Annotated in this window: 59 protein-coding genes (2 of these 59 only partly in view); 25 read left to right on the top strand and 34 right to left on the bottom strand. The window is 62.0% G+C overall.

Translation table 11 applies throughout. The annotated features are described in order from the left end of the window. Positions 1-116 carry the 3' portion of a KpsF/GutQ family sugar-phosphate isomerase gene (locus AC1ECN_RS00815; protein ID WP_018072822.1) on the top strand. Its footprint begins 880 nt before the window's first position, so 116 of the gene's 996 nt are visible here — the last part of the coding sequence; the start codon falls outside the window, past its left edge; the stop codon is at positions 114-116. A gap of 14 nt (positions 117-130) precedes the next feature. Here AC1ECN_RS00815 and AC1ECN_RS00810 read toward each other — a convergent pair whose 3' ends face one another. From AC1ECN_RS00810 to AC1ECN_RS00755, 12 genes are all read right to left on the bottom strand, one after another. Next, on the bottom strand, positions 131-586 hold the full coding sequence (locus tag AC1ECN_RS00810) for an NfeD family protein (protein ID WP_018072823.1): 456 nt from the start codon (positions 584-586) through the stop codon (positions 131-133). Positions 587-589: 3 nt separating this feature from the next. Continuing rightward, on the bottom strand, positions 590-1630 hold the full coding sequence (locus tag AC1ECN_RS00805; RefSeq protein WP_011653489.1) for an SPFH domain-containing protein: 1041 nt from the start codon (positions 1628-1630) through the stop codon (positions 590-592). 184 nt (positions 1631-1814) lie between these two features. Further along, entirely contained in the window at positions 1815-2849 is a 1035-nt protein-coding gene (gene hemH / locus AC1ECN_RS00800) for a ferrochelatase (RefSeq protein WP_130673090.1), read from the bottom strand. A 124-nt stretch (positions 2850-2973) separates the two neighbouring features. Beyond that, positions 2974-4935, bottom strand: coding sequence for a 5'-nucleotidase C-terminal domain-containing protein (locus tag AC1ECN_RS00795; protein ID WP_477951879.1), 1962 nt, complete (start codon positions 4933-4935; stop codon positions 2974-2976). Positions 4936-5110: 175 nt separating this feature from the next. Then, the gene (locus AC1ECN_RS00790; protein WP_477951878.1) at positions 5111-5431 is read right to left on the bottom strand and encodes a hypothetical protein; all 321 of its coding nucleotides are present in this window, start codon (positions 5429-5431) and stop codon (positions 5111-5113) included. Positions 5432-5458: 27 nt separating this feature from the next. After that, positions 5459-5827, bottom strand: coding sequence for an outer membrane lipoprotein Omp10 (omp10, locus tag AC1ECN_RS00785; RefSeq protein ID WP_017967851.1), 369 nt, complete (start codon positions 5825-5827; stop codon positions 5459-5461). 171 nt (positions 5828-5998) lie between these two features. Beyond that, on the bottom strand, positions 5999-7450 hold the full coding sequence (locus AC1ECN_RS00780) for a homospermidine synthase (protein ID WP_130673088.1): 1452 nt from the start codon (positions 7448-7450) through the stop codon (positions 5999-6001). A gap of 209 nt (positions 7451-7659) precedes the next feature. Then, a complete protein-coding gene (locus AC1ECN_RS00775) occupies positions 7660-8025 on the bottom strand; it encodes a nuclear transport factor 2 family protein (protein WP_024322349.1) in 366 nt (121 codons plus the stop codon). 17 nt (positions 8026-8042) lie between these two features. Next, positions 8043-8327 carry a YciI family protein gene (locus AC1ECN_RS00770; RefSeq protein WP_018481084.1) on the bottom strand — a complete coding sequence of 95 codons (285 nt, stop codon included), beginning with the start codon at positions 8325-8327 and terminating at the stop codon, positions 8043-8045. Between the two features lie 2 nt (positions 8328-8329). Next, positions 8330-8959, bottom strand: a complete 630-nt coding sequence (locus tag AC1ECN_RS00765) for an aminotransferase class IV family protein (RefSeq protein WP_024322350.1) — start codon at positions 8957-8959, stop codon at positions 8330-8332. Next, a complete protein-coding gene (locus tag AC1ECN_RS00760; protein ID WP_130673087.1) occupies positions 8956-10116 on the bottom strand; it encodes an aminodeoxychorismate synthase component I in 1161 nt (386 codons plus the stop codon). Before AC1ECN_RS00760 ends, AC1ECN_RS00765 begins: the two co-directional genes overlap by 4 nt. 93 nt (positions 10117-10209) lie before the next feature. Beyond that, a complete protein-coding gene (locus AC1ECN_RS00755) occupies positions 10210-12066 on the bottom strand; it encodes a M3 family oligoendopeptidase (RefSeq protein WP_130673086.1) in 1857 nt (618 codons plus the stop codon). 311 nt (positions 12067-12377) lie between these two features. Here AC1ECN_RS00755 and AC1ECN_RS00750 point away from each other — a divergent pair, with 311 nt between their 5' ends. Together AC1ECN_RS00750 and AC1ECN_RS00745 are read left to right on the top strand one after the other, a co-directional pair. Next, positions 12378-13922, top strand: coding sequence for a sigma-54-dependent transcriptional regulator (locus tag AC1ECN_RS00750; RefSeq protein ID WP_477951875.1), 1545 nt, complete (start codon positions 12378-12380; stop codon positions 13920-13922). Positions 13923-14100: 178 nt separating this feature from the next. Then, positions 14101-15945 carry a peptidoglycan L,D-endopeptidase MepK gene (locus tag AC1ECN_RS00745; protein WP_130673085.1) on the top strand — a complete coding sequence of 615 codons (1845 nt, stop codon included), beginning with the start codon at positions 14101-14103 and terminating at the stop codon, positions 15943-15945. A 160-nt stretch (positions 15946-16105) separates the two neighbouring features. Here the strand turns inward: AC1ECN_RS00745 and AC1ECN_RS00740 are convergent, their stop codons facing one another. The 3 genes from AC1ECN_RS00740 to AC1ECN_RS00730 form a co-directional block, all read right to left on the bottom strand. Beyond that, positions 16106-16369: a DUF2312 domain-containing protein gene (locus AC1ECN_RS00740; RefSeq protein ID WP_008533181.1), complete on the bottom strand. Its 264-nt coding sequence runs from the start codon at positions 16367-16369 to the stop codon at positions 16106-16108. A gap of 91 nt (positions 16370-16460) precedes the next feature. Next, positions 16461-16766, bottom strand: coding sequence for a DUF1244 domain-containing protein (locus tag AC1ECN_RS00735; RefSeq protein WP_477951874.1), 306 nt, complete (start codon positions 16764-16766; stop codon positions 16461-16463). Positions 16767-16798: 32 nt separating this feature from the next. Then, on the bottom strand, positions 16799-17587 hold the full coding sequence (locus AC1ECN_RS00730) for an N-formylglutamate amidohydrolase (protein ID WP_130662838.1): 789 nt from the start codon (positions 17585-17587) through the stop codon (positions 16799-16801). Positions 17588-17788: 201 nt separating this feature from the next. On the opposite strand from AC1ECN_RS00730, the gene AC1ECN_RS00725 reads away from it, so the two are divergent. The 3 genes from AC1ECN_RS00725 (at position 17789) to AC1ECN_RS00715 (ending at position 20487) form a co-directional block, all read left to right on the top strand. Continuing rightward, complete coding sequence (locus tag AC1ECN_RS00725) at positions 17789-18274, top strand: DUF1036 domain-containing protein (RefSeq protein ID WP_017967841.1); 486 nt, start codon at positions 17789-17791, stop codon at positions 18272-18274. Continuing rightward, complete coding sequence (gene pyk / locus AC1ECN_RS00720; RefSeq protein ID WP_018072837.1) at positions 18274-19713, top strand: pyruvate kinase; 1440 nt, start codon at positions 18274-18276, stop codon at positions 19711-19713. Before AC1ECN_RS00725 ends, pyk begins: the two co-directional genes overlap by 1 nt. Positions 19714-19851: 138 nt before the next feature. Then, entirely contained in the window at positions 19852-20487 is a 636-nt protein-coding gene (locus AC1ECN_RS00715; protein ID WP_130662210.1) for a LysE family translocator, read from the top strand. Between the two features lie 2 nt (positions 20488-20489). On the opposite strand, the gene AC1ECN_RS00710 is transcribed toward AC1ECN_RS00715, so the two are convergent. The 3 genes from AC1ECN_RS00710 to AC1ECN_RS00700 are packed head-to-tail and all read right to left on the bottom strand — an operon-like array spanning position 20490 to position 21864. Next, a complete protein-coding gene (locus tag AC1ECN_RS00710) occupies positions 20490-21047 on the bottom strand; it encodes a DUF4865 family protein (RefSeq protein WP_075224394.1) in 558 nt (185 codons plus the stop codon). Then, positions 21044-21448 (bottom strand): cupin domain-containing protein, encoded by a 405-nt coding sequence (locus tag AC1ECN_RS00705; RefSeq protein WP_130662209.1) that lies wholly within the window; start codon positions 21446-21448, stop codon positions 21044-21046. The genes AC1ECN_RS00710 and AC1ECN_RS00705 overlap by 4 nt, the downstream gene beginning before the upstream one ends. Then, entirely contained in the window at positions 21445-21864 is a 420-nt protein-coding gene (locus AC1ECN_RS00700) for a tautomerase family protein (protein WP_130662208.1), read from the bottom strand. Before AC1ECN_RS00700 ends, AC1ECN_RS00705 begins: the two co-directional genes overlap by 4 nt. A 117-nt stretch (positions 21865-21981) precedes the next feature. Between AC1ECN_RS00700 and AC1ECN_RS00695 the strand changes: the two genes are divergently transcribed. Continuing rightward, entirely contained in the window at positions 21982-22878 is an 897-nt protein-coding gene (locus tag AC1ECN_RS00695) for a LysR substrate-binding domain-containing protein (protein WP_130662207.1), read from the top strand. A gap of 231 nt (positions 22879-23109) precedes the next feature. Continuing rightward, on the top strand, positions 23110-23916 hold the full coding sequence (locus tag AC1ECN_RS00690) for a phytanoyl-CoA dioxygenase family protein (RefSeq protein WP_130662206.1): 807 nt from the start codon (positions 23110-23112) through the stop codon (positions 23914-23916). Positions 23917-24057: 141 nt separating this feature from the next. Here AC1ECN_RS00690 and AC1ECN_RS00685 read toward each other — a convergent pair whose 3' ends face one another. Further along, positions 24058-25002 carry a GlxA family transcriptional regulator gene (locus tag AC1ECN_RS00685; protein WP_130673084.1) on the bottom strand — a complete coding sequence of 315 codons (945 nt, stop codon included), beginning with the start codon at positions 25000-25002 and terminating at the stop codon, positions 24058-24060. Between the two features lie 127 nt (positions 25003-25129). Here AC1ECN_RS00685 and AC1ECN_RS00680 point away from each other — a divergent pair, with 127 nt between their 5' ends. Continuing rightward, the gene (locus tag AC1ECN_RS00680) at positions 25130-25927 is read left to right on the top strand and encodes an SDR family NAD(P)-dependent oxidoreductase (protein ID WP_130656209.1); all 798 of its coding nucleotides are present in this window, start codon (positions 25130-25132) and stop codon (positions 25925-25927) included. Between the two features lie 66 nt (positions 25928-25993). Here AC1ECN_RS00680 and AC1ECN_RS00675 read toward each other — a convergent pair whose 3' ends face one another. The 3 genes from AC1ECN_RS00675 to AC1ECN_RS00665 all read right to left on the bottom strand — a co-directional run bounded on the left by AC1ECN_RS00675 (position 25994) and on the right by AC1ECN_RS00665 (position 29790). Next, a complete protein-coding gene (locus AC1ECN_RS00675; protein ID WP_477951871.1) occupies positions 25994-26968 on the bottom strand; it encodes a threonine ammonia-lyase in 975 nt (324 codons plus the stop codon). A gap of 155 nt (positions 26969-27123) precedes the next feature. Next, the gene (gene ggt / locus AC1ECN_RS00670; RefSeq protein ID WP_018072847.1) at positions 27124-28860 is read right to left on the bottom strand and encodes a gamma-glutamyltransferase; all 1737 of its coding nucleotides are present in this window, start codon (positions 28858-28860) and stop codon (positions 27124-27126) included. Positions 28861-28935: 75 nt separating this feature from the next. Further along, complete coding sequence (locus AC1ECN_RS00665) at positions 28936-29790, bottom strand: helix-turn-helix transcriptional regulator (RefSeq protein WP_477951869.1); 855 nt, start codon at positions 29788-29790, stop codon at positions 28936-28938. 116 nt (positions 29791-29906) lie between these two features. Between AC1ECN_RS00665 and AC1ECN_RS00660 the strand changes: the two genes are divergently transcribed. Continuing rightward, the gene (locus AC1ECN_RS00660; RefSeq protein WP_130673082.1) at positions 29907-30623 is read left to right on the top strand and encodes an SDR family oxidoreductase; all 717 of its coding nucleotides are present in this window, start codon (positions 29907-29909) and stop codon (positions 30621-30623) included. A 69-nt stretch (positions 30624-30692) separates the two neighbouring features. On the opposite strand, the gene AC1ECN_RS00655 is transcribed toward AC1ECN_RS00660, so the two are convergent. After that, positions 30693-31058, bottom strand: coding sequence for a winged helix-turn-helix transcriptional regulator (locus AC1ECN_RS00655; RefSeq protein WP_018072850.1), 366 nt, complete (start codon positions 31056-31058; stop codon positions 30693-30695). Positions 31059-31162: 104 nt separating this feature from the next. Here AC1ECN_RS00655 and AC1ECN_RS00650 point away from each other — a divergent pair, with 104 nt between their 5' ends. Together AC1ECN_RS00650 and AC1ECN_RS00645 are read left to right on the top strand one after the other, a co-directional pair. Then, positions 31163-31492 (top strand): nuclear transport factor 2 family protein, encoded by a 330-nt coding sequence (locus tag AC1ECN_RS00650; protein WP_018072851.1) that lies wholly within the window; start codon positions 31163-31165, stop codon positions 31490-31492. Continuing rightward, entirely contained in the window at positions 31489-32292 is an 804-nt protein-coding gene (locus tag AC1ECN_RS00645; RefSeq protein ID WP_018072852.1) for an SDR family oxidoreductase, read from the top strand. The genes AC1ECN_RS00650 and AC1ECN_RS00645 overlap by 4 nt, the downstream gene beginning before the upstream one ends. Here the strand turns inward: AC1ECN_RS00645 and AC1ECN_RS00640 are convergent. The 6 genes from AC1ECN_RS00640 to AC1ECN_RS00615 form a co-directional block, all read right to left on the bottom strand. Beyond that, the gene (locus tag AC1ECN_RS00640; protein WP_477951866.1) at positions 32244-33293 is read right to left on the bottom strand and encodes an alpha/beta fold hydrolase; all 1050 of its coding nucleotides are present in this window, start codon (positions 33291-33293) and stop codon (positions 32244-32246) included. The genes AC1ECN_RS00645 and AC1ECN_RS00640 overlap by 49 nt on opposite strands. A 114-nt stretch (positions 33294-33407) precedes the next feature. After that, positions 33408-34043, bottom strand: coding sequence for a tetratricopeptide repeat protein (locus AC1ECN_RS00635; protein ID WP_026170960.1), 636 nt, complete (start codon positions 34041-34043; stop codon positions 33408-33410). 112 nt (positions 34044-34155) lie between these two features. Then, positions 34156-34281 (bottom strand): type B 50S ribosomal protein L36, encoded by a 126-nt coding sequence (gene ykgO, locus AC1ECN_RS00630; protein ID WP_003566454.1) that lies wholly within the window; start codon positions 34279-34281, stop codon positions 34156-34158. Positions 34282-34445: 164 nt separating this feature from the next. Continuing rightward, the gene (locus tag AC1ECN_RS00625; protein WP_018072855.1) at positions 34446-35522 is read right to left on the bottom strand and encodes a 5-(carboxyamino)imidazole ribonucleotide synthase; all 1077 of its coding nucleotides are present in this window, start codon (positions 35520-35522) and stop codon (positions 34446-34448) included. Beyond that, the gene (gene purE, locus AC1ECN_RS00620; RefSeq protein ID WP_477951863.1) at positions 35519-36013 is read right to left on the bottom strand and encodes a 5-(carboxyamino)imidazole ribonucleotide mutase; all 495 of its coding nucleotides are present in this window, start codon (positions 36011-36013) and stop codon (positions 35519-35521) included. Before purE ends, AC1ECN_RS00625 begins: the two co-directional genes overlap by 4 nt. An 18-nt stretch (positions 36014-36031) precedes the next feature. Then, entirely contained in the window at positions 36032-36235 is a 204-nt protein-coding gene (locus AC1ECN_RS00615; protein WP_017968168.1) for a YdcH family protein, read from the bottom strand. Between the two features lie 227 nt (positions 36236-36462). On the opposite strand from AC1ECN_RS00615, the gene AC1ECN_RS00610 reads away from it, so the two are divergent. Next, the gene (locus AC1ECN_RS00610) at positions 36463-36636 is read left to right on the top strand and encodes a YdcH family protein (protein ID WP_003542831.1); all 174 of its coding nucleotides are present in this window, start codon (positions 36463-36465) and stop codon (positions 36634-36636) included. A 205-nt stretch (positions 36637-36841) separates the two neighbouring features. On the opposite strand, the gene AC1ECN_RS00605 is transcribed toward AC1ECN_RS00610, so the two are convergent. Together AC1ECN_RS00605 and AC1ECN_RS00600 are read right to left on the bottom strand one after the other, a co-directional pair. After that, positions 36842-37102, bottom strand: coding sequence for an ArsR/SmtB family transcription factor (locus AC1ECN_RS00605; protein WP_003542830.1), 261 nt, complete (start codon positions 37100-37102; stop codon positions 36842-36844). A gap of 179 nt (positions 37103-37281) precedes the next feature. Continuing rightward, positions 37282-38046, bottom strand: a complete 765-nt coding sequence (locus AC1ECN_RS00600; RefSeq protein WP_130673081.1) for a sulfite exporter TauE/SafE family protein — start codon at positions 38044-38046, stop codon at positions 37282-37284. A 107-nt stretch (positions 38047-38153) separates the two neighbouring features. On the opposite strand from AC1ECN_RS00600, the gene AC1ECN_RS00595 reads away from it, so the two are divergent. After that, entirely contained in the window at positions 38154-38807 is a 654-nt protein-coding gene (locus AC1ECN_RS00595; protein ID WP_130662200.1) for a thiamine phosphate synthase, read from the top strand. 10 nt (positions 38808-38817) lie between these two features. Further along, a complete protein-coding gene (locus tag AC1ECN_RS00590) occupies positions 38818-39900 on the top strand; it encodes a tetratricopeptide repeat protein (protein ID WP_130673080.1) in 1083 nt (360 codons plus the stop codon). A 154-nt stretch (positions 39901-40054) separates the two neighbouring features. Here AC1ECN_RS00590 and AC1ECN_RS00585 read toward each other — a convergent pair whose 3' ends face one another. Next, positions 40055-41797, bottom strand: coding sequence for a chemotaxis protein (locus AC1ECN_RS00585; RefSeq protein WP_130673079.1), 1743 nt, complete (start codon positions 41795-41797; stop codon positions 40055-40057). A 339-nt stretch (positions 41798-42136) separates the two neighbouring features. Between AC1ECN_RS00585 and AC1ECN_RS00580 the strand changes: the two genes are divergently transcribed. The 10 genes from AC1ECN_RS00580 (at position 42137) to AC1ECN_RS00535 (ending at position 53821) form a co-directional block, all read left to right on the top strand. After that, a complete protein-coding gene (locus AC1ECN_RS00580; RefSeq protein WP_130673078.1) occupies positions 42137-42466 on the top strand; it encodes an STAS domain-containing protein in 330 nt (109 codons plus the stop codon). Next, positions 42463-42831, top strand: coding sequence for a response regulator (locus AC1ECN_RS00575; RefSeq protein ID WP_017968162.1), 369 nt, complete (start codon positions 42463-42465; stop codon positions 42829-42831). Before AC1ECN_RS00580 ends, AC1ECN_RS00575 begins: the two co-directional genes overlap by 4 nt. Further along, a complete protein-coding gene (locus tag AC1ECN_RS00570) occupies positions 42828-44888 on the top strand; it encodes a chemotaxis protein CheA (RefSeq protein WP_477951859.1) in 2061 nt (686 codons plus the stop codon). The genes AC1ECN_RS00575 and AC1ECN_RS00570 overlap by 4 nt, the downstream gene beginning before the upstream one ends. Further along, the gene (locus AC1ECN_RS00565; RefSeq protein WP_477951857.1) at positions 44885-45397 is read left to right on the top strand and encodes a chemotaxis protein CheW; all 513 of its coding nucleotides are present in this window, start codon (positions 44885-44887) and stop codon (positions 45395-45397) included. The genes AC1ECN_RS00570 and AC1ECN_RS00565 overlap by 4 nt, the downstream gene beginning before the upstream one ends. A 33-nt stretch (positions 45398-45430) precedes the next feature. After that, positions 45431-47137 (top strand): methyl-accepting chemotaxis protein, encoded by a 1707-nt coding sequence (locus AC1ECN_RS00560; RefSeq protein WP_024322379.1) that lies wholly within the window; start codon positions 45431-45433, stop codon positions 47135-47137. Positions 47138-47402: 265 nt separating this feature from the next. Continuing rightward, positions 47403-49325 (top strand): HAMP domain-containing methyl-accepting chemotaxis protein, encoded by a 1923-nt coding sequence (locus AC1ECN_RS00555; RefSeq protein ID WP_130673077.1) that lies wholly within the window; start codon positions 47403-47405, stop codon positions 49323-49325. A 162-nt stretch (positions 49326-49487) separates the two neighbouring features. After that, the gene (locus tag AC1ECN_RS00550) at positions 49488-51296 is read left to right on the top strand and encodes a methyl-accepting chemotaxis protein (protein ID WP_477951854.1); all 1809 of its coding nucleotides are present in this window, start codon (positions 49488-49490) and stop codon (positions 51294-51296) included. Continuing rightward, a complete protein-coding gene (locus tag AC1ECN_RS00545; protein WP_018072866.1) occupies positions 51293-51775 on the top strand; it encodes a chemotaxis protein CheW in 483 nt (160 codons plus the stop codon). The genes AC1ECN_RS00550 and AC1ECN_RS00545 overlap by 4 nt, the downstream gene beginning before the upstream one ends. Positions 51776-51805: 30 nt before the next feature. Continuing rightward, positions 51806-52663, top strand: coding sequence for a CheR family methyltransferase (locus tag AC1ECN_RS00540; protein ID WP_018072867.1), 858 nt, complete (start codon positions 51806-51808; stop codon positions 52661-52663). A gap of 60 nt (positions 52664-52723) precedes the next feature. Continuing rightward, the gene (locus tag AC1ECN_RS00535) at positions 52724-53821 is read left to right on the top strand and encodes a protein-glutamate methylesterase/protein-glutamine glutaminase (RefSeq protein ID WP_128402898.1); all 1098 of its coding nucleotides are present in this window, start codon (positions 52724-52726) and stop codon (positions 53819-53821) included. Positions 53822-53903: 82 nt separating this feature from the next. Here the strand turns inward: AC1ECN_RS00535 and AC1ECN_RS00530 are convergent, their stop codons facing one another. Both AC1ECN_RS00530 and AC1ECN_RS00525 read right to left on the bottom strand, forming a co-directional pair. Further along, positions 53904-54644 carry a 3-oxoacyl-ACP reductase family protein gene (locus AC1ECN_RS00530; protein ID WP_130662190.1) on the bottom strand — a complete coding sequence of 247 codons (741 nt, stop codon included), beginning with the start codon at positions 54642-54644 and terminating at the stop codon, positions 53904-53906. Between the two features lie 74 nt (positions 54645-54718). Then, positions 54719-55022, bottom strand: the 3' portion of a protein-coding gene (locus tag AC1ECN_RS00525; protein ID WP_018072870.1) for a TetR/AcrR family transcriptional regulator. 275 nt of this gene lie beyond the right edge of the window; the window shows 304 of its 579 coding nt (coding positions 276-579); its start codon lies off the right edge, out of view; its stop codon occupies positions 54719-54721.

Here is a 55022-nt window from a genome sequence, read left to right as displayed (position 1 = left end):
CAGCCCTGGCGCTGCTCAACCAGCATCACATCGGCGCGCTGATCGTCATCGACGAAGACCGCCGGCCGGTCGGGCTGGTGCATTTCCACGACCTGTTGCGGATCGGCGTCGCCTGATCACAGCCGTTTGATCAGACGGGTTCCACCGTCAGGTCGCGGCCGTTGCTCGAAACCACCTTCACTTGCGTTCCGACGGGCAAGTCGGGTCCCATCACCTGCCATAGCGTATCGTCGAGGCGGATGCGGCCGCGGCCTTCGCGGATCGGTTCGTGCAGCGTCGCCGTGCGGCCGACGAGGCTAGCGCCGCGCTGATTGAGGAAGGGCTCGTCGGTTGTGGCGTTGCGCAGCGTCAGCCGGCGGCCGGCGAAGGTCGTGGCAACGGCGAGAAGCGCAAAGAGGATCGCCTGCAACTCCCAGACCCAGAAGGCGCTGTCCCAGAAGAGCAGCGACAGCGCGCCGACGATCAAGGCGGCAAGGCCGATCCAGACCAGGAAGAAGCCGGGAACGATCAATTCCGCGGCGAGCAGCACGAGGCCCGCGACCCACCAGCTCCACGGACCGAGTTCGGCGACGATCTTCGCCAGCATGGCTTAACGCTCCTGCTCGGGGTTGAAAGGATTGGGGGTCGACGGATTGATCGGCGGCGTCGAGCGCGCCGGTGCGGGACGCGGACGCGGCGGTACCGGCAGCGGCGTTGACGGGCTGTTGCCGGCATCGCCGAAGACTTCGCGGGCAATGGCGCCGATGCCACCGAGCGAGCTCAGGATGGAAGAGGCTTCCATCGGCATCATCACGATCTTGGAATTGGGCGCCGAACCGATCGAGGTGAGCGCCTCGGTATATTTCTGGGCGACGAAATAGTTGATCGCCTGGATGTCGCCGGCGGCGATCGCTTCAGAGACCATCTTCGTCGCCTTGGCCTCGGCCTCGGCCAGGCGTTCGCGGGCTTCAGCGTTGCGGAAGGCAGCCTCGCGCTGGCCTTCGGCTTGGAGAATGGCGGATTGCTTGGCGCCTTCGGCCCTGAGGATCTGCGCGTTGCGCGAGCCTTCGGCCTCCAGCACCTGCGCCCGCTTCTCGCGCTCGGCCTTCATCTGGCGGGCCATCGCATCGACGAGGTCGCGCGGCGGCTGGATATCCTTGATCTCGACGCGGGTGACCTTGATGCCCCAGGGATGCACGGCCTCGTCGACGACGCGCAGCAGCCGGTCGTTGATCGCATCGCGGTTGGAGAGCAGTTCGTCGAGATCCATCGAACCCATGACCGAGCGGATGTTGGTCATGGTCAGATTGAGGATGGCGTTTTCGAGGTTGGAGACCTGATAGGCAGCCTGGGCGGCGTTCAGCACCTGATAGAAGGAGACGGCATCGGCCGAAACCGAGGCATTATCCTTGGTTATCACCTCCTGGGTCGGCACGTTCAGCACTTGCTCCATCACGTTCAACTTGGCGCCGACGCGCTCGATGAAGGGGGTGATGAGGTTGAGGCCTGGCTCCAGCGTGCGAGTATAACGCCCGAAGCGCTCGATCGTATAGCGGTAGCCCTGCGGGACTGTCTTGATCCCGGCAAAGAGCACCAGGATGACGAAGATGACCAGCACGATCACGACGATGTCGAAGCCGCCGAACAGCATGAAAAATTCCTCCTATCGGCGCATGCGCGCCTGCCCAACTCATGTGGTGAGTTAGCACGTTCTTTGCGAGGAAGAAATGATGGCACAACCGGCTAGCCTCCAAGCGAAAAGGAGGTTCCGTTTCGTCTAAGTCATTGGGCTGTTTCCAGTTCCTCGTCCGATGCTGCTTTCTGAAGACGGTTTCTCAGACCCAGCCCTGCAATTCGCGGCGGACGACCTTTTCCAGCACCTTCATGCCGTCCTCGCCGTCGTTGAGGCAGGGAATATGCGCGAAATTCTCGCCGCCATTCTCGTGGAAGGAATGGGCGGCCTGTTCGGCAATCTCCTCCAGCGTTTCCAGACAGTCGGAGACGAAGCCGGGATTGATGACGGCGATGCGCTTGACGCCGTCCCTGGCGAGCTTCTCCACCGTCTTGTCGGTGTAGGGCTGCAGCCATTCCTCCGGCCCGAAGCGGGACTGGAAGGTAGCCATGAAGTTTTCCGCGTTCAACCCGAGCCGCTCGCGCAGCAGCCGGCCGGTCTTCTGGCATTGACAGTAGTAGGGGTCGCCCTGCTTGAAATAGGACATCGGTATGCCGTGGAAGGAGGCAAGCAGCATCTCGGGCTTCCAGTCGAGGGTCGAAAGATGCCTTTCGACCGAGGCGGCGAGCGCCTCGATATAGGTCTCGTCGTCATGATAGGCGGGAACGGTGCGCAGCGCCGGCTGCCAGCGCATCGAGAGCAGCTTCTGGAAGGCCTTGTCGTTGACGGTGGCGGTCGTCGCCGCGGCATATTGCGGATAGAGTGGGAAGAGCACGATGCGGTCGCAGCCCTCTTCTTTCAGCGCGTCGATGCGCGAGGCGATCGACGGGGTGCCATAACGCATCGCCCAGTCGACCTTGACGTTATCAAGATCCTTCAGGCGCTCGGCCATCAGCTCCGACTGGTTGCGGGTATAGGTGCGCAGATAACTTTCGTTCCTCTCCTTGTTCCAGATCAGCTCGTAGGCCTTGCCGACCTTCTGCGGGCGGATGTTGAGCACGATGCCGAACAGGATCGGATACCACTTCCAGGGCGACCATTCGATGACGCGGCGATCGGTCAGGAATTCCCTGAGATAGCGGCGCATCGAGGTATAGTCGGTGCCGTCAGGCGTGCCGAGATTGACCAACAGGACACCGACCTTGCCTGACTTGACGGCCGGATGGTCCGCCGGGCGGAGTGAAATATCTGCTGTCATTCTGGCCCCAACACTCTTTTGTCCCGTCGGCTCATACGCAGCCCCGAGAACGTGGTTCACCCTATAGAAAGAAAAACCGGCCCGGGAAACCCCGGACCGGCCAGTGGCATCGGGACAAATCGTCTTACTTGGCGGGGACCTCGATCTCCTTGCCGACCGTCAGGTGACGCGGGTTCGGCTTGCCATTGGCATCCGAAAGCTTCCGCCACATCGTGCCGTCGCCATAGAAGGTCACGGCGAGATCCCAGAAGGTGTCGCCCGCAGCGATGACATGGGTGGAAGGCGTCGTTGCGGCAGGTGCGGAGGCTGCCGGTGCCGGCGCTGGTTCAGTAGCGGGCGCCGGTGTTGCTGGTGCGGGGGCAGCGGGTGCCGGCTCGGTGGATGGAGCAGGAGCAGCGGGCGCGGGGCTGGGTTCGGCAGAGGGGGCCGGAGCAGCCGGTGCGGCAGGCGCCGGCTCGGAAGCGGAGGGAGCAGGCGCTGCCTGCGCCAGTTCGGTGACGCGGCCATCCGTATATGGCTTGTAGGGCGAATGCGCAGCGACATATTCGGCGGTCACGTCGGCAAGGTCCGGACCGTAATCATAGGCGTTCTTGCCTTCCTTAAAGATCGAATAGCCATCGCCGCCGGCCCGCATGAAATTGTTGGTGGCGACTTTGTAGGTCTTGGCGGGATCGATCGGAGCGAAATTGTCGCCTTCCTTCACCTGGACATCGCCGACGCGGCTGCCGAMAGGCTTCGACTGGTCGAAGGCGAACTTCAGGCCGGCGACCTGCGGGAAGCGCCCAGCGCCCTGGTCGATCTGGCTGACGCCATTTTCGAGCGCTTTGACGACATCTGCGCCAGTCGTCTCAAACGTAGCGAGCGTGTTCTGGAAAGGCAGGACGGTGATGACCTCGCCCTGGGTGACCTCGCCGCCGTCGATCGAAGCGCGCAGGCCGCCGCCGTTCTGGACGGCGATGGTGACGCCCTGGTTCTTGGTGCGATCGAGCATGGCGTCGGCCACCAGATTGCCCATCGAGCATTCCTTGACGCGGCAGACCTTGCGGTCGCCTTCGATCGGGCTTTCGGAGGAGCCGATCACCTTCTTGCGCAGTTCTTCGATCGGCTTTGCGAGTTCGCCGATACGGGCAAGGACAGCCGGATCAGGCGTGAAGGTGGAATCGATCAGGATCGGATCGCCCTTGGCATCTTTGACGACGCCGCTATCGTCGAAATTGACGACGAGATCGCCGAGATACTTGCTGTAGGAGGCAGCCTGGACGACCGGCACTTTATAGCCGCCGGGATTGTCGACCATCGTCGGATAGGGGCCTTCGGCCTTGGGGTCGGTGTTCGAGAGCAGGCTATGGGAATGGCCGCCGACGACGACATCGACATCCGGGATCTTGGCGATCAGGGCGAGATCTCGGGGGTAACCGACATGGGTCAGCGCGATGATCTTGTTGACGCCCTGGCCCTTCAGATCCTGAACGGCCGCGGTAATGCTCTGGACGTCATCGGCGATCGTGACGTTCGGGCCGGGGGAGGAAAGCTCTGCCGTGTCATTGGTGACGGCGCCGACGATACCGATCTTCTGGCCGGCGACATCGAGCACCAGCGAGGGCTTGATGCGGTCGCCGAGCTTGGAGGCGGCTGTCGCCTTGACATTCGCCGTCACGACAGGGAACTGCACCTTGTCGAGGAAGGTCGCAAGCCCGTCCTCGCTGTCGTCAAATTCATGATTGCCGACGGTCATGGCGTCGAACTTCATCAGGTTCAGGAACTCGGCTTCGGCTGCTCCCTTGTAGGTCGTGTAGAAGAGGGAGCCCTGGAAATTGTCGCCGGCATTCAAGAGGAGGACGTTCTTGCCGGATAGCGCCTGGCGGCGCTGATCGATCGCGGTCTTCAGGCGGGCAGCACCCCCGAAGCATTCCTTCTTGCCTTCCTCTTCGGCCGAGCAGGTGGAGTCGAACTTGTTGACCGATTCGATGCGCGAGTGGAAATCGTTGATATGAAGAATATTGAGTTCGTAATCTGCAAAGGCGGCGCCTGTGCTCAGCGCCAGCATGGACGCGGTCAAAAGACCGAAGCTGAAAGACTTCGTCATCCCTGTTCTCCTGATTGAGGCGAAAGATCCCCCTGATCCCTCGCCGATCCCTTTCATCGTGCGCCGGGGCGGTTTCCCGGCCTGCGGATGTTCCATCAGACGATGCACGACCGCAAGAGAAAGCTGGGCCAGGCGGGACGCTTTCCAAGGGGGCAGGGCAAAAAAGCCGGGCTGCTTATCCCCGGCATTCGCCGTCGGCGGCGTTTCGGTAGAGTTCGTGCACGGCCTCTGCGATATTCGGGACCGTGGCGAGCGCGATGATCAAGCAGAGAAGGGAAACGAGGCGATGAAAGCGCCGGCCGGCCCGATAGGCAAGGAGGGCGCCTGCACCATAGATCAGGACTGCCGGCACGGCGAAGATCAGCACCTGCAGCGGCCCGTCGCAATCGGGAGCGGCGATGCCCTGGGCACGATATTCGTTGGCCGGCGAAACGACCGCAATTGCCGCAAGCGGCATGGCGAGCAGCAGGACGAGGTAAAAGGCGAGGGCCMGCATGCTGTGCTCAGCCTACCGCCTCATCGTTCAGCCGCGGCGGGAAAGTGTGAACTGTGCGCCGGAATCGGAGGTGCAATTGAGCTGGCTCGGGTTGACGAGGGCGCAATTGACCTTGGACTGGGTCTTGCGCACCAGCGAGGTCATGTTGATCTCCACGAGGGTCGGTGAGGTATTGATATAGGTGCCCGAGGCAAGAAGCTGGTTGCTGTCGGTCGTGCGGGTGGTGAAAGTACCGCCCTGGAAGGTGGAAACGATGCCGTTCGGATCGCTCCAGTTGCCTTCCACGCCGGTGGCGGCGGGCGCGGTTGCAATCGGCAGGCGACGCGGCTCTGATGAAACGCAGGCGGCAAGAGCGGCCGCTGCACCGACAAGAACGAGACCAGTTCTGATTTTCATAAGGCTTCTCCCGGCGAATCGGCGCGGCGGACGGCCGCCAAGTTCGGGCAAAACATGGCGCGCGCCCGGCATGAAGGCAAGCCTTGGTGGGGCGGCGGGCGGCATTTAGACAGCCGGCGTTACAAAAATGCCCGCCTTGCGGCGGGCATTGTCAAAGCCGTGCAGGCAATCTCAGCGAACCAGAATGTTCCTGAACTGCCACGGATCCTTGGTGTCGATATCCTCGGGGAAGAGGCCCGGACGGCCGTCGAGCGGGGTCCAGTCGGTGTAGTGACCCTCGACCGGGCCGAGATACGGCATCTGCACCTCGAGGCAGCGCTTGTAATCGATCTCGTCGGCTTCGACGATGCCGGCATTCGGGTTTTCCAGCGCCCAGACCATCCCGGCGAGGACGGCTGATGTGACCTGCAGGCCGGTGGCGTTCTGGTAGGGGGCGATGCGGCGGGTTTCTTCCAGCGACAGGCGCGAGCCATACCAGTAGGCATTCTTCTCGTGGCCGTAGAGCAGTACGCCGAGTTCGTCGATGCCGTCCTCCAGCTCGTCCTCGCCGAGAACGTGATGGACCGGCTGCGGCGTGCCGCCATTGCCGAACATTTCGTGTAGAGAGAGCACGGCGTCGTTGGCCGGATGGTAGGCATAGTGGCAGGTCGGGCGGAAAGTCACTTCGCCGTCCTTGTCGCGAACGGTGAAGAAATCGGCGATCGAGATCGACTCGTTGTGGGTGACGAGGAAGCCATATTGCGGGCCGGGCGTCGGGCACCAGGTGCGCACGCGGGTGTTGGCGCCCGGCTGCTCCAGGTAGATCGCCGCCTTGTTGCCCTTCTTGTGCTTCTTGGCGTTCTTCGGCATCCATTCTTCATGCGTGCCCCAGCCGAGTTCGGCAGGCTGCAAGCCTTCGGAGATGAAGCCTTCGACGGACCATGTGTTCCAGAAGACGTTGAGCGGCTTCGGATGCTTGGTGCGCTGGGTGTCGCGCTCGGCGATGTGGACGCCCTTGACGCCGAGCTTTTTCATGAGCTTTGCCCAGCCTTCGCGATCATGCTGGTCCGGTTCGTCGAATTTGAGGCCGGTGTCGTTGGCGAGGTTGACGAGCGCCTGCTTGACGAACCAGGAGACCATGCCGGGATTGGCGCCGCAGGTGGAGACGGCGGTGGCGCCACCCGGGTTCTTCGCCTTTTCCTTGCGCATGGTTTCGCGCAGCGCATAATTGGTGCGGTCGGCGTTGCTCATGCCCTTGTCGAAATAGAAGCCGAGCCAGGGTTCGACGACGGTGTCGATATAGGGAACGTCGAGTTTGCGGCAGAGCTTGATGATGTCGAGCGAGGAGGTGTCGACCGAGAGGTTGACGCAGAAGCCCTGGCCTTCGCCTTCCGTCAGCAGCGGCTTCAGCAGTTCCTTGTAGTTGTCCTTGGTGACATGTTCCTTGACGTGACGAACGCCGTGCTTGCGCAGGATCTCCATGTCGGAGGGCTCTTCCCGCGGATCGATGACGACCATCCGGCTCTTGTCGAATTTGAAATGGCGCTCGATCAGGGGCAGGGTGCCGCGACCGATGGAGCCAAAGCCGATCATCACGATCGGACCGGTAATTTCGGCATATACCGGATAGTTTTGTTCCGTCATTCTTTTCTCCTGTGGAAGGCGACGAAGGCGTTCAGCCCGAAGAATTATTTTGAAATTGCCGCAGAGAGTGCGAAGTGACCGGCTCTAACCATAAAACGGCGTCACAATAAAGGGCGTTGACGGGGAAAGGTCAAATATCGGGCGGGCGAGAAAGCTTCGGCGCGAGAGGGGGGAGCCCGTCACCGGGGTGAGAGAGTCGGCTGCCCGCCTTAACCTATAACGGTGCCCTGGTGGAAAAGCATGCGCCAGTGCCCGTCATCCTCCAACCGCCAGATGGAACTACGCAGCGTTCGCCTTTCGCTTCCGTCAGGGTCGGTGTAGATGGCCCGATAGGTGACGAGCGCAATGTGTTCGGCGAGCCGCTGGGTTTCGAAATGCTCCCCGCGTGACGTACCCGTCCGTTTCTCGGCCAGGAGCGCTGGCACGATGACGTCGAAGGTATAGAGCCGCCCGGAACTACCGATTTCGCGGAAATCGCGCGAGAGCAGCGCGGTCAGCATCTCCCGCGAGGCACGCACCGATGGTTCGAAGAGCTTTTCCTCGAGCTCTTTCAGATGGGCTGCGAGATCATCCATGATCGGCTCCTCTAAATTCAGCCCTTCAGGATTTCCAGTCCTTCGACCGCCGTCGTGACGGCAAGCTCGGTGATTTCGTATTCGGCAACGCTATGGATGGTGAAGGGATCGGCGGCGACATAGGCCTCGATTGCAGCGCGCTCGCCGATTGCGAGGATGACGCCGCCGGTACGCGGCACCTTGCGGCCGGAAGCCAGAAACCAGCCCTTGGCATAACCCTCTTTCACCCAGGCCATGTGTGGCTCCATGTGCCTGTCGGCTTCATCGTTGGGTTTCACATAGGTGAGGGAGAGAATGAACATGGTCAGCTCCTGACGAGGTTTGCGCGGATCAGGCCGCGCAGCGAGTTGCCGATATAAAACGTGCCGGCATCGAGATCGGCAAGCGTGATGCGGCCGACACGGGCCTGGCGCCGGCAGATGAGCTCGGTCCGCAGCACGCCGGCAAGCAGGCCGCAGGAGATGGGCGGGGTGCGGAGGATACCGGTTCCATCGTCCAGGAAGATCGAGGTGATGGTGCCCTCGCAGACTTCGCTGCGTTCGTTCAAAAGGATGACTTCATCGGCCTCATCAGGCCTGTATTCGGCGCGTGCGGCCTCGTAGACGGCACGGCGCGTGGTCTTGACGCGGAGCAGCGTGTCGGCGGAATCGAGGCGAGTCTCGGCGAAACGGACGGTCCAGACCGTGTCCGGTGCCAACGGAACGAAGGCGGCACTCGTTATTTCGATATGGCCTTGCGCGTCGAAGGTCAGGCGGATGCGGCGCGGACCGACGGCATCTGCAGCGGCTGCTTCGAGCTTCGCTGCCGCGGCGGTCGGCTGCGGGAATCCAAGGCGACGGGCGGAGCGGGAAAGCCGGGCGAGATGCAGCCGCAGCCGGATGAAGCCCTCGCCAGGCTGCCAGCGCAGCGTCTCGATCAGCGAAAAATCGATCATCGCGCAATCCATTGGTCGCCGACAGCGAAGCGGGCCTTGAGCAGGCATTCCTCATATTCGGCCTCGGCGGTCGAATCGAAGACGATGCCGCCGCCGACATTGAAGACGGCCCTGCCGCCCTCAAAAAGCGTGATGGTGCGGATGGCAACGGAGAAACGCATGGCGCCGGTGGGCGAGATCATGCCGATCGCGCCGCAATAGGCGTCGCGCGGGGCATCCTCGAGCGCATGGAGGAGTTCCATTGCCCGCATCTTTGGCGCGCCGGTGATCGAACCGCAGGGGAAGAGTGCGGAGAAGATGTCGCGGATCGAAAGATCGGGGCGGAGCCTTGCCTGGACATGGCTCACCATCTGGTGGACGGTCGGATAGGTCTCGATGTCGAAGAGCTTCGGGACGTCGAGCGTGCCGACCTCGGTGATGCGGGAGATATCGTTGCGCAGCAGATCGACGATCATGCGGTTTTCCGCCTGCGTCTTGATATCGCTGCGCATCGCCTCGATGATCTCGGCATCCTCGGCGGCAGTCGTGCCGCGTTTTGCCGTGCCCTTCATCGGATGGGTCTCGATCCAGCCCTGTTCATCGGTGCGGAAGAAAAGTTCGGGCGAACGCGAAAGGATAATTGGGCCGCCGAGATCGACCAGTGCGCCGTATTTAACCGGCTGGCGTTCGATCAGCGACCAGAAGGCGGCACGGGGATCGCCGTTCCAGCGGGCCTCGACCGGCATGGTGAGGTTCGTCTGATAGGCGTCGCCGAGCCGTAGGTGCTTGTGGAGGCGGTCGAAGCGCTCCTTATATATAGGGAAATCCCAGGCGGCTTTCGGAGCGGTGAGGAATTCCTCGTTTTCGAGGCGCTGTTTTGGCTGGGCAAGCGGATGCGTATCCGGCTGCGGAGCGTCGAAGACGCCGAAACAGATGAGCGGGGTGTCGCGATGTTCCCTGGCGAAGGGAGCGAGTTTTTCCTCGAAGAGGTATCCGGCCTCATAGGCCATGTAGCCGGCAAGCCATTTGCCTGCGGCCTTGGCCTGCTCCATCCGGGCAAGGCCTGCAAAGAACTCGGCGCGCGTCCTGGCAACGATGATCTCTGCCGGCTCGGCAAAGAGCATCACCTGTCCGGTCACGTCGTCGCGGAAGAGAATAGTGGGTTGGGTTTCGGCCATCGGCGGCGTCTTTTCTTGGAGCGCGATCCTTCATCCGCCTGCCGGCACCTCTTCTCGCATGCGGGAAGAGGTTTGGCGTGGGGACAGGGCTGATCAGGCCGCTCTATCTAACGCTTCCAGCTCATCGATCAGCCCTTCGATCATCGACAGGCCCTGGCTCCAGAACGACGGATCGGTGGCGTCGAGGCCGAAAGGCTTCAGCAGTTCCGAGTGATGCTTGGTGCCGCCGGCCCTCAGCAGTTCGAAATACTTCTCCTGGAAGCCCTTCTCGGCTTTCTGGTAGACGGCATAGAGCGAATTTACCAGGCAATCGCCGAAGGCATAGGCGTAGACATAAAAGGGCGAGTGGATGAAATGGGGGATATAAGCCCAGTAGGTCTCGTATCCCTCGGAAATGCTGATCGCCGGCCCGAGGCTTTCCGACTGGACGGAGAGCCAGAGTTCGCCGATGTCGTCGGCCGTCAGTTCGCCTGATTTGCGGGCGGTGTGGAGCTTGCGCTCGAATTCATAGAAGGCGATCTGGCGCACGACCGTGTTGATCATGTCCTCGACCTTCTGGGCAAGCATCGCCTTGCGCTCGCGTTTGTCGGTGGTCTTTTCCAGCAGCGCGCGGAAGGTCAGCATCTCGCCGAAGACCGACGCGGTTTCGGCAAGCGTCAGCGGCGTCTGGCACATCAGTGCCCCTTGTGCGCCGGCGAGAACCTGATGCACACCGTGCCCGAGTTCATGGGCAAGCGTCATCACGTCGCGCGGCTTGCCCATGTAATTGACGAGCACATAGGGATGGGCCGAGGGAACCGTCGGATGGGCGAAGGCGCCTGGCGCCTTGCCGGGACGGACCGGGGCATCAATCCATTGTTCGTCGAAGAAGCGCCTGGCTATATCCGCCATCTCCGGGGCAAAATTGCCATAGGCCGACAGCACCGTATCCTTCGCCTCCGGCCAGGAGATGATGGCGCTGGAGGTTTCCGGAAGGGGCGCGTTGCGGTCCCAGAAATTCATCTGCTCCATACCGAGCCATTTCGCCTTCATCTTGTAATAGCGATGCGAAAGGCGGGGATAGGCTTCGCGGACGGCCGCGGCCAGCGCATCGACGACCTCGCGCTCGACACGGTTTGCCAGGTGGCGGCTGTCGGCGATGTCCTCGAAGCCGCGCCAGCGGTCGGCGATCTCCTTGTCCTTGGCAAGGGTGTTGGTGATCAGCGTGAAGGTGCGGATATTCGCCTTGAAGGTTTCAGCGAGCGCCATGGCCGCCTTGCGTCGCGCCTCAGGATCCTTTTCCTGCAGCCTGTTCAGCGCCACTTCGAGCGGCACTTTCTCGCCATCGATGTCGTAGCGAAGTTCCGCCATGGTTTCGTCGAAGAGGCGGTTGAAGGCGGCGGCCGATGTCATCGACTTCTCGAGGAATAGCTGTTCCAGCCTGTCGTCGAGCTGGTAGGGCTTGTCCTTCCTGAGGTCGAGCAGCCAAGGACGATAGTGCCCAGCGGCGGGATCATTCGCGATGCAGGCGTCTATCACCGCGTCGTCGATGCGGTTCAGTTCCAGCGCGAAAAACAGGAGATGGCCGGAAAATTCGGTAATCTTGGCCTGTACGTCGCCATAGAGCTTGCCGTTTGTCGGGTTGGTGGTGTCGGAGAAATAGGTGAGGCCGGCAAAGGAGCCGAGGCGGCCGATGATGTCGTCCAGCGCCTCATATTCCTTCAGGGCCGCGCCGATGCCCTCAGCGTCGGTCTTCGCCGCCGCCTCCGTGAGTTTGCTCTTCCACTTTTCTTCAAAGGCGATTGCGGCCTTGCCGGCCTTTTCCATGTCGGCGACGAAGGCGGTGGAGGTAGCGGAGGGATAAAGATCCTGCAGCTTCCAGACCGGCAGATCGCCGAGCGCCGGGTCGGCGGCCCCAGCTGGCACAGCTGGAGATAAAAGAAGGCCGGCGTGCGGGAGCTTGATTTTCATGGACGCAATTCCTCTCCACTTTCATAACAGGTCTGATTGTCTACCGCATCGGCCCGAAAATCGGAATCGATTTTCGGAAAGCACGATGCGTCGATTCAAAGTGTTACAGCGTCCTTTGCGCGTCTGAAAAGACGCGCGGCGCTGTAAGCGCGCTAACGCCTCGCATCAAGGGGCTTTCGGCGCATGAAACGCGTCGCTTCGGCACCAAAATGACCCGTTCCAATCGTTAAAATGCAATTGTTTCTCAAAACTGGATGTTCAAGCCTTCCTGTCAGAGTGCGCTTTATGGTTTCGCATGAAGTGAGGCGACAATGACCGGTTACAATGAGCTCAAGGGAGCAGGGCAAATCCTCGTGGTCGAAGACGACCCCGTGCAGCGCCGTCTGCTCAAGAACGCAATCGAGCGTCACGGCCATGTCGTGCACCAGGCGGAAAACGGCCGCATCGGCCTGGAAATGGTCAAACGCGACAGCGGCCTTTTCAACGTCATCGTACTCGACCTGATGATGCCGGAGATGACCGGCCTCGAATTCCTCGATGCGCTTCACGAATTCGGCACGCAGATCCCCGTCATCGTGCAGACGGGGCAGGGCGGCATTGAAACGGTGGTGCAGGCAATGCGCGCCGGCGCCTTCGATTTCGTCGTCAAGCCGGTCTCGCCCGAACGCATCGCCACTTCGATCTCGAACGCGATGAAGCTCGACCAGCGCGAAGTCAAGGCGCGAGCCGGGCGCCGCTCGCGCTCAGGTTCGGTTGGCTTCGACGATATCGTCTCGGCAAGCCCGGCGATGCTCCGCGTCATCGATCTCGCCCAGCGGGCGGCTCAGTCCAACATTCCCGTCGTGCTCGAAGGCGAATCCGGCGTCGGCAAGGAGCTGGTGGCGCGCGCCATCCAATCCGGCGGCGACCGCTCGAACAAGCCTTTCGTCACCGTCAATTGCGGGGCGATCCCGCATAATCTGGTCGAGAGCATTCTCTTCGGTCACGAGAAGGGTGCGTTTACCGGCGCGACCGAGCGCCACATCGGCAAATTCATGGAAGCCGATGGCGGCACCATCTTCCTCGACGAGATCGGCGATCTGCCGCTCGAAGTGCAGGTAAAGCTCTTGCGTGCCGTGCAGCAGGGCGAGATCGAGACCGTCGGTGCGCGCACCGCGCACAAGGTCAATGTTCGACTGATCTCGGCGACCAACAAGGATCTGATCGAGGAGGTCAAGAACGGCCATTTCCGCGAGGATCTCTATTATCGCCTCAACGTCTTCCCGATCACCATTCCGGCGCTGCGCAAACGCAAAGAAGACATTCCGAATCTGGTGCGCGTCTTTGCCGAGCGCTTCTCCAGCGAGCAGAAGAGTGGTCGCCGCATGACGGTGAATGCCGGCACGCTGGCGTTGCTGACCGCCTATGACTGGCCGGGCAATATCCGCCAGCTTGAAAACGCGATCTTCCGCGCGGTCGTTCTGGCCGAAGGGCCCGAGCTGACCGAAGCGGATTTCCCGCAGATCGCCGCCCAGCTTCCGGAATACGATGTGGTGGATCACCTGGCGCTCGTTGCCGACAATACCGGCCTCGATCCCGACGATGGCTATGGCGAGGACTTCAGGGCGTCGATGTCGGGAGAGGTGCACCACCGCCTGTCCGAAGTTTCGGAAAACGCGATCGCCAGCGTCAATCCTGCCGGAGACGTGCGCAGGCTTGCCGATGTCGAGGAGGAACTCATCCGATTCGCGCTCAAATTCTATCGTGGACAGATGAGTCAAGTAGCGCGCAAGCTCGGTATCGGCCGGTCCACACTTTATCGCAAGCTCAAGGACYACGGCATAGACCCTGACAATCCCCAGAAAGATGCGGCTTAAACGCTTTTCGTTAAGATTAAGGCAACCACGTTTTGTTACTAGTCATAAACCACTTGTTAGTGGCGCGTTCACTATGTAAAGAAAAGGTTGATCATGTGTGGCATTTTTGCCATCGTGTGACCGCATTTGACAGTCATCTGAGACAGTACGGGACATTGTCTGTCTGACGGGGATCGAGTTGCCGAATCTGAATGGGAATTCCAAGCCTTCGCGCTTGAGCTGGCGTTTGTTGTGCGCCGACATCTGCGGAAAGGCAATAAGGACGGTAGCGGCCGCCCTTCTTGCGCTCGCGGTTTCCTCACCGGTATTCGTTAGTACGCCTTCGCAGGCAGCGGGCGACACCCGCAGCCTCAAGCTCTATTTCATTCATACCGGCGAAAAAGCCGTCATCACCTACAAGCGTAATGGCAAGTTCGACCCCAAGGGTCTGGAGCAGCTGAATCGCTTCCTGCGCGACTGGCGCAAGAACCAGCCGACGAAAATGGACCCGCGGCTGTTCGACCTGATCTGGGAAGTCTATCGCCAGAGCGGTTCGAGGGACTACATCAACGTCGTCTGCGGTTTCCGTTCGCCGGGAACCAACGAGATGCTGCGTGGCCGCTCGCGCAATTCCGGCGTCGCCGAAAAGAGCCAGCATATGCTCGGCAAGGCGATGGACTTCTTCATTCCCGACGTCAAGCTGGCGACGCTGCGCGGCATCGGTATGAAGATGCAGGTCGGCGGCGTCGGCTTCTATCCGAAGTCGGGTTCGCCCTTCGTGCACATGGATGTCGGCGGCGTTCGCGCCTGGCCGCGCATGAGCCGCGACGAGCTGGTTCGGCTCTTCCCGAACGGCAATACCATCCATATTCCGGCCGACGGCAAGCCGCTGCCGGGCTACCAGCAGGCGATGGCCGACTATAAGCGCCGCGTCAGCGGCACGCAGATCCAGATCGCCAGCGCTTCCGAAGCGGCGCCGAAGCACAAGACGCTGTTTGCCGCGCTCTTTGGCGGCGGAGCCGACGAGCAGGAAGACGAGACGGACGATTCCACCCCTGTTGCCGTTGCCAAGGCGACGCCGCCGAAGGCCGAGCCTGCTGCTGTCGAGCCGCAACAGACCGAAGTCGCCGATGTGAACGCGCCGGTGCCGCAGGTTCGCCCGGCGTTCAGCAACCAGCCCGCCGGCAGCGAAGTGGCGAGTGCGCTCGTAGCGCCGCCTTCGGGTAATGCCGCACAGCAGGCTCTTGCGGCGGCCCTTCCGGTCGATCAGGCCCAGCCGCAGCAGTTCGCCGACCTCAGCGCCTACAGCATTCCGGTTCCCTCGCTTCTCGGCCAGCGCCGCGCGCCTGGTGACGCCGAGGTCGCGTCGACCGATCCCATGCTGACGGGCGCAAATGGGCTGCCGGTTCCGACGCCGGTCGAACGCCCTGCCGTTGCCGAGAACCTCCTTGCCGCGGCCGATGCCGATCCGGAGGCAGAAGCCGACGAAGCCGAGCAGGACGCGCTGTCTCCTGCCGTTGCCGATGCGCTCGACCAGCAGCGGAACGAGGGGGAAAGCCAGATCGCGTCGAAGGCGCCGCCGCAGACGGTTGAGCAGGCGATCAACGCCGCGATGACTCAAAAGGCGCCTGCCGCAAAGCCGCCGCTCGAGCTCGCAGCATTGGCGCCGATGACCAAATCGGCAAGCTTTGGCGATAGTTTCGACGAACCGGCCGCCGAAAGCGCCGTAGCGCAGGGTCTTCCTGCCAAGGGTGGTCGCCCGACGCAGAAGGAAGCCGCCGCAGCCGATGCCAGCCGCACGACGGTGCGCACCGAGCCGAAGCTGACGGAAAAGATGATCTCGCAATGGGCGCTCACCAATGCCCGCCTGGAAATGGCCTCCAAGCAGGTCAAGGCGCCGCGGTTCGTCAGCCAGACGATGCGCGCCCAGCCGACCGCCGTCTATGCCGAGGGCTTCAACGTCAAGACCGCTTCGGTCGACCCGGCCCGCTTCAGCGGCACGGCTGTGAATTTCATGGAAGTGCGCAAGTTCAACACGAACTGAGCCTGCCGATTACGGAATATCGAATACCGCCGGAGTGATCCGGCGGTTTTTCTTTGGCCGCTTCGACAGGGTAAGGTCACTGTTTAACCCGGCGCGTTCTTCGCAAAAGAAAAGCCGCCGAAAGGCTCGGCGGCTTGTCGATATCGGCGATGTGGGCGGATCAGCCTTCCGGCGGCGCCTCGATCATGCCGAGCGCGTGCAGGTAGGTATCGAGGATTGCTTCCTCCTCCATGCGCTCCTGCTCGTCCTTCTTGCGCAGCGCCACGACCTTTTTCAGGATCTTGGTATCGAAGCCCATTCCCTTGGCTTCGCCATAGACGTCCTTGATGTCGTCGGCGATGGTCTTCTTTTCTTCTTCCAGCCGTTCAATGCGCTCGATGAAAGCGCGAAGCTGATCGCGGGCGACGCCATGAGCATCAGACATCGTGTTCTCCTGGTTTTTCGGTGATCGATTTTGGATGCCAGTGACTGCCGCGAAGCGGCGTCACGGTCAAGCCTGTTCGCGGTCAGCCAAGCTATTTGTGTGGGTTGTTCAGTTCAAAAGCAGCTTTTTGCACAGGCGAGGCCTCGTTCTGGTGAAGATTTTTCCAGTCCTCATAGGGCATGCCATAGACCATCTCGCGCGATTCGTCCCTGGTAACCGCGACACCTTCGGCCTCGGCGGCTTCGCGATACCAGTTCGACAGGCAGGTGCGGCAGAAGCCGGCCAGATTCATAAGATCGATGTTCTGAACGTCGCTGCGTTCGCGAAGATGTGCGACGAGGCGGCGAAAGGCGGCGGCCTCCAATTCGATCTGTTGTTCCTTGCTGAGCGCGGTCATCTCACTTCCTTTCGTTAGGTGGGGCCTTTCGTTCAATAGGGGCCGGTGCGTGACAGGTGAACGTCGTATTCGTGCAAGGCGGGATTGGCATTCATCGCGGCAAAGATGGGCGCCAGGCGTTCGGCCCATGCCGATATGCCGGTCTCGTCTCCGATCAGATCCTGGCGCACCTCGAGCAGCGCATGCGGAATGCCTGTGATCATGCAATGGCGGTACATGGTATCGCCCTTCAGCGCGCCGTCATAGGGTTCGTTGTCGCCAACGGCGAGATCGGGATCGGCGCGCAGCATGTCAAGCAGCGGGCCGACAGCGCGATGGTCGCTGTCCCAGAGGACGGCAGCGTGCCAGGGACGGGGAATGCCTTTCCAGGCCGGCGTGAAGGAGTGCAGCGACAGCACCAGCGGTGCCCTGCCAGTGGCATTCGCCACGCTGTCGATCGTTGTGGCCACGGCATGGTGATAGGGGCGATGGAAGGTTTCGATGCGGTAGTCCCATTCCTGCGGCGTGATCGGATGATTGCCTGATATGACGGCGCCGTCGGAGATTTTCATGATCAGCGTCGGATCGTCTTCGCCGCGGTTCGGGTCGATCAGCAGGCGCGAAAAGCCGCCGAGCACGGCGGGAACGCCGAGCCTTGCCGAGAGCTGCCGCGTCAGGCCCTCGATGCCGATGTCATAGGCGATGTGGCGGGCGAAGGCCGCGTCGGGAAGTCCCAGCCGGCCATATCGCGCGGGAAGGCGGTTCATCGCGTGATCTGCGAGGATCACCATGCCTTTGTCATGTTTGCCGGATAGGATTTCGAAGGATTGGAAGTCGTCCATCAGGGAATTGCCGTTTGTCATTGCGCCGTCGGGGGCAGTGATCGCATGCGCCTGCGGCGGGTTCAAGCGCGGCAGGCGGGGAGAGGTTGAGCCGGACCCTCGACAGGTGGTTATGAAAGGAAATATAATCGATTAGCATTGCGTTGACTTTCGCTTGACGGCGGCGCAAGAAGACACGGATACGAATAACCGTGGAGCTATTTGGGAGCCGTGTTGATCCAAGCCGCGCCAAGTTTCCTCACGCGGTCCGGGCCGCTGGTCCGTCTCGCTCTGTTCGCTCTTGCAGCCGCCATGCCGTTTTTCATCGCAGATGCCGCACGCGCCGATTTTCGCGTCTGCAACGGAACACAGAATCTCGTCGGCGTCGCGATCGGATACCGGGCCAAGGATGGCTGGGTGACGGAGGGCTGGTGGCAGGTGCCGGCAACGACCTGCGCTACGCTGATCGAGGGAGAATTGCAGTCGCGTTATTATTACCTCTACGCAGAGGACGCCGCCCGGGGAGGACGATGGACGGGTGACGTGCAGATGTGCGTGGCGGAAAACGAATTCAAAATCACGGGTGTGCAGGATTGTTATGCCCGCGGTTACCAGAAGATGGGATTCAAGGAATATGATACGGGCCGCCAGGGTAGCTGGATGGTTCAGCTCTCCGACACCCCAGGGACGCAAGAAAGCCAGAATTGATGAAGCGTAATCGCAAAATTAAAATCCTCGCCACCCTCGGGCCAGCCTCCGCCGAGGAATCGATGATCGAGAAGCTGCATCAGGCTGGTGCCGATGTCTTCCGCATCAATATGAGCCATGCGAGCCACGACGTGATGCGGACGCTTATCCAGCGCATCCGCTCGGTCGAGGCCCGCTCCGGGCGGCCGATCGGCATTCTCGCCGACCTGCAGGGACCGAAACTGCGTGTTGGCAAGTTCGTCGACAGCAAGGTGGACCTGAAGCCCGGCCAGACCTTCACGCTCGACAACAACGAAGCGCTCGGCGACCAGAACCGCGTCTATCTGCCGCATCCCGAGATCCTGGAATCGGTGCAGCCCGGCCACCGCCTGCTGATCGACGACGGCAAGCTCGCCCTGCGCGCAGAAAAATGCGACGGCAAGAGCATCGTCACCACTGTTATTTCGGGTACGCGCATCTCCGACCGCAAGGGTGTCAGCCTTCCCGATACGCTGCTCGGCGTCGGTGCCCTGACGGACAAGGACCGTGCCGACCTCGATGCCGTGCTCGCCACCGACGATGTCGACTGGGTGGCGCTTTCCTTCGTCCAGCGTCCCGACGACCTAGCCGAAGTGCGCAAGATCGCCCGTGGCCGTGTCGGCCTGATGTCGAAGATCGAAAAGCCGCAGGCTCTCGAGCGCATCGAGGAAATCATCGAGCTCTCCGACGCATTGATGGTCGCCCGCGGCGATCTCGGCGTCGAAATGCCGCTCGAATCGGTCCCCGGCATCCAGAAGCAGCTGATCCGCGCCTGCCGCCGTTCGGGCAAGCCGGTGGTCGTTGCCACGCAGATGCTGGAATCGATGATCTCAGCGCCGGTGCCGACACGCGCCGAAGTTTCCGACGTCGCGACCGCCGTCTTCGAAGGTGCGGATGCCGTCATGCTCTCGGCCGAGTCGGCCTCGGGTGACTATCCCGTCGAAGCCGTCGCGACAATGGCGTCGATTGCCACTGCCATCGAGCGCGAGCCGCATTATCCCGGCATCATCTATGCCCAGCGTGCCCAACCGGAAGCCACCGGTGCCGATGCGATCTCGCTTGCCGCCCGCCAGATTGCCGAGACGCTGAAGCTGTCGGCGATCGTCTGTTACACCTCGTCGGGCACGACAGGCCTCCGCGCCTCGCGCGAGCGTCCGCAGGTTCCGATCCTGGCGCTGTCACCGATCATCAAGACGGCACGCCGCCTTGCCATCGTCTGGGGCCTGCATTGCGTCGTCACCCATGACGCGACCGATCTCGACGACATGGTCAACCGCGCCTGCCGCATCGTCGCGGACGAAGGCTTCGGCAAGCCCGGCGATCGCATCATTATCTCGGCCGGCGTGCCTCTCGGCACGCCCGGCGCCACCAACATGATCCGCATTGCCTATATCGGCTCGGACGGCCAGAGCGGCGTCTGATCCAACCGCATGCCTTCGAAAGCCCGCTGCCTGGAGAGGCGGCGGGCTTCTTCGTTGACGGACGGCATTGCCAAGCTTGGCGGCGCGTGCAAGTTTCGGTCGCTGGAGCAGGACATGCTCTGGGTTCGGAGGAGCATCATGGATATCGTCACGCTTCTGGCTTTTGCAGCCGTTTCCTTTGTCGGCATCGCGACGCCGGGGCCAACGGTGCTGCTGGCGCTGACCAACGGTTCTCGGCATGGCCTGCGCCGGGCAGTTGCCGGCATGATCGGCGCGGTGCTGTCCGATTTCGTGCTGATCGGCGCCGTCGCGATCGGGCTCGGTGCGCTGCTCGCCGCATCGGAATTCTGGTTCTCGATGCTGAAATGGGCGGGTGCCGCCTATCTCGCTGTTCTCGGTATCATGCTGCTGCGCTCGAAGGGCACGATCGATGCGGCGTTGAAGTCCGGGGCGGCTGCGGGTGCGACATCACCCTTCTCGATCGGACTGAAGAGCTTCATGGTCGCGGCGACCAATCCGAAGGGTTATCTGTTCTTCTCGGCTTTCCTGCCCCAGTTCATCCACCCGACCATGCCGCAGGCGACGCAATATATGCTGCTCGCCCTTGTCTTTGCCGCGCTCGATTTCCTCATCATGTTCGGCTACGCCTTCTTCGGCTCGCAGGCGGTGCGTTTCCTGAAAACCTCAGGCGCCATGTGGCTGGAGCGAGCCTGCGGTGGCGCGCTGCTGGCGCTTGCCGGCTCGCTGGCCTTCTATCGCCGGGCAACCGTCTGAGTTCAGGGTTGAGGCAGGGATAGGTGGCCGACGCGATAGGCCTGGGTGTGCTCGCCGATCTCGGGAATCTCTCGCCATAACCTGAAGCGTACCCTCGTCCAGCTCGTCGGTTCGAAGCCGGAAACGGAGGCGAGTGCGCCGCCTGTCGTCAGGTCTGCTTCGGCCGCCGCGCTTTCGGCGCGGCGAATATCGCCGAGCGGCGCGTAGGGCTGCGTCTGCAGGATATCGCGTGTGGCGAACCTGGCCGAGGCGATATCGCGCGAGATTTCTGCCTGCCAGACGATCCAGGTCCTCACCTGCGGCCAGCCGAAGGCGCCGGTCAGCGTCTCAAAGCCCGGACCGCAGAGGAAGTCGCTTGCCCCTTGCGGCCTCTGCCAGAGATAGAAGGGCGCATAGAGATTGTCGTGGCTGCCGAACTCTCCCTTGCGGGCGCTGAGATAGGCTTTGAAACCGAGATTGGGAAAGCCGTCGAGCAGCGGACCTTTGTCGCGGATGCGGCGGTCGATGACCGACATGTCGTAATCGGCGGGCAGGGCGAAGCTGTACTGCATGGTGATCATGACTGTCCCTCCACCGGCTGCAGCCATTCGACGATGCTGCCGTTTTCCACCGGTTGAATACTGATATAGCTGAAGGGGCTGTCACCGGCCGCGCCATGCCAGTGGCGCTCGCCGGGCGCAAACCAGACGGCATCGCCGGCACGCAATGTTTCGACCGGGCCGCCCTCGTTTTGCGCCAGCCCGTAGCCCGAAAGTACATAGAGCAGTTGGCCTCTGGGATGCGTGTGCCAACGGGTGATGGTGCCGGGTTCGAGCGTGGCGCGCATTGCGGTGTTCTCGCCATCGGCGCTGCCTTCGAGCAACATCTCGACCCAGAAAGGCGAAGTTGCGACCCCCTCGGGCGAGCGGATTGCCCTGCCAGGGCGCTTGACAGTCATGGTCTTCGGGTTCGAAGCGCTCATTGTCGGCCTCCGACCGCACGAAGCCGCCAGTCTGCGTCGGTCATCTGGGCAATACCATTGCCGAAAGACCAGTCTTCCGGTGCGCTGGTGCTGATGACGATCATCACGTCCTCGGGCCGGAGGCCCGGCGATTGCGCCAGGAGATCGGCGAGCCGCCGATAGAGCGCCTTCTTCATCTCGCCGGTGCGAGGCCTGCCGATCGTGATCGAGATATAGACGAAATCGTCGGAGCGCGGGCCGGCAAGATAGCTGCGGTCGAAGATCAGCTCGTTCCCGTCATGCTGGTGGATGGTCTGGAAGCGGTCGTTTTCGGGCACGTCGAAGGTCTCGACCAGGGCGCGCTGGATGTTATCGGCCAGCGCCGCGAGGTAGTCCGGCGATTTGCCTTTGCGAAGGGAAATGCGAACGAAGGGCATCGGGATCTCCATGGTTCAGGCCGTCCGTCGGCCTTGACAGCAGAACCATCGCACGGCACGATGATACCGAAAATCAGAATTTTTTGGATGAATGATCCTGAAAAATGGGATTATAGAATGCGACGGACGATCTTTGATCTCGAGGTGCTTCGAACCTTTTCGACCGGCATGGAACTCGGCAATTTCGCCAAGGCGGCCGAGCGGCTCGGGCGCTCGACCTCGGCAGTGAGTGCGCAGCTGAAGAAGCTGGAGGAACAGGCGGGCACGCCGATTTTCCGCAAGGTGGGTCGCGGGCTGGCGCTGACCGATGCCGGCGAGACGATGCTCGGTTATGCCAGGCGACTGCTGGAGCTCAACGACGAGGCGGCTGCGGCCGTGCACAGCGTCGAGCTGGAAGGCTGGGTGCGGCTCGGCCTGCAGGAGGACTTCGGCGAGACCCTGCTGCCTGATGTGCTCGGCCGCTTTGCGCGTGCCCATCCGAAGGTCCGGATCGAAGCGCGGGTGGTGCGCAATGCCGAGCTGCTTGAGCGCGTCACATCGGGCAAGCTCGATCTGGCGCTTGCCTGGAGCGATGGCACGCTGACGGCGCATTGCGAGAGGATCGGCGAAGTGCCGATGCGCTGGATCGGACCTTCCGAGGGGCCGCCGGGCTGGCAAGCCGCAAGCGGCGAGCCGATGCCCCTCGCTTCGCTGGAGGCGCCATGCCTGCTGCGGAGTGCAGCGACCAAGGCGCTGGATGAGGCGGGCATTTCCTGGCGGCTCGCCTTCGTCAGTCCGAGCCTCGGCGGTCTCTGGGCCGCGACGGCGGCGGGCCTCGGCCTCACCATCCGCACGCCGATCGGCCTGCCGGCGAAGGTCCGGCCGCTGGCGCCGGGGACAATCGGCCTGCCTGATTTGCCGACGCTCGGCCTGGTCCTGCATCGGGCGGAAGCCGAACCGCAACCGGCTGCGGCGCGGCTTGCCGAACTCGTGCTTCAGTCGGTGCATGGCGCGCTGCGCGAGGTGGTGGCCTGACATCCCAGCATTGACCGTCCGGACGCGTGGCTGTAGCTTTGGGCCGCTATGAAGATGATCACCCTCAATATCGCTACGGCCGTCTTCTTGAGCCTTTAAGGCTCCGCCCTCGGGCATCAGAGGATGCGGTCGCTAATCAGCCTTTTGCGGCTGGCGCGTTGCCGTGGACCGTAATGACCCTGCATCTGGCCAAGGACAGAGCCGGCAGGATTGGCGATAGAGAGATATATCATGACATCAGATATTTATCCGGTGGCGCTGCGTGCCGCGCAGATCGAGCAATTCATCGAAGACGGCTTCGTCAGGGTCGACGATGCTTTTCCCCGCGCATTGGCCGGGGAAGCCCGTGCCACCATGTGGCGTGACATTCCCTTCGCTGCGGATGATCCAAGCACGTGGACGCAGCCGGTCGTGCGGCTTGCCGGCTATGGCGGCGGGCCGTTCGAGAAAGCCGTCAACACGCCGGTATTGCATTCGGCCTTTGATCAGCTCGTCGGCAAGGGGCGCTGGGCGCCGCGCAATGGACTTGGCAGTTTCCCGGTCCGCTTTCCCCATCCGGATGATCCCGGGGATGCCGGTTGGCATGTCGACCTCAGCTATCCCGACGCGGATTCCGATCCGAATGAGCAGCGGGACTTTTCCGCCTGGCGGGTGAACATCACCTCTCGCGGGCGGGCGCTGCTGATGCTCTTCCTGTTCTCGGATGTCGGGGAGGAGGATGCACCGACGCGTATCCGCGTCGGCTCGCATCAGGATATCGCACGCCTTCTGGCGCCGGCGGGCGAAGCGGGGATGGGCCACCTTTGGCTGGAGCATGTCGGGGAAGAGCGGCCGCTGGCGTTGGCGACAGGCCCGGCGGGCACAGTCTATCTATGCCATCCATTCCTCATCCATGCAGCGCAGATGCATCGCGGCAAGGAGCCGCGTTTCATGGCGCAGCCCGGCCTTGCGCCTTCCGAACCTCTTCGGCTTGAACGGCAGGACGGCGCCTATTCGCCGGTCGAGATCGCAATCCGCCGGGCGCTTCAGGAGGGTTAACGAGAACAGGATGCATCCTGCCGCCTACAGCGCCGCGCGTCTTTTCAGACGCGCAAAGGACGCTGTAGCACTTTGAATTGCTGCATAATTTTATCCTTAAATCGATTCCGATTTAAGGAATTATGCAGTAGGCAGGGTGCATCACATTTGCAATTCCTGTAGGGCTGCGCGCCGGATTGCCTGCGGCGGCTGGCCGAAGGCGCGCAGGAAGGCGCGGCGCATGCGCTCGCGATCGGCAAAACCGGTTTCGCGGGCAACGACATCGATCGGGTGGCGGCCCTGCTCCATCATCAGGCGGGCCGCTTCCAGCCGCAGGTTCTCGACGGCCTTGGCCGGCGATTGCCCGGTTTCGGCGCGGAAGGCGCGGCTGAACTGGCGGGGGCTGAGATGGGCGGCTTCCGCCAGCTCCTCCACCGAAAGCGCCGATTTCAGATTGCTGCGGGCGTGGGCGAGCGCATTCTGGATGCGGTCGGATTTGGGCTCCAGTTCCAGAAGGGCGGAAAATTGCGACTGGCCGCCGGCGCGGCGATGATAGACGACGAGCGTGCGGGAAACCGCGCGTGCCACATCGAAACCGTGATCCTTCTCGACCATCGCCAAAGCCAGATCGAGACCGGCCGTCATGCCGGCGGACGTCCAGACGGAACCGTCGATGATGAAGATCCGGTCCTCTTCTATCTTTATCTTGGGATAGCGGCTTTGCAGCTCGCGGGAGACATACCAGTGCGTCGTCGCGCGGCGGTCGTCGAGGATGCCCGCTTCGGCAAGAAAGAAGGCGCCGGTGCAGATCGACGCCAGGCGACGTGTGACGGGCAGGGCGGCGCGAACGAAGTCGGTTTCCGCCGCATTCGGCAGTCTGATACCGGGCGCTCCCGCCACGATCAGCGTGTCGAGGGCCGGGTCCCCAAAGGCCTCCGTCTCCATCACCATGCCAAGCGAATTGGCAATCGGCCCGCCGTGTTCGGAGAGATAGCGGACCTCGTAAACCTTTTCCTCGAGTTCGATATTGGCGAACTCGAAGGCCGAGACGGCAGCGAGGCTCATGATCTGGAAGCCGGGATAGAGAAGAAAGCCGATTTGCTGCATGACCATCGCGTCCTGAAAAGAGGATGTCCTTAAAGGTGGTATATATGACATTTAGGACATTCGCAATCGGGCGTAAGACTCTCCTMAAGCGCAAGGCATCGGGCCGGCGCATGCAAGGAGACAGATTATGACACAGGAACATAAGGGCACGGCGCTGGTAACCGGCGCATCCTCGGGCATCGGCGCAATTTATGCTCACAGGCTGGCAAAGCAGGGCTACGACCTCATCATCGTCGCCCGCAACGGCGATCGGCTGAAGGCGCTGGCAAGCCGGCTGACTGATGAGACCGGCCGGACGGTCGAGACTGTGGCGGCCGACCTCGGCGACAAGGCCGATCTTGCCCGCATCGAAGGCATGCTGAAGGAAGACCGGAGCATCACGCTTCTCGTCAACAATGCCGGCGTCGGCGGAACGGCACCGCTGCTTGCCGCCGATGTCGACAAGATGCAAGAGATGATCGAGCTCAACGTCACGGCGCTGATGCGGCTGACCTATGCCGCCGTTCCCGGCTTCGTCACGCGTGGCGGCGGCACGATCATCAATATTGCGTCCATTGCCGCGATCGCGCCGGAGCTCCTGAACGGCGTCTATGGCGGTACGAAAGCCTTCGTGCTCGCCTTCAGCCAGTCGGTGAAGCATGAGCTGGCGGAGAAGAACATCCGCATTCAGGCCGTGCTGCCTGGCGCCACTGCGACGGAATTCTGGGACATCGCCGGCACGCCGGTCGAGCATCTGCCGAATGAGATCGTGATGTCGGCGGAAAACATGGTCGATGCGTCGCTTGCAGGCCTCGAGCAGGGCGAGTTCGCGACGATTCCGTCGCTCGAAGATGCCGGCCAGCTTGCAGCTTACGAGCAGGCGCGCCAGGCACTGATGCCGAACCTATCTCGCACCGCGCCGGCGAAACGCTACAAGATCGCATAACGATCACAGATAGAAACCATCCGCGGCTCTGCTGCGGATGGTCGATGGCGTTCACTTGAACGATTTTCAGCCGAACCGTTCCAAAGCCATGGCGAAGATATCGGAATCGACATTGCCGCCCGAGGTGACGGCGATGACCGTGTCGCTTTCCAGGGCGTCGCCATGGAAGAGGGCGGCGGCGAGCGCCACCGCGCCGCCGGGCTCGACGACGATCTTCAACCGCGAGAAGGCGAGTGCCATGGCGCGCAGCGCCTCCTCGTCGGTGACGACGATGCCGGCGCCGGCGAGGCGCTTGAGGATCGGGAAGGTGATGTTACCCGGCTGCGGCGTAACGATCGCATCGCAGATCGAGCCCGATACCGCCGCGTTGCGTTCGATCCTGCCGGAGGCGAGCGAGCGGGTGGTGTCGTCGAAATCCCTGGGCTCGCAGGGACGCACGCGAAAGCCGGGAGAACTGGCTTCAAGGGCGAGCGCGATGCCGGAGGTCAATCCGCCGCCGCCGCACGGAACCAGGACTTCGGCTGATGTCACGCCTTCCTCTCCAGCCTGCTCGGAGATTTCAAGACCGGTCGTGCCCTGACCGGCGATGACAAGCGGTTCGTCGAAGGGCTTGATCAGCGTCAGGCCACGCTCGGCCGAAAGTCTCGCGCCGATCTCGTCGCGATCCTCGTTGACGCGGTCGTAAAGCACCACTTCGGCGCCGAAGGCGCGGGTGTTGGCGATCTTCAGCTTCGGCGCATCGCGCGGCATGATGATGACGGAGGGGACATTGTGCAGCTTGGCCGCAAGCGCAACACCCTGGGCGTGGTTGCCGGAGGAGAAGGCGATGACACCTTTGGAGCGCACGGCCGGATCGAGGCCGGAGACGGCCGACCAGCCGCCACGAAACTTGAACGAGCCGGAATGCTGCAGACATTCCGCCTTCACGAACAGGCGCCGGCCGGCGATCTCATTGAGGAAAGGGGAGGAGAGAAGCGGCGTACGCCTGATATGACCGCGCAGACGGGCGCGGGCTGYGACAATCATTTCAATGCTAGCCATTCGGGAATCTTTCTGCTTGCGGGTTCGCTCATGCATAGGGCGAGGCAAGCCAATTGTGAACGGCGACTTTGTCACGGTGACATGAATGGTGCCACCGCTGCTTCGTGAGCCGCGTTGCGCTTCTACCGACTGTTTGACCAGGCGATCCCGAAGCGTCAGTAGCCGCTTGCCGAACCTTCCGCTGCGCGGCTGTCCATGGCGCCGTTGTAGCGGGCGCCGCCGCCTTTTTCGATGGCAGCAAGGCTTTTGCCGCCGACGAGGATGCCGGCGGCCTGGCCCCATTGCGGTGCATCATTGCCTCCATCGAAGCTGTAGCCCATAGCGGCGAGCGTCTTTTCCGTATCCGGCGAAAGTGCATAGGGTTCGAGAAAGACCTTGTCGGGCTGCCATTGGTGGTGGAGACGCGGGGCGTTGACCGCCTGGCTGATATCCATGCCGAAATCGACGACGTTGAGGATCGCCTCCAGCGTGATGGTGATGATGCGCGAGCCGCCGGGGCTGCCGATCACCATGAAGGGCTTACCGTCCCGGGTGACGATAGTCGGGCTCATTGAAGAGAGCGGCGTCTTCTTCGGGACAATCGCATTCGCCTCGCCCTGCACCAATCCGTAGAGGTTCGGCACGCCGGGCTTGGAGGTGAAATCATCCATCTCGTTGTTGAGCAGGACACCCGTGCCGGGTGCCACGACGCCGGCGCCGAAAGAGCCGTTCAGCGTATAGGTGACGGCAACCGCATTGCCCTCGTCGTCGATGATCGAATAATGCGTCGTCTCGGTGCTTTCCTTGCCGCCGAGCGGCTTCAGATTCGCCGAGGCGCCGGCCTTGTAGGGGTCGATCTTGGCGGCAATTTCCGAGGCATATTTCTTGTCGAGCAGTTTCTCGACCGGGTTCTCGACGAAATCGGGATCGCCGAGTGCCGCGTTGCGGTCGACATAGGCGTAGCGCATCGCCTCGACCATGATGTGCACCGTTTCGGCCGAGTTATAGCCGAGATAGGAGAGCGGGTAGCCTTCCAGAACGTTGAGGATCTCGCAGATGATGACGCCGCCGGAGGAGGGCGGAGGCGAGGAGATGATGTCGTAGCCGCGGTAATTGCACTCGATCGGCTTCAATTCGCGCACGGCATATTGCTCGAAATCTTCCTTGGCGAGGATGCCGCCCTTGGCCTGGCTCGCCTTGACGATCGCCTCGGCGGGCGCTGACTTATAAAAGGCGTCGGGGCCTTTTTCGGAGATGGCTGTCAGGACTACGGCAAGGTCCGGCTGCTGGAGTTTTTCGCCCGATGCATAGGGTTTGCCATCCGGTTTCAGGAAGATTTTCGCTGCCGCCTCATCCTTGGCGAGGCGCTTGGCGCCGCCGGCAAAGCTTGCGGCATCGCCCTGTTCCAGCGTGAAGCCCTCCTTGGCGAAGCGGAGCGCCGGTGCGATCAGTTCCTGGCGCGGTTTGGTGCCGTATTTCTCGCGTGCGGTCTCGAAGCCCATGACGGAGCCGGGCACGCCGACGGCGAGATAACCGTCGAGGCTGGCGCGCGGCACGACATCGCCCTTGGCATCGAGATACATGGTCTTCGTTGCGGCAAGCGGCGCGCGTTCGCGGAAATCGAGGAAGGTCTTCGTGCCGTCTTTCAGGCGGATGGTCATGAAGCCGCCGCCGCCGAGATTGCCGGCCGCGGGATAGACGACCGCCAGCGCATAACCGACGGCGACCGCGGCATCGACGGCATTGCCGCCGCTCTTCAGCACCTCGACGCCGACATCGGTCGCCAGATGCTGGGCGGTGACGACCATGCCGTGCTCGGCTTCGACAGGTGCAGGCGAGGCGGCGAAAGCCGAGGTCAGGCTCAGCGACAATGCTGATATGACGGAGATCGTCCCGATATGCAGGCGGCCCATGTTTTCCCCTCCTATGGATAGTGATGGAAAAACATATGGGACGGCAGGAGCTTGAGGCAATGCAAGGGATTCGCTTTAAGCGAGAAGCTCGGCAAGTTTCCTGTTGGTGTCGTCGTCATCGAGCGGGGTATAGACGATAAGCTTCATCTCCGGCCGGTTTGTCAGCGTCAGGCCGGTATGTTCGAAGGACATGCGGCCCTTGACGGGATGGTCGATGCGCTTGATGCCGGACAGCGGGCTGATGACCTCGTGGCGCTGCCACCAGTCGCGAAATTCGTCGCTTGCCTGCTTCAGCAGCGCGATCAGCCGTTCGAAATCCGGATCGCCGGCATAACGCGCGCTGTCGGCGCGGAACATTGCCAGCGAGACGCGGGCAACCGATTCCCAATCGACGAGCAGCTTGCGATGCGCCGGGTCGGCGAAGAGACGATGCATGATGTTGCGTTCGTCGCGGTCGAGCGTGTCGTAACCACCGAACAGCATGTCGGCGGCGCGGTTCCAGGCGAGCACGTCCCACCGGCGGCCGAGCACATAGGCCGGTTGGTGGGTCAGGTTGGCGAGCATGCGTTGCAGCGRCTCGTCGACGCATTCGGGTGCGGACGATACAGCCTGCGGCGCCTGGCGATTGTTGAGGGTGAAGAGATGCCGGCGTTCGGCCTCGTCGAGGCGCAGTGCATCGGCAAGGGTGTTCAGCACCTGTGCGGAGGGCCTGATGTCGCGGCCCTGTTCCAGCCATGTGTACCAAGTGGTGCCGACGCCGGCGAGCATGGCGAGCTCCTCGCGCCGGAGACCCGGCGTGCGCCGACGAAAACCCTCCGGCAAGTCCACCTCGGACGGCGTCAGCCGCTCGCGGCGAGAGCGCAGAAAGGCTGCGAATTCACGGCGGCGGGCTTCGAGTGTGTCGGCTCTCTGGTCCATGACGGTGATCATATCAGTATCGATACCAGGATAAAACTGGAACTGTTTGCCGTTTCCAGACCGCGCATGATGCCGGCGCCGCGGGTGGTTGAAACGCCCGCGGATCGATCAATTCAAGGAGCAGCATCATGTCTTTGCAGCATGTGGTCGTCATCGGCGGTTCTTCCGGCATCGGCCTCGCCACGGCAAAATTACTTTTGAAACAGGGATATACGGTCACCATTGCGGGCCGCGACGGCGAAAAGCTTGCCGCGGCCAAGGCATCTCTCGATGGCGACCTGCGCAGCGTCGTGCTTGATGCGACGGTGCTTTCCCGCCTCGGGGAGGCCTTTGCCGGGATCGGCGCATTCGGCCATCTCGTGCTGGCGATGGGCAGCGGTCACGGCGCCGGACCTTTTGCGACGCTCGACATGACGGATCTGCTTGCCGGTTTCCAGACCAAGCTCATTCCGCATGCCGCGGCTGCCCAGGCGGCTCTACCGCTGCTGCAGCCGGACGGCAGCATCACCTTCGTTTCGGCGGTCAGCGCGCAGGCTGCGATGCCTGGCACGGCTGGGCTTGCGGCCGTCAATGCCGGCATCGAGGCGATGGTGCCGGTGCTTGCCGCCGAGCTGAGGCCGCTGCGTGTCAACGGCGTTTCCCCTGGGGTCGTCGATACGCCGTGGTGGAGTTTCCTGCCATCCGAGCAGCGCGGCAGCGTCTTTGCGGATTTCGCCGGCCGCACGCCGGTCGGCCGTGTCGGCAGACCGGAGGATATTGCAGAGGCGATTGTCTTCCTGATCGGAAACGGCTTCATGAGCGGCCATGTCGTCACCTGTGACGGCGGTGTGCGTCTCAGCGCCTAGAGCATGACGCCGAAAAGTGTGAGCGGTTTTCGGACAACATCATGATTTAACTATTTAATTCAACAGAGTTCAAACGGTCCCGCCGATGGTTGCGTCGGCGGGAAATTCCATGCCGGAGAGATCACGGTCCTTAAGTGCCGCCCATTTCAGCAGCGCATCGAGCGCCGGGCAGAGCGCCTGGCCCCAATCGGTCAGACAATATTCGACTTTGGGCGGCACCTGATGATGAACGATACGGCGGACGATGCCGTCCGCCTCCATCTGCCGGAGCTGCTGGATCAGCATCTTCTGCGAAATGGCCGGAATGGCGCGTTCTAGATCGGAGAAGCGCAGGGTCTTGCCGCCGAAGAGGTGAAAGAGAATGATCAGCTTCCAGCGTCCCTCCAGAATTTTCAGCACGTTTTCGACGCCGGTCGCGGCGGAATAGGGTGTCATCTGACCGCCTTACTTTTTGGTAAGTACCATACTTTTTAGTAGGTTCTTGTTATTTCGTAAGTCTATCGCCATCCTCTTTCCAATGCAAGAAAAGAGGATCTTTCATGACTATAGAACTTCCGAAACCGCTGGCGACCTATTTCACCGCGAAGAACCGCAAGGACATAAATGGCATGCTTTCGGCCTTTGGCGAGGACGCAGATGTGCGCGACGAAGGCGAGGATCTGCGCGGCCATGCGGCCATCCGCGACTGGATGGAAAAGACGACACGCAAATACGGCGTGACCGTCGAGGTGACCGGTCTGGCCGGGACGGAGGCTCAGCCTATCGTCTCCGCCCTCGTCTCCGGTAATTTTCCAGGCAGCCCGGCAATACTGCGCTACCACTTCACACTCGACGACCGGTCCATCATCCGTCTGGAGATCGGCGCATGACGATCGCTCCTGCATTCCCCTTCGATCCGAACGAATTTTCCGGCAAGCGCATTCTCGTCACCGGCGGCACCAAGGGCATGGGCGAGGCGATCGTCGCCCGTCTCTTGGCCGCCGGCGGCCGAGTCGCGACGACGGCGCGTTCGCCACTGCCGAAGGGCCAGGCGCCTGACCTGTTCGTGCAGGCCGACATCAGCACCGCTGCCGGCGTTAAGGCCCTCGTCCAACGGGTGTTCGAAGCATTCGGCGGGCTTGATATCCTTATCAACAATGTTGGCGGATCGTCGGCGCCGAGCGGCGGCTTTGCAGCCCTTGCCGACGAACATTGGCAGGCGGATATCGCCGCGAACCTGCTGGCGCCGGTGCGGCTCGACCGGGCCTTTCTACCCGGCATGATCGAGCGTGGCCATGGCGTCATCATCCATGTGTCGTCGATCCAGAGGCGGCTGCCGCTCTACGAGGCGACACTTGCCTATGCGGCGGCGAAAGCCGGGCTTTCGAATTACAGCAAGGGGCTCTCGAAGGAGGTCGGGCCGAAGGGCGTTAGAGTAAATACTGTCGCGCCGGGCTTTATCGAAACGACGGCAGCCACGGCGTTGATCCAGCGCATCGCCGACGAGGCGGGGACAGATGAGGAGGGCGGCCGGCAAATGTTGATGGGTTCGCTCGGCGGCATTCCGCTCGGCAAGCCAGGGCGCCCCGATGGCGTGGCCGAACTTGTTGCTTTTCTGGCATCGCCGCGTGCGGCCTTTATTCACGGCGCCGAATATACGATCGACGGCGGTACGGTTCCGACCGTCTGATCGCGTGAAGCGGCGGCAAGCCGTTCCTCGGCCCTGCGGGCGATCGCCTGCAGGTCGCGCGGCTTGCCTGATATCTTCTCCATGGCGGCGATGGCGACATCGGTTGCGAGATAATCCGGCTTGTGGCCGACGCCGCTGACGGTGATGAGTTCGGAGCCTGATATATCGCGGGCAAGGCCGCGCGAGTGCAAGTGTTCCCAGACGATCTCGTCGCTGTCGCCTGTTATGATGACGGTCGGCGCGGTGATCTGCGAATAGAGCAGCGACTGCTCCTTCACATAGGCGAGCAGCGTTTTGAAATCGGCGGCGTTGTTATGGAAAGCGTTGGGTCGCAGCACCAGCGACGGCCCCGTTTTTTCGATGTAGTCGGCCGGGCGCGGATTGGGACGGAAGATATTCAGCGTGCCGCGCTCCAGCCGGCTCAGCCCGAGCGGCACGACGATCGCGTGGTTGAAGAGCCAGCCGACGATCGGCACGGTTGCCACATGATAGTACCAGTCGATGCCGCCCGGCCATGGATGGGTGGCAGGCGCGAGGAAGAGCAAGCCGGCGGTCTTATCAGGATGGCGCAGGCCGAAGGCGGCGGTGATCGCGCCGCCGAAGGAATGGCCGACGATGATCGCCTTCTCGATGCCGCGCTTCTCCATCAGTCTGGCGATCGCATCGGCCTGGCCGGAGGGGACGGCGTTCTCAGGGCCGCCGCGCTCGGAATAGCCATGACCGGGGCGATCGACGAACAGCATTTCCGCCCGGCCTTCGAGTGCGGCGCGGAAGGCAACGACCTGGTCGAGCAAATTGCCGCTGGCGCCGTGAATGAAGACCAGTGCCGGCAGATCCGCATTTTCGGGACGCTCGATGTGGACGGCATTCATCCGGTAGCCGCCGACATCCGTCAGTTCGCCGATATTCGGATAGGCGTGTTCGAATTGCCGCGCCTTATAAGTGGAGTAACCGATGGCGGCGGCGAGCGGGGYGAGAAGAGCGGAAACTTCTGCAAGCATGATCTCAACGAGCGATAATTGCGGGACGACCTACTGGCGGCCAACCGCCATATCGTTCCCTCCATATGCTAAAATTGCGCGGCGAAATCCGACGTCAAGAGATCAGACCAGGAATCAGGTGCGGTTGCCGGCGAGTTTTTCCGCAAGCGTGTTGGCCTGTTCCTGCGCAGTGCGTTCGGCGGGATAGACGTCAAGGAAACGCTCCCAAGCCTTCAAGGTCAGCTGGTCGTTGCCGGAATTGCTGAGGATCGCCGCCATGCCGGAGAGCGCGCCGAAATGGCGCGGCTCGAGATCGAGCACACGTTCGATGTCGGACATCGACTTGCGGTAATTGCCCATGACGAAATTCAGCGTGGCGCGKCGGTTCCAACTTTCGGCATAATCAGGCTTCAGCGCGATCGCCTCATCGAGGAAATCGAGGGCCGCGGGATTGCGCTTTTCCTCGATCGCCTTGTCGGCCCACTGCATCAGCAGATTGATGGTGGCGCTGCCGGAATCGTTCCATTCCATGCGGATTTCATTGGCGATGCCGCCGGCCTTTTCGGGATCGCGTTCACGCTTCAGCTGGCTGAAGAGCTGGTCGAGGTGCTGCTTCGGCGAACTGTTGGTATCCGCCTGCTCGACGATGACGTCCTTTTTCGCGGCGGCAGCGGGCTTTTCCGCGGCGGCGACCGGAAAGGAGGCGGTGAGGAGAATGAGGGCGAGCGGCAGCGCCGCTGATGTCAAAGCAAAAAAGCGCATGGCGGGCATATTAGCCCGCCAGCGCCGAAGATCAAACAAATTTGACGTGATCACCGCAGCGACCCACCGGATATATCTGCCGTCGCAAGCTCACGCGGCGAGGCGATCCGGACGCGCGAAATCAGCCCTGACGAGCCTTAAAGCGCGGGTTCAGCTTGTTGATGATGTAGATGCGGCCCTTACGACGAACCAGACGGTTGTCACGGTGACGAGCCTTGAGCGACTTGAGCGAATTCTTGATCTTCATTTTTCTGATCCGCGATCTCTATGGGGGAATTCACATTCGCCCGTATCTTTAACAATCAAAAGCGCGCCATCGGGCGCGCTGTTTAGGTGGGGGAGCAGATACCCCGTCACCTTTTCCGTGTCAACCACATGAAGGTGTTTTTCCCAAGGCGAAGGGGTGTTTTCTCAGGCCAAAACCGGCGATTTCGGCGTCAAGGTGGTGACATGGCCCATCTTGCGACCGGGGCGCCACTCAGTCTTGCCATAGAGATGAACCAGCGTATCGGGGCGCCGCAGCCAGTCGGGAACCGCAAGGATATCGTCGCCGATCAGGTTCTGCATGATGCAGTCGGAATGGCGCTCGGCACTGCCAAGCGGCAGGCCAGCAACGGCGCGGATATGCTGCTCGAACTGGCTGACGACGCAGGCCGCTTCCGTCCAGTGACCGGAGTTGTGGACACGCGGCGCCATTTCGTTGGCAATCAGGCCGCCATCGGCAAGCACGAAGAACTCGATGCCGATGACGCCGACATAGTTCAACGCGGCAAGGATCTTTTCGGCCGATTGGCGCGCGGCGTCCGCCGTCGATGCAGAGATCGCGGCGGGGACCGTCGAGGTGTGAAGGATACCGTCGCGGTGCACATTCTCGGCCGGATCGAAGCAGACGACCGTGCCGTCGGTGGCGCGCGCGGCGATGATCGAGACCTCGCGCTCGAAAGCGACGAAGCTTTCGAGGATGAGCGGCACGCCGTCGAGTGCGGCATAGGCGCCATCCGGGCTGTCGGCCGCCGAGCGGAAAACCTTCTGGCCCTTGCCGTCATAACCGAGACGGCGGGTCTTCAGCACGCCCTGGCCGCCGAAATCCTTAAGTGCCGTCTCAAGATCGGCCTGGCTGTCGATCGCGTGGAAGCGGGCGGTTGATATGCCGCAGTCATTGAGAAAGCGCTTTTCGACGAGGCGGTCCTGGGCGGCTTCCAGCGCCTTCGGCGGCGGAAAGACGGGCACGCTCGCCGAGAGTCTTTCGGCGGCTGCGACGGGCACGTTCTCGAATTCGTAGGTGACGACGTCGCAGATATCGGCGAGTTCGGCCAGTGCCGACGGATCGTCATAGGCGGCGGTAATCTGCCGGTTGGCGAGCTGAGCGGCCGGGCAGTCCGGCTGCGGCTCGAGAATGATCGTGCGAAAATTCAACCGGGCGGCGGCGATGGCCAGCATGCGGCCGAGCTGGCCGCCGCCGATAATGCCGATCGTTCTTGCCGTCATAGGTCGTCCATCGGGTATTCGGCGACGGCAGCACTCTGGCGCTCGCGCCATTCGTCGAGCCGGTCGGCGATTTCTTCGTCGGAAAGGGCAAGCACGGCGGCGGCGAGAAGCGCGGCGTTGACCGCGCCGGCCTTGCCGATGGCAAGCGTGCCCACAGGAATACCGGCCGGCATCTGCACGATGGAAAGAAGACTGTCCTGGCCGGACAGGGCTTTCGACTGGACCGGCACGCCGAAAACCGGCAGCGGTGTCATCGCGGCGGTCATGCCCGGCAGGTGGGCGGCGCCGCCGGCGCCGGCGATGATGACCTTGAAGCCCTCCGCGCGTGCGCCCTTGGCGAAATTGACCAGCCGGTCCACTGTGCGGTGCGCCGAAATTATGCGCGCGTCATAGGGAATTTCCAGCGCCTCCAGCGTGTCGGCGGCGTTTTTCATGGTCTCACAGTCGGACTGGCTGCCCATGATGATGGCGACGGGTGGTCTGTCTGTCATCGTTGCTGCTATTCCCTCTCAGGCGATGATGTCAGGGATGATCTGATCTTCCAGCTTGGAGAGCCTGTCCTTGATGACAAGTTTTTTCTTTTTCATGCGCTGGATTCGCAGAGCATCGCATCCGGTCTGGATCATGGCGTTGATCGCGGCATCGAAATCCTCGTGCTCCTGACGCAGACGCGCCACCGTGAGCCTGATTTCCGCCTGTTCCTGATCGGCCATATGCATTCCCCGTTACCGTCCCTGGACCTTGTCCGATCTGGCGATGATTTCCGCAAGCTCCTATCACCAAATACAGGTAACGGCTAGTTAGTCTTGATCATGAAATTGCCATCCAGTCTTCATCTTTTGGCCTTCGACAAGCCTTCAAAAATATGTCACAGTCCGGCCGTTGACACCTTGATCCCCGACGATGTTGGCCGGGGAGGGTAAGAGGAAGGAAGGGTCATATGACTGTTCAAGCTCATCTTGAGTCACTCCAGAAAAAGCATGTTGCTCTCGAGGAGGAGTTGCACGCGCTCAGAACATCTCCCTCTATTTCCGATACGGAACTTGCCGAATGCAAGCGCCGGAAGCTGCGCATCAAGGACGAGATTCAGCGTCTTAAGTCATCCGTCCACTAATCTTCCCAAGGGTCGCCGGGCGATCATCTTGCGCAACAAGGTAAATCCATCCATTCCGCCAAGAATTAGCAAGAACCGGTGATTTGACACCAGATTTGCGCCAGTCCGATGCATCCGGCATCGCGGCTGGCGCTTTTGGGTCGCCACGTCTCACATGGCGTTCATATGATTTGCATGGTATCCGTTGATCTTATGGGAACCTGCATCAGGCCCAGAACTGATCCAGCCACAAATTGAGCTTGTCGAAGCCGCGGTTATTGACCGTGTAGATACGTTTGGTGCCTTCTGAGGTCACGGAGACGAGATTGCTGTCGAGCAGCGCCTTCAAGTGTTGCGAGACAGCGGGGCGACTGATCGGCAGGCCTTCGGCGAGCTCATTGACCGTCCGTGGCGCGCGACGCAATTCCTCCAGCAGAAACCGCCGGTTCGGATCGGCAATCGCAGAGAAAGGGTCCGTGTTCGACATGACGGGAACGCTACGTCAAACCGGCCGCGCCAGCAAGGAAATTGTGCATTGCAGCGTGCCACGGTCTAAAGCGCGTCGCGAACCTTCAGATTCGCTCGTCGCGCTTTAGGTCTTTGTTTTTACGCATGTCGTTATCGCAAAACCGCTGCACAGTTTTGCGCGACATGCTTTAGCGGTTTCTACCAGCCAAGGCCCTCGCGCACGATCAGGAAGGCGGCGATCAGCGCCATCGCATACATGAAGGGATAGAAGATCTGTGGCTTCATGCGGCGCACGCACCAGGCGCCGGCAATGGTGGCGAGCGGGGCAAAGGGTAGAAGCGTCGCGGAGGTCGCAAGATTCTGGGTGTCGAGCTGGCCGAGCGCGAAATAGGGGATCAGCTTGATGGCGTTGAGGATCGCAAAGAAGCGCACGCTGGTGCCGGTATATTCGCGTGGCTGCAATTTGAGCGGCAGGGCATAGATCTGGAAGGGCGCACCGCCGGCATGAGCAACGAAGCTGCCGTAACCGGAAAATGTCCCCCAGAGGCTGGCGACCACCGGTCGCTGGCCGCGCGGCGGGATCACCTTGCCGGCGCCCGGGCCGAAATTGTTCCAGAAATAGCGCAGGCAAAAGAGGATGGTCACCGCGCCGATGACGATGCGCAGCATGTTGCCCGGAACCAGGGCCGAGGTCGCCCAGCCCAGCGCGATGCCGAAGATGGCGCCAGGCAGCATGATCTTCAACGTCGCCCAGTCGCCATGTTTGCGCCAGATGACGAGCGAGATCATGTCCATGAAGACCAGGATCGGCAGCAGGATGGCCGCCGCCTCGACCGGTGAGACGACGAGGGCGAGGAAGGGCAGGCCGATCAGCGACAAAGCGTCGCCCATGCCACCCTTTGCGAGGCCCACCAGCAGAACGGCGGGCACGGCGGCGTAGTAGAATGACAAATCCTGCGGCATGCTTTCGACGTCCTCCTCTTGCAAGCCTCGTCTAACGGAACTACTCACACAAAACGAGTGCGGATCTCTCATTTCGAAGGGGAATTCGCCGGAAACGGAAAGACCTCATGACCGAACCGGAAAATCGCTGCCGCCTTGTGCTCATCGTGCCTGATATCGCCGATGCCGACGAACAGGCAAAGATCGTCGCCGATGCGCTGAAGGGCGGCGATGTCGCCTCGGTGATCGTGCCGCAATACGGGCTCGACGACGGCACCTTCCAGAAACATGCCGAAAAGCTGGTGCCGCTGATCCAGAATGCTGGAGCAGCCGCGCTGATTGCAGGTGACAGCCGTGTCGCCGGCCGGGCCAAGGCCGATGGCCTGCACCTTTCCAGCAATGCAGAGGCGCTTTCGGAAGCGATCGATAAACATGCGCCGAAGCTGATCGTCGGCGGTGGCAACGCGACCGACCGGCACCATGCGCTGGAGATCGGCGAAGTCAGGCCGGACTATATCTTCTTCGGCAAGCTCGACGGCGATATCAAGCCGGAGGCGCATCCGAAGAACCTTGCGCTCGGCGAATGGTGGGCCTCGATGATCGAGATTCCCTGCATCGTCATGGGCGGCACTGATCCGGCCTCGGCACTCGCCGTCGCCGAAACTGGAGCGGAGTTCGTGGCGCTGCGGCTGGCGGTCTTCGGCGAGCCCGCCCGGGCGCCGTCAGTCGTTGCCGAAATCAATGCGTTGCTTGACGAAAAAGCGCCACGGTTTGAGGATTGAAATCGCGCTCATGCCGATCCCGCCCGCCCGCCTTTTGAAATATATTCTTGCCAGCATGGCCGCCCTCGTTGCGGCCGGGCCGAATGTCGCCTTGGCGCAGGCGCCGGACAGCGTCATCAGCCAGCCGGGAACGGGGCCGGCTTCGACCTTCCGCACCGACCGGCCCTCCGGCCCGGACGTGGGGCCCTCCGATGGCGTCGGTGTGTTCGACCGCATGGGCGCGAAGTTGCCGGATCTGCCGCCGGAGAAGGATTACAAGGGGCCGATCGACGAAGCTTACGGCGCCTTCCAGCGCGGTTACTACCTGACGGCAATGGACAAGGCGCTGCCGCGCGCCCAGCTCGGCGATCCGGCGGCGCAGACGCTGATCGGCGAAATCCTCTCGCAGGGTCTCGGCGTCAAGAAGGACGTGAAGAACGCTGCCTTCTGGTACGGCAAGGCGGCCGAAGGCGGCGATGCGGCGGCAATGTTCAAATATGCGCTGATCCTGATGGAAGGCGAGGGCGTGCCGCGTGACAAGGTCAAGGCCGACGACTACATGCGCAAGGCGGCCGAGGGCGGCAATCCTTCGGCGGAATTCAACTGGGCGCAGCTTCTCATCGCCGACAATCCCGGCGAGAAGGGACTGAAGCTCGCGCTGCCGTTCTACGAGAAATCGGCGGAGCAGGGCATTGCCGATTCGCAATATGCCGTGGCGCAGATCTATGCGACGCTGAAAGACCTGCCGGAGGAAAAGAAGAAGCTCGCCCGCGAGTGGATGGTACGCGCGGCGCGCGCCGGCTTCGACACGGCTCAGCTCGATCTCGGCATCTGGCTGGTCAACGGTGTCGGTGGGCCGAAGGATTACGTCAAGGGTTTCGAATGGCTGAAACTTGCCGCCAATGGCGGTAATGTCGCCGCGCAGAACAAGCTCGCTCATCTCTACATCAACGCCATCGGCACGCCGCCCAATCCGATCGAGGCGGCGAAGTGGTACGTGCTGTCTCGGCGTGCCGGGCTTGCCGATCCGTCGCTCGAGGATTTCTATCTTGGCATCGAGGAGGATCAGCAGAAGGCGGCGATCGAGGCTGCCAACAAATTCCGGCGGCGATAGCGGCCGCTTGGCGATCCGGCCGACGACAGGCGAACGGCCCACTGCACAATTCCTTAAATCGGGATCGATTTAAGGATAAAATTATGCGTCAATTGAAAGTGCTACAGCGTCCTTTGCGCGTCTGAAGAGACGCGCGGCGCCGTAGCGTTCCAACCTAAAAAAGCGCGTCGGCGAAGAGGTCTTCATCGTTTTCGGCTTTGGCGGCCTCGGCAGGAGCGGGAGTATTGTCCTCGCTCGCCGGAATGATGCCGCGATGAATGTTGCGTTCCTGGACCATCGTGTAGTGCTTGAAGATCTTGCGGTCGAGCGGCGCGATCGTCTCGGTGAGATCGGAGATATCGGCGATATCGGTGCCGGCGACGCCTTCGAGCAGATCGGCGCAGCCGGCAAGGACTTCGCCGAGATCATGCTGGAAATCGAGTTTGCCGATCAGCAGGCTGATCTTGGTGGCGACCTCGCGACCGTTCTCGGCGAGCACCTTCAGTTCGTTTTCAATCAGGTTGGCTGCAGAGCGGATGTTGCCGACGGCCGACGTCAGGCTCTCCCCCAGGTTGCCGGCTCCGGCATCGGCGGCGGGGGCGAGGCGCCCGGCCGCGGCTTCGAGCGCCGGCAGGCCATTGACGATGGCGTCGGCGGAATCGTCGAGCTTGCCCGCGAAGATGCGCAGCTCGGCGGTGACGACGTTGATCGACCTGCCTTCTTCACCGAGGCGGCTGCAGCGCAGGTTGGTATTCAAAGCCATATAGTGAATATCGGTCTTGACGGCGCGGATGTTGCCGATCGCTTCGGAGAGCTTGGCGGCCGTGCCGATCGTCGACTGGCTCACCTGATCGGCCTGGCGGCTTGCCGTGTCGACCTGCTTGACGATTTCATGGGCGGCCGAAACGCTGGATTCCAGCGAGCGCATGAAGTTGCCGCCGGCCTCGCCGCTCTCACCGCTCATCTGATCACGCAGCTTGAGGATCTCTCGCATATCGTGGTCGAAACTCGCGATCGTCTTGACGACGTTCTCAGAATCCCGCTGGAAATTTGCGCACATGTCGCTCATCTGCGCTGCCGTCAGATGGTGAATGACGTTCTGGAGGCGCTGGCGCGCGCCGGCGTCGAGCTTCGCGCCATCCTCGCCGGCAAAGAAATCTTCAAGCAGCGAAAAGGTGGCCTGTACATGCTCGATGCGCTGGCGGGTGATATCGCCGATCTGCAGGGCAGACAGCGTCGAGGCGACCTTGCTCTGCACGGCGCGGGCAATCGCGCCGACCTCGCGAGCAATGACGCCGAGATCCCTGCGGTGTTCGGCGATCTTGGCGGCGTCATCACGCAGGGCCCCGGCGACGGCCGGAACGGTATCGGCATAACCCTTCGAAACGCTGGCGCCAAAGGAGGCGGCGAGTTTGACCTCCTTATCGAGACTGTCGAGGTGTGTGGCGAAACGGTTGACCTCATCGGTGCCGGAATAGATACGCTCCAGAATCTCCTGGGCGAAGCCGGCGAATTCGGCAATGCCGGCGCCGGTGATCTTCACCGTCACTGCGAAGGTTCTGAGATAACGCATCGTCTCCTGCATGTCAGCGACGTGCTTGCGCAGCTCCCTGCCAGTATGCGCCAGCGAAACGAGCGCCCGCTGGCGGCCTTCCTCAGTGATCGGCAGCGCCGTCAGGCTCGCCACCGTGGCCCTGAGATCGGCGCCCGTATCGCTCGCCTCTTTATTGTCGAGCGCCGTGGTGACGCTCTCGAGCGAGTTCAGCAAGCGGTTGAGGACATCCATAACCGACAGCAGCACGGTGCCGCCTTCGAGGAAACGTTCCTCGACCTGGCCGCGGGCGGATTCCAGGGTCTGGCTGATGTCCCGCCCTGATGTGTAGGCTGCAGCGTTCGGTGATACCAGAGCGTGTGCCACTTTTATACCTTTTGTTAAAATCCAGGCAATTCAACTCTATTTTTACGGGCAGGATGGAAACGTCCGGTAAACGCGCCGGACTCGCCAGCGTTGTGATTAACGAAAGATGTTGATGGCGTGTCGCTGAAAGCCCAACGCTTGATTTGATGATTCAACATGTTGTTTTTATTTTACTTATTTCTAAATTTTGAGAAAAAAATACAACTTATCCCGGATGAGAATTGGGAGTCGCGGAACGCGCTATACGGCAGTTTCCTACAACCGCTGTTTACCCCGCATTAACGCTGCCGTGAGAGTCCTTTTAGGGTCGTCAAGTATTTTCTGGCCCAGGAGGCTGCATTGGATACTCAGAAACAATATTACGAATCTATAAATTTGCCGGACGTGCTTAGCATCCGTAACGTGACCGAACTATATTCCAAGTTTAATGATGAATTTCATAGCCGTGATACAATMATCGTCAGCATTCCAGAAGGTGCAGAAGCGGATCTGAGTTTCGTTCAGCTTATCGAATCCTCGCGCCGACAAGCAAAATCCAAAGGAAAGATGTTCAAGCTTTCTTCGCCGGCCAATGGCTCGGTCCTGAAGATACTTGAGCACGCAGGTTTCATCGAATGCTTCGATCAAGAAGACGCAAATTTCTGGTTGCATAAAGAGGTGACGTTATGAGTGCAAATATCCTGACTGTCGACGATTCCGCCAGCATTCGTCTGACCACCAAGGTCACGCTGACCAATGCCGGCTATCGCGTCACCGAGGCGGTCAACGGGGCAGAGGGCCTCGCGACGGCGAAGGGCAGCAGCTTCGATCTGATCGTGACCGATCTGAACATGCCTGTCATGGACGGGCTGACGATGATCGAGGAACTGCGCAAGCTGCCGGCGCAGGCGGGCGTTCCGATCATCTTCCTGACGACGGAATCGGACGCCGATCTCAAGGCGCGCGCCAAGGCCGCCGGTGCGACGGGCTGGCTGACCAAGCCGTTCGACCCGGAAAGCCTGGTGAAGATCGTGAAGAAGGTTCTTGGACGATGAGCACGCTCGATCCCGTCGCCGTATTCCGCACGGAGGCTGCCGAATGCCTCGAAGCGATCGAGGCCGGTCTCCTCGACCTGACTCACCAGCTCGACAACAAGGATCTAGTCGACGCCGTGTTCCGCGGGCTCCACACGCTCAAGGGCTCCGGCGCGATGTTTGGCTTCGAGGCACTCGCCGCCTTCACCCATCATTGCGAAACAGCCTTCTACCGCGTCCGCAAGGGCGAGGTCGCGGCGACCAGCGAACTCGTCGCCGCCGTTCTCTCCGCCCAGGACCATATGCGTGCCCTCGTCGACCAGCCGGACGCCGATCATGGCGATATTGGGCATAAGCTTCTGGCACAGTTGCAGGCCGCCGTCGGCGGCAAGGAAGCGGCGCCTGCCGCCACGCCGGTCGCTGTTCCCGCACCCGCAGGCGTGCGCGAGGCACCGGCGAAGAAGAAGAACAGCTGGCGCATCCGCTTCAGCCTGCCCGCCAATTCGATGGCCAACGGCACCAACCCGCTCGGTCTGCTGGACGAGCTGCGCGATCTCGGCGAATGCACCGTGCGCGCCAATACATCGGCCATTCCGGCTCTCGACGAGCTGGTTCCGACGGATCTCCATATTTCCTGGGACGTGACGCTGACCAGCGAGCAGGACCGTTCGGCGATCAACGACGTCTTCATCTTCGTGCTCGATGACATGGAACTCAGTGTCGAGGAGATCGACGGGCCGACAGCGGCAGCCGTCGCTCCGGCCGATGAAAAGGCAGCCCCTGCGCCTGTCGCCGCGGCATCGGCGGCGCCCGTTCCGCCGGCGGCGGCCGTCCCGGAATTCCGTCCYGTCGAGGCGGTTCCGGCCAAGCGCGAGGCGCCTGCCGCCGTCAGCCAGGCGAAGGCGGCCGAGAATGTCCGCGTTCCGGCCGAACGTCTCGACGAGTTGATGGATCGCGTCGGCGAGCTCGTCATCGCGCAATCGCGCCTCAGCCAGCTCGCCAGCGCCAGCACCGATATCGCGCTACGCTCCGTTTCGGAAGAAATCGAACGCCTCTCCGGCGAATTGCGGGACACGATGATGGTGTTGCGCATGGTGCCGGTCGCCACCCTGTTCTCCCGTTTCCGCCGCCTCGTCCATGATCTCGCCCGCGAAACCGGCAAGGTGATCGAACTGGTGACGGAGGGCGAGAGCACCGAAGTCGACAAAACAGTCATCGAGCGTCTGGCCGATCCGCTGGTGCATCTGGTGCGCAACTCGATCGATCACGGCCTCGAAACGCCCGCCGAGCGCCTTGCCTCCGGCAAGATCGAAGCCGGCACGGTGACGCTTTCGGCCCGCCAGGCCGGCGGCGAAGTGATCATCTCGATCAAGGACGACGGCCGCGGTATCAATCGTGAACGGGTTCGCGCCAAGGCGGAATCCTCCGGCCTCATCCAGCCCGGCCAGCCGCTTTCCGACTCCGAGCTGCTGCAACTGATCTTCGCCCCTGGCTTCTCGACGGCTGCCGCGATCACCAATCTGTCCGGCCGCGGGGTCGGCATGGACGTGGTCAAGAAGACGGTCGAAGCGCTCCGCGGCGCGATCGACATTGTCAGCGTGCCGGGACAGGGTTCGGAAGTGTCGCTGCGCATCCCGCTGACGCTCGCCATCATCGACGGCCTACTGGTGCGCGTCGGTTCCGGCCGCTACGTCATCCCGCTCTCGGCAGTCGAGGAATGCCTCGAACTGTCGCTCGAGGAAGATCTCCGCTCGCGCGGCCGCAGCTTCATCTCGCTGCGCGACRGCCTGGTGCCGTTCCTGCGCCTGCGCGACCTCTTCCGCACCGGCACCAAGCCCGACGTGCACCAGAAGGTCGTCGTTATCTCGACCGGCACGGAGCGCGTCGGTCTCGTCGTCGACCAGATCATCGGTGACCACCAGACGGTCATCAAGTCGATGTCAAAACTGCACAATAACGTTGCGACCTTCTCGGGCGCGACCATTCTCGGCGACGGCAGCGTCGCTCTCATTCTCGACGTCGGGCACCTGGTTGCCGCGGGTCAGCAACAGGAGGCGCAATTGCGGGTGGCAGGATGAGTGCAACAGCAGCAACAGCCGAACGATTCGACAATCACTGGAGCTATGCCGAGGAAGTCGAGGTCCTGACCTTCGATCTCAACGGCGAAACCTTCGCGCTGGAGGCGGTCATCGTCCAGGAAATCCTGGACCTGCTTCCCGAGACCGCTGTGCCGGGCAGCCAGCCCTTCGTCGCCAGCGTCATCAACTTTCGCGGCAAGGTCATTCCGCTCGCCGATCTGCGTCTCGCCTTCGGGATGGAAGCAGYTGAGGCGACGATCGACAGCCGCTTCATCGTCATCGAGATCGACCTGCAGGGCGAGCAGACGCTCGTCGGCCTCAGGACCGACAAGGTGAACGAGGTGACGACGCTTTCAAAGTCCGCCAGCGAGGCTCCGCCCAGCGTCGGCATGCGCTGGCGCGCCGATTACATCAACTGCCTGGTGAAGAGGGGCGGAGAATTCATCATTCTCCCCAATCTGCAGGCAATCTTTTCATCGAGGCACGATGCGGCAGGCGCCGTCAATTGACGCTGGATGAATTCAACGAGGGGTTTGGGGACCATGCGACTGACAATCAAGACGAAACTGGTGACCGCGTTCACCTTCATCATTGTAATGCTCGTGGGTACCGCCGTTTACGGTATCTTCAGCCTTGGATCGCTGAACGACACGATCGATAAGCTTCTCTCCGGCCCGGCAGCCCGCCTCGACCTGGCGCAACAGATCAATATTGCCCAGCTCGAGGCCATCCGCCAGCAGAAGAATCTGCTCACCGCCCGTGGCGCAGACGAAACGGCCGGGGCAATCGCCAAGGGCAATCAGGCCCGCAAGGAGTTCGCCGACGCCTTCAGCCAGGTGCTGGCGCTGGCAACGGAAGAAGGCAAGGCGCGCTGGGCGCGCATCGCTGAACTTTCCAAGACCTTCAATGGAGCCGACGATCAAATCCGAGAATATGTGAAGGCCGGCAATGCGGAAGGCGCAAATACCATCTCCGTTACGACGGCGCGGGCCGCTGCCAACGACATCGACTCGACGCTCAGCGAGATCCTGGCACTTGAAAAGCAGCGCATGAAGGCTGCGGACGACGGCGCCGAAGCGCAGTACACGACGACGCGCACAATGATGGTTGCGGTCGCCGCCGTCGCCCTGCTGATTGCTGCCTTCACCGCCTTCTGGATCGCCAGCACGATCAGCAAGGGCCTCAGCCGCGCCAACACCGTGGTTCGCGAGGTGTCGGAAGGCGATCTGACGAAGATGGCGGATATCACCAGCCATGACGAAATCGGCGAACTTCTGGGCAACGTCAATACGATGATCGAACGCCTGCGCGGCGTCGTCGCCGACGCGCTGTCGGCCGCCGACAACGTCTCCTCCGGCAGCCAGGAACTTTCGGCGAGTTCGGAACAGGTGTCGCAGGGCGCTACCGAACAGGCGGCTTCGGCCGAAGAGGCTTCCGCCTCGATGGAAGAGATGGCCGCCAACATCAAGCAGAACGCCGATAACGCCGCCCAGACGGAGAAGATCGCCCGCCAGTCGGCCAAGGATGCGGAGATGAGCGGTGAAGCGGTGACGCGCGCCGTCGACGCCATGCGCACGATCGCCCAGAAGATCGGCATCGTCCAGGAGATCGCCCGCCAGACCGATCTGCTCGCCTTGAATGCCGCCGTCGAAGCCGCTCGTGCGGGTGAACACGGCAAGGGTTTTGCGGTGGTCGCCTCGGAGGTGCGCAAGCTTGCCGAACGCAGTCAGTCGGCTGCAGCGGAAATCAGCTCGATGTCGAGCGACACGGTCAAGGCTGCCGCCGATGCCGGCGACATGCTCGGCCGGCTGGTGCCCGACATCCGCAAGACGGCGGAACTGGTCTCCGAGATCAGTGCGGCCTGCCGCGAACAGGATATCGGCGCCTCGCAGATCAACGAGGCGATCCAGCAGCTCGACAAGGTGACGCAGCAGAATGCCGGTGCTTCCGAGCAGATGTCGGCAACCTCCGAGGAGCTCGCCTCCCAGGCAGAGGAACTGCAGACCTCGATCGCCTTCTTCAAGGTCGATACGGCAGGCAGCGCGCGGCCCGGCGCCCACAAGACCCAGCCAAAAGCTTCGGCCAAGGTGAAGGCCCCGGCCGCCGTCCGCAAACCCGCCCCGCAGGCCCACAGCCAGGGCCGCGGCCAGACGATTTCGGCCCAGCAGCAGCGTCTCAAGGGCTTTGCTCTCGATATGTCGATGGGCGGTCCAGACGCCAGCGACGACGATTTCAGGGAGAGCGCATAAGCGCTGTCCGGGGAGAGGCTAGCTCTCCCGGGGAAAGCGCCTGAGCGCCTTCGCCTCAAACCGATCCCTCGGGCTGCTCCGGTGGCCCGAGGTGGGAATATCCCCCAACGCATGTAGGCGTTGGCGCTGCGATCGATAGATGTCCGGCTGCCGGGAAGTGAATGTAGTCGCTTTCCCCCTTTTCAGACACATCACTTTCAAGCTCGACGCCCCGTTGACGGGACGTGTCTCTATCCATTCGTATTGACCGCATAGGGGGTATCACATGCGTTTCACCATCAAGCTCAAATTGGGTCTTGCCTTCGGCATCATGACGCTGCTGCTGATCGGCATCGCGGTTTATGGAAGCCTGAGCCTCGGCACCTTGAATGAAGCAAGCGGCAATATGATCGACGGCCCGATGCGCCGCCTGGAACTGGCGCTGAACGCCAATGTTGCCGAAGTCAACGCCATCCGCGCCCAGAAGAACGCGCTGCTTTCCACGGATCCCGACGCGACTGCCGGTTTCTACAAGGAAGCCGACCAGAACTTGCAGGCCATGTTCGATGCTGTCGATGCCGGCCTTGCGATCGCCTCGCCCGAAGGCAAGCCCTATTGGGAAAAGTTGCTGACGATCGGTGCGAAATTCCGCGACAGATCCGCCGAACTGCAGCAGCTTGACGCCAGGGGCGATCGAGCCGGCGCCCTGGCGCTGTCGCTCGGCGACCTGCGCACGATGACCAACGACATGGGTGAGGCGATTGCCCCACTCATCGAGATCCAGCGCAAGGGCATGAAGGCGACCGATCAGTCGAACACCGATCTTTACAACTCGACGAAGCTGATCCTCGGCACCGCTTCCGGTATCGCCGTGCTCATAGCTCTCGGCGCTGCACTGTGGATCACGCTCGGCATCAACAACGGTCTGCGGAAGATCACGACCGTCGTAAACGCCGTCGCGATCGGCGACCTCAACCAGAAGGTCGATGTCAAGACCAATGACGAGATCAAGGATCTCATCAATACGGTCAATACCATGACTGCCAATCTGCGTGCCACGGCAGCACTTGCCGACCAGATCGCCATGGGCGACCTCAGCACCGATGCCAGGCCGCTTTCGGACAAGGATACGCTCGGCATCGCGATGCAGAGCATGATCTCCAACCTGCGGACCACCGCCGGCATTGCCGATCAGATCGCAAACGGCGACCTGACGGTGTCTCCGAAGCCGCTCTCCGATAAGGATGCGCTGGGCATCGCGCTCGAGCAGATGGTCGAGCGCCTGCGCGGCGTCGTCGCCGACGCGATCTCCGCTGCCGAAAACGTCTCTTCCGGCAGCCAGGAACTTTCGGCAAGCTCGGAACAGGTATCGCAAGGCGCAACCGAACAGGCGGCGTCCGCCGAAGAGGCGTCCGCGTCGATGGAGGAGATGGCCTCCAACATCAAGCAGAACGCCGACAACGCCGCCCAGACGGAAAAAATCGCCCGTCAGTCGGCCAAGGATGCGGAAGCCAGCGGCGAGGCCGTCTCCCGCGCCGTCGATGCCATGCGCACGATTGCCCAGAAGATCGGTATCGTCCAGGAGATTGCCCGCCAGACCGACCTTCTCGCTCTTAACGCCGCCGTCGAAGCCGCTCGTGCGGGTGAACACGGCAAGGGTTTTGCGGTCGTCGCATCTGAAGTGCGCAAGCTTGCCGAACGCAGCCAGTCGGCTGCAGCGGAAATCAGCGCCATGTCGACTGACACCGTCACGGCTGCCCAGGAAGCCGGCGACATGCTCGGCCGCCTGGTGCCCGACATCCGCAAGACAGCCGAGCTGGTCTCCGAGATCAGTGCGGCCTGCCGTGAACAGGATATCGGGGCTGCCCAGATCAACGAAGCGATCCAACAGCTCGACAAGGTGACGCAGCAGAATGCCGGCGCCTCCGAGCAGATGTCGGCAACCTCCGAGGAGCTTGCCTCCCAGGCGGAGGAACTGCAGACCTCGATTGCCTTCTTCAAGGTCGATACGGCAGGCGGGCGCCGCGAGCGCGCGCCGGCTGCAAAACTCACCGCCCGCAGCCGGACTCAGGCTGCACCGCGCAAACCGGTCGGCAAGGCGCCGGTGAATACGGTCGCCGGTCAGCAGGCCCGCGTGAAGGGCTTTGCCCTCGACCTGTCGATGGGCGGTCCCGACACGGCCGATGACGAGTTTAGGGAGAGCGCATAGCGCTCACCTGGGGAAAGCGCATAACCGCTCCCCGTTCGCAATTGTCGTGGACCAGTCAGGATGGCCCGCGACGCACGCTTCGCCTACCGGAATTTCTTTGCTGCATGATGCCGCGCCCCTTGGTCCACATTAATTGCTTCGCTCTCGGAGAGGTATATTGAGATGCGTATTACGATCAAACTTAAGCTCGCAGCCGCATTCGGCTTTGTCATATTGTTGCTGGTGGGCAGCGCGGTCTATGGAATCATCAGCCTCAGTTCCCTGAACGATGCTGTCGGCAACCTTGTTTCTGGTCCGGCAAAGAGGCTGGAACTGGCTCTGGAGGCAAAGACTGCGGAGCTTAATGCCGTTCGCTGGCAGAAGAATGCGCTTCTGGAAATGGATCCCGAAGTGGCCAGGAAGGACTACCAGAATTCGGCGAAGAGCCTGGATGACATGGTGGTCTTCGCCACAGGCGGCCAACAGCTCGCAACAGACGAGGGCAAGCCCACCTGGGACAGGCTGGTCGAGTTGGCCAAACGCTTCAGTGAGKGCTCCAACAAAGTCGCCTCTATCCAGGAAAGCGGCGACAGGGCAGCGGCAGCGGCGCTTTCGTCGGGAGAGGTCCGCGGCCTCGTCATGGAACTGGAAGAGGTTTTCGAGACGCTCGTCACGCTTCAGCAGAAGTCGATGGCGCAAGCCGATAACGACACCGACGTTCTTTATAGTTCGACGAAGAACATGCTGATTGGTATCGCGATCGGGGCTTCCGTCATCGCTTTCGCCGCTGCGCTGTGGATCGCGCTCGGCGTCAACAGCGGCCTGCGCAAGATCATGAACGTTGCCAGCGCCGTCGCCATCGGTGATCTCAACCAGAAGATCGAGATCAAGAGCAACGACGAGATCAAGGATCTGGTCAACACGATCAACGTCATGACGGACAATCTTCGCAACACCGCCGAGATTGCCAATCAGATCGCGAATGGCGACCTGACGGTGTCCCCGAAGCCATTGTCGGAGAAGGACATGCTCGGCATTGCGCTCGAACAGATGGTCGAGCGCCTGCGCGGCGTCGTCACCGATGCGGCTGCAGCCGCAGAAAATGTTTCGGCCGGCAGCCAGGAACTTTCCTCGAGCTCGGGACAGGTGTCGCAGGGCGCTACCGAACAAGCCGCGTCGGCCGAAGAGGCTTCCGCCTCGATGGAAGAAATGGCCGCGAACATCAAGCAGAACGCCGATAACGCCGCCCAGACTGAAAAAATCGCCCGCCAGTCGGCCAAGGATGCGGAAGCCAGTGGTGACGCGGTGACGCGCGCCGTCCAGGCGATGCGGACCATTGCCGAGAAGATCGGCATCGTCCAGGAAATCGCCCGCCAGACCGATCTGTTGGCGCTCAACGCTGCCGTCGAAGCCGCTCGTGCGGGTGAACACGGCAAGGGGTTTGCGGTGGTCGCATCTGAAGTGCGCAAGCTTGCCGAACGCAGTCAGTCGGCCGCTGCCGAAATCAGCTCGATGTCGGGCGATACGGTCAAGGCCGCTCAGGAAGCCGGCGACATGCTCGGCCGGCTGGTGCCCGATATCCGCAAGACGGCCGAATTGGTCTCCGAGATCAGCGCCGCATGCCGCGAACAGGATGTCGGCGCTTCGCAGATCAATGAAGCGATCGAGCAGCTCGACAAGGTGACGCAGCAGAATGCCGGTGCCTCCGAGCAGATGTCGGCGACCTCGGAAGAGCTCGCGACCCAAGCGGAAGAGCTGCAGGCTTCGATTGCCTTCTTCAAGCTCGATACAGCAAGCAATCGCCAGTCCCGCATGCCGGCCGCCAAGGTCACGGTCCGCAGCCCGGCTTCCGTCGCCGGCCGCAAGCCTACGCCCAAGAAGCCGGCTGCCAACAACGTCGCCAGCCAGCAGGCGCGGGTGAAAGGCTTCGCTCTCGATCTCTCCATGGGCGGTCCCGATGATGGGGACGTCGAATTCAAGGAAAGCGCATGATCATGGCCACGACATCTTTGGAAGCGCAATTCGTGACCTTCAGCCTCGGCGAGGAGATCTTCGCCGTGCCGGTTGAGGTTGTACGGGAAATCCTCGATTATGCGGAAGCTTTCAAGATTCCGAATGGTCCCGACTATCTGCTCGGCCTGCGTGACGTACGCGGGCAGGGCGTGCCGACAATCGATCTTCGATTGAAGCTCGGCATGACGAAGACTGTGCCGACCCCGCACACGCGCGTGCTCGTCCTCGACGTGCCAATGGAAAGCCGGCTGCTGACCCTTGGCCTCGTTGCCGACCGCGTCTTCGAGGTCACGCCATTCCGGCGCGAGCAGATCGAGGCGGCGCCTGATATCGGCGTGCGCTGGCGCTCGGACTATATCGCCGGCGTCGTTCGTCGTGAAAACGGCTTCGTCGTCATCATCGATCTTGCACGGTTGCTGTCGCGCGAGGACGCCTCGGCACTGCAATCGGCGGCCTGACCCGCGCATCAACTCGGAGTACTGCGTTCTATGAGTATGGCAGCAGCGGTGGAAACCCAATTGCCGGGCGACCGGATCAGCAAGCGCAATTTCGACAAGCTTGCCCGGTTCATCTACGATTATAGCGGCATCAAGATGCCGCCGACCAAGCTGACGATGCTCGAAGGGCGGCTGAGGCGCCGCCTTCGCGCAACCAACCATGCGACCTTCGACGATTATTGCGACTTCCTCTTCAATCATGACGGCCTCGACCAGGAAACCGTCTACCTGATCGATGTCGTGACGACGAATAAGACCGACTTTTTCCGCGAAGCCAAGCATTTCGACTATCTGCAGACGGTCGCGCTGCCAACGATCGCCAATAGCGGCGTTCGGACCATCCGCACCTGGAGTTCAGCCTGCTCGACGGGAGCCGAGCCCTATACGATAGCGATGGTGTTGGCGGAATTCGCTGAAAGCCGCAACAACGTCTCCTACAGCGTGCTGGCCACCGACCTTTCCACCGACGTGCTGCAGACAGCGCGCCGGGGCATCTATCCGGAAGATCTTATAGCGCCGGTGCCGCGCGACCTGCAGCGCAAATACGTGCTGACGGCCAAGCAGCCGGATCGGCGGGAGGTTCGCATCAACCCCAAACTGCGCAGCAAGGTGGGCTTTGCCCGCATGAACCTGATGGACGAGAAATACCCGATCGGCGAGTTGATGAACGTCATCTTCTGCCGCAACGTGCTAATCTACTTCGACAAGCAGACTCAGGCCGGTGTTCTCAACCGCCTCTGTGCCTGCCTGGCGAAGGGCGGCTACATGTTCATCGGCCATTCTGAATCGATCACCGGCTTCGATCTGCCGTTGAAGCAGGTCTCGAATACGGTGTTTCAGCGTATCTAAAGCGCATCGCGTCATCCCAAACCGCTGCGCACTTCTGGACGGCATGCATTAGGGGCATTCATGGCTAAGAAAATCCGCGTTCTCATCATCGACGATTCCGCCAGCGTCCGCCAGACGCTGACCCATGTGCTGGAGCAGGATCCCGATATCGAGATCATGGCGGTCGCATCCGACCCCTTCATGGCGGCGCGGAAGCTGCAGGAGGAGATCCCCGATGTCATCACGCTCGACGTGGAGATGCCGCGCATGGATGGCATTACCTTCCTGCGCAAGCTGATGGCGCAGCGGCCGATCCCTGTCGTGATGTGCTCGTCGCTGACGGAAGCGGGTTCGGAGACCCTGATCCAGGCGCTGGAGGCCGGTGCCGTCGACGTCATTCTGAAATCGAAGATCGGGGCCGCCGACAGCCTTGCCGATGATGCGATGCGTATTCGCGAAGTCGTCAAAAGCGCCTCGCATGCACGGCTTTCCAATGTCCGCCGCGCCGCCGGAACCATCCGTTCCGCTTCAGCGGAGGGGCCGGCCAAGAAACTGACGGCGGATGTGATGCTGCCGCCACCGACGGGGCGAGCCATGGCGAAGACGACGGAGATGGTCGTGTGCGTCGGCGCCTCCACCGGCGGCACCGAAGCACTGCGCGAGTTCCTGGAGGAGCTGCCGGCCAATGCGCCTGGCATGGTGATCGTCCAGCATATGCCTGAGAAATTCACCGCCGCCTTCGCCAAGCGGCTGAACGGGCTCTGCGAGGTCGAGGTCAAGGAAGCCGTCGATGGCGATCCGGTGCTGCGCGGCCATGTGCTGATCGCGCCAGGCGACAAGCACATGCTGCTCGAGCGCCAGGGTGCGCGCTACTATGTGAGCGTGAAGACCGGGCCGCTGGTGTCGCGACACCGGCCTTCCGTCGACGTGCTCTTCCGCTCGGCGGCGCGCTCGGCCGGCTCGAACGCCATGGGCATCATCATGACCGGCATGGGCGACGACGGTGCGCGCGGCATGCTGGAAATGCACGAGGCCGGCGCCTACACGGTGGCGCAGGACGAGGCGAGTTCCGTTGTTTTCGGCATGCCGAAGGAGGCGATCGCCAAAGGCGGCGTCGACCGGATCCTGCCGCTCGATCAGATCGCTCGTGAAGTGCTGATGACGCAACAGAAGTTCTAGGACCTCTTTAAACAGCCAGACCGAAGCCGGCGGTATCGCAGGATGCCGCCGGTTTTTGGTTGTAGCCCTGCAGGCTCTCCATTCAGGCGAGGTAACCGCCGTCGATCGTCAGGCTGGCGCCGGTGACGAAAGCGGCCTCGGCACTGGCGAGATAGGCGGCGAGGCCGGCAATCTCGCGGTCCTCACCCAAACGGCCAAGCGCCATCAGCGGCTTGAGGCGCTCATGATCGTCCTCATTGGGGTTCATGTCGGTCGCCGTCGGGCCGGGCTGGATGTTGTTGACGGTGATGCCGCGTGGGCCGAGATCGCGGGCGAGGCCGCGGGTCATCGAGGCGATCGCGCCCTTCGTCATACTATAGACCGCGGAGGTCGGAAAGCCGCTGCGATCGGCGGTGACGCTGCCGATGGTGATGACGCGGCCGCCTTCCTTCATGTGTCTTGCCGCTGCCTGGATGCCGACGAAGGCAGCGCGGACGTTGACGGCGAACATCCGGTCGAAATCTTCGAGCGAATAGTCGTCGAGCGGGTTGAGGATGAGAATGCCGGCATTGCTGACGAGAATGTCGAGACCGCCAAAATGCCCGGCTGTCAACGCGATGGCATCCTGTACGGCCTTCGCATCGGCGCTGTCGGCCCGGATTGCCAGCGCCCTGCCGCCAGCAGCCTCCAGCTCGGCGACGATCGCCTTCGCCTTGTGCTCCGAGCTGGAATAGGTGAAGGCGACGGCGGCGCCGTCAGCGGCGAGCCTGCGGACGATGGCGGCACCGATGCCGCGCGAGCCGCCGGTGACGAGGGCGATCTTGGTGGAAAGGGGTTGAGACATTTATGCTTCCTTTGTTTTTGGATTGATCAGTCTAGAATTGTCCATGGAAAGGCCGGTTCGGAGTTATCCCTTCGTCAGCGGAGGCTTCTGATTGCCATGCGTGCGATACCGCGGAGCGTCTCGGGTGGGGCGCCGTTTCGGGCGCTAACTTTCATGCCCGACAAAGCAGCGCCGAGAAACGGGATGGCGTCGGCGATATCGATATCTGTTGCGAGTTCTCCGGTCCTGCGAGCCTCAGCGAGAAGGCTCTCGATCGCCGCGTGAAGCGCGTGGCCGGCGCTGTCGGCAAGGGCTGCGATCTCGGCATCGGTGCGGCCGAATTCACAGATGGCGCTGACACCGAGGCAGCAGCGCCGTGCCTCGGCAGCGGGACGCGAG

The sequence above is a fragment of the Rhizobium sp. 01N447_2 genome (genome assembly GCF_056399245.1).
Note: the sequence above shows the minus strand (reverse complement) of the source record. Positions and strands in the feature narration are given on the sequence as shown.

Coding starts and splice junctions, on each gene's coding strand:
- AC1ECN_RS00810 (WP_018072823.1), bottom strand. CDS start 586: ATGCTGGCGAAGATCGTCGCCGAACTCGGTCCGTGGAGCTGGTGGGTC.
- AC1ECN_RS00805 (WP_011653489.1), bottom strand. CDS start 1,630: ATGCTGTTCGGCGGCTTCGACATCGTCGTGATCGTGCTGGTCATCTTC.
- hemH (WP_130673090.1), bottom strand. CDS start 2,849: ATGACAGCAGATATTTCACTCCGCCCGGCGGACCATCCGGCCGTCAAG.
- omp10 (WP_017967851.1), bottom strand. CDS start 5,827: ATGAAAATCAGAACTGGTCTCGTTCTTGTCGGTGCAGCGGCCGCTCTT.
- AC1ECN_RS00780 (WP_130673088.1), bottom strand. CDS start 7,450: ATGACGGAACAAAACTATCCGGTATATGCCGAAATTACCGGTCCGATC.
- AC1ECN_RS00775 (WP_024322349.1), bottom strand. CDS start 8,025: ATGGATGATCTCGCAGCCCATCTGAAAGAGCTCGAGGAAAAGCTCTTC.
- AC1ECN_RS00770 (WP_018481084.1), bottom strand. CDS start 8,327: ATGTTCATTCTCTCCCTCACCTATGTGAAACCCAACGATGAAGCCGAC.
- AC1ECN_RS00765 (WP_024322350.1), bottom strand. CDS start 8,959: ATGATCGATTTTTCGCTGATCGAGACGCTGCGCTGGCAGCCTGGCGAG.
- AC1ECN_RS00760 (WP_130673087.1), bottom strand. CDS start 10,116: ATGGCCGAAACCCAACCCACTATTCTCTTCCGCGACGACGTGACCGGA.
- AC1ECN_RS00755 (WP_130673086.1), bottom strand. CDS start 12,066: ATGAAAATCAAGCTCCCGCACGCCGGCCTTCTTTTATCTCCAGCTGTG.
- AC1ECN_RS00740 (WP_008533181.1), bottom strand. CDS start 16,369: ATGTCTGATGCTCATGGCGTCGCCCGCGATCAGCTTCGCGCTTTCATC.
- AC1ECN_RS00735 (WP_477951874.1), bottom strand. CDS start 16,766: ATGACCGCGCTCAGCAAGGAACAACAGATCGAATTGGAGGCCGCCGCC.
- AC1ECN_RS00730 (WP_130662838.1), bottom strand. CDS start 17,587: ATGGACGACTTCCAATCCTTCGAAATCCTATCCGGCAAACATGACAAA.
- pyk (WP_018072837.1), top strand. CDS start 18,274: ATGAAGCGTAATCGCAAAATTAAAATCCTCGCCACCCTCGGGCCAGCC.
- AC1ECN_RS00715 (WP_130662210.1), top strand. CDS start 19,852: ATGGATATCGTCACGCTTCTGGCTTTTGCAGCCGTTTCCTTTGTCGGC.
- AC1ECN_RS00710 (WP_075224394.1), bottom strand. CDS start 21,047: ATGATCACCATGCAGTACAGCTTCGCCCTGCCCGCCGATTACGACATG.
- AC1ECN_RS00705 (WP_130662209.1), bottom strand. CDS start 21,448: ATGAGCGCTTCGAACCCGAAGACCATGACTGTCAAGCGCCCTGGCAGG.
- AC1ECN_RS00700 (WP_130662208.1), bottom strand. CDS start 21,864: ATGCCCTTCGTTCGCATTTCCCTTCGCAAAGGCAAATCGCCGGACTAC.
- AC1ECN_RS00695 (WP_130662207.1), top strand. CDS start 21,982: ATGCGACGGACGATCTTTGATCTCGAGGTGCTTCGAACCTTTTCGACC.
- AC1ECN_RS00690 (WP_130662206.1), top strand. CDS start 23,110: ATGACATCAGATATTTATCCGGTGGCGCTGCGTGCCGCGCAGATCGAG.
- AC1ECN_RS00685 (WP_130673084.1), bottom strand. CDS start 25,002: ATGCAGCAAATCGGCTTTCTTCTCTATCCCGGCTTCCAGATCATGAGC.
- AC1ECN_RS00680 (WP_130656209.1), top strand. CDS start 25,130: ATGACACAGGAACATAAGGGCACGGCGCTGGTAACCGGCGCATCCTCG.
- ggt (WP_018072847.1), bottom strand. CDS start 28,860: ATGGGCCGCCTGCATATCGGGACGATCTCCGTCATATCAGCATTGTCG.
- AC1ECN_RS00660 (WP_130673082.1), top strand. CDS start 29,907: ATGTCTTTGCAGCATGTGGTCGTCATCGGCGGTTCTTCCGGCATCGGC.
- AC1ECN_RS00655 (WP_018072850.1), bottom strand. CDS start 31,058: ATGACACCCTATTCCGCCGCGACCGGCGTCGAAAACGTGCTGAAAATT.
- AC1ECN_RS00650 (WP_018072851.1), top strand. CDS start 31,163: ATGACTATAGAACTTCCGAAACCGCTGGCGACCTATTTCACCGCGAAG.
- AC1ECN_RS00645 (WP_018072852.1), top strand. CDS start 31,489: ATGACGATCGCTCCTGCATTCCCCTTCGATCCGAACGAATTTTCCGGC.
- ykgO (WP_003566454.1), bottom strand. CDS start 34,281: ATGAAGATCAAGAATTCGCTCAAGTCGCTCAAGGCTCGTCACCGTGAC.
- AC1ECN_RS00625 (WP_018072855.1), bottom strand. CDS start 35,522: ATGACGGCAAGAACGATCGGCATTATCGGCGGCGGCCAGCTCGGCCGC.
- purE (WP_477951863.1), bottom strand. CDS start 36,013: ATGACAGACAGACCACCCGTCGCCATCATCATGGGCAGCCAGTCCGAC.
- AC1ECN_RS00615 (WP_017968168.1), bottom strand. CDS start 36,235: ATGGCCGATCAGGAACAGGCGGAAATCAGGCTCACGGTGGCGCGTCTG.
- AC1ECN_RS00610 (WP_003542831.1), top strand. CDS start 36,463: ATGACTGTTCAAGCTCATCTTGAGTCACTCCAGAAAAAGCATGTTGCT.
- AC1ECN_RS00605 (WP_003542830.1), bottom strand. CDS start 37,102: ATGTCGAACACGGACCCTTTCTCTGCGATTGCCGATCCGAACCGGCGG.
- AC1ECN_RS00600 (WP_130673081.1), bottom strand. CDS start 38,046: ATGCCGCAGGATTTGTCATTCTACTACGCCGCCGTGCCCGCCGTTCTG.
- AC1ECN_RS00595 (WP_130662200.1), top strand. CDS start 38,154: ATGACCGAACCGGAAAATCGCTGCCGCCTTGTGCTCATCGTGCCTGAT.
- AC1ECN_RS00590 (WP_130673080.1), top strand. CDS start 38,818: ATGCCGATCCCGCCCGCCCGCCTTTTGAAATATATTCTTGCCAGCATG.
- AC1ECN_RS00575 (WP_017968162.1), top strand. CDS start 42,463: ATGAGTGCAAATATCCTGACTGTCGACGATTCCGCCAGCATTCGTCTG.
- AC1ECN_RS00560 (WP_024322379.1), top strand. CDS start 45,431: ATGCGACTGACAATCAAGACGAAACTGGTGACCGCGTTCACCTTCATC.
- AC1ECN_RS00555 (WP_130673077.1), top strand. CDS start 47,403: ATGCGTTTCACCATCAAGCTCAAATTGGGTCTTGCCTTCGGCATCATG.
- AC1ECN_RS00545 (WP_018072866.1), top strand. CDS start 51,293: ATGATCATGGCCACGACATCTTTGGAAGCGCAATTCGTGACCTTCAGC.
- AC1ECN_RS00540 (WP_018072867.1), top strand. CDS start 51,806: ATGAGTATGGCAGCAGCGGTGGAAACCCAATTGCCGGGCGACCGGATC.
- AC1ECN_RS00535 (WP_128402898.1), top strand. CDS start 52,724: ATGGCTAAGAAAATCCGCGTTCTCATCATCGACGATTCCGCCAGCGTC.
- AC1ECN_RS00530 (WP_130662190.1), bottom strand. CDS start 54,644: ATGTCTCAACCCCTTTCCACCAAGATCGCCCTCGTCACCGGCGGCTCG.